General features: G+C 45.2%; 47 protein-coding genes and 1 riboswitch (2 of these 48 running past the window's edge). Of the genes, 25 read left to right on the plus strand and 22 right to left on the minus strand.

Going from position 1 to position 57,671, the window contains the following annotated elements:
* A protein-coding gene (murP, locus tag OJ16_RS06805) for a PTS N-acetylmuramic acid transporter subunit IIBC (protein WP_040988633.1) crosses the window boundary here: on the plus strand, positions 1–616 show its end. 833 nt of this gene lie to the left of the window's left edge; the window shows 616 of its 1,449 coding nt (coding positions 834–1,449); its start codon lies off the left edge, out of view; the stop codon is at positions 614–616.
* Between the two features lie 297 nt (positions 617–913).
* The gene (locus tag OJ16_RS06810; protein ID WP_040988635.1) at positions 914–4,156 is read left to right on the plus strand and encodes a DUF748 domain-containing protein; all 3,243 of its coding nucleotides are present in this window, start codon (positions 914–916) and stop codon (positions 4,154–4,156) included.
* A 139-nt stretch (positions 4,157–4,295) separates the two neighbouring features.
* Here OJ16_RS06810 and OJ16_RS06815 read toward each other — a convergent pair whose 3' ends face one another.
* Positions 4,296–5,246: a LysR family transcriptional regulator gene (locus tag OJ16_RS06815; RefSeq protein WP_040988637.1), complete on the minus strand. Its 951-nt coding sequence runs from the start codon at positions 5,244–5,246 to the stop codon at positions 4,296–4,298.
* A 184-nt stretch (positions 5,247–5,430) separates the two neighbouring features.
* Here OJ16_RS06815 and OJ16_RS06820 point away from each other — a divergent pair, with 184 nt between their 5' ends.
* On the plus strand, positions 5,431–6,243 hold the full coding sequence (locus tag OJ16_RS06820) for an enoyl-CoA hydratase/isomerase family protein (protein ID WP_040988639.1): 813 nt from the start codon (positions 5,431–5,433) through the stop codon (positions 6,241–6,243).
* Between the two features lie 82 nt (positions 6,244–6,325).
* On the plus strand, positions 6,326–7,207 hold the full coding sequence (locus OJ16_RS06825; protein ID WP_040988641.1) for a radical SAM protein: 882 nt from the start codon (positions 6,326–6,328) through the stop codon (positions 7,205–7,207).
* A 91-nt stretch (positions 7,208–7,298) separates the two neighbouring features.
* Here OJ16_RS06825 and OJ16_RS06830 read toward each other — a convergent pair whose 3' ends face one another.
* The 5 genes from OJ16_RS06830 to ribB all read right to left on the minus strand — a co-directional run bounded on the left by OJ16_RS06830 (position 7,299) and on the right by ribB (position 15,329).
* Positions 7,299–10,238 carry an alkaline phosphatase family protein gene (locus OJ16_RS06830; protein ID WP_052810312.1) on the minus strand — a complete coding sequence of 980 codons (2,940 nt, stop codon included), beginning with the start codon at positions 10,236–10,238 and terminating at the stop codon, positions 7,299–7,301.
* Between the two features lie 361 nt (positions 10,239–10,599).
* Positions 10,600–11,568 carry an endonuclease/exonuclease/phosphatase family protein gene (locus OJ16_RS06835; RefSeq protein ID WP_040988643.1) on the minus strand — a complete coding sequence of 323 codons (969 nt, stop codon included), beginning with the start codon at positions 11,566–11,568 and terminating at the stop codon, positions 10,600–10,602.
* Between the two features lie 192 nt (positions 11,569–11,760).
* Positions 11,761–13,032, minus strand: a complete 1,272-nt coding sequence (locus tag OJ16_RS06840) for a hydroxymethylglutaryl-CoA reductase (protein WP_040988645.1) — start codon at positions 13,030–13,032, stop codon at positions 11,761–11,763.
* Positions 13,033–13,760: 728 nt separating this feature from the next.
* Positions 13,761–13,970 carry a hypothetical protein gene (locus OJ16_RS06845; RefSeq protein ID WP_040988647.1) on the minus strand — a complete coding sequence of 70 codons (210 nt, stop codon included), beginning with the start codon at positions 13,968–13,970 and terminating at the stop codon, positions 13,761–13,763.
* Positions 13,971–14,672: 702 nt separating this feature from the next.
* On the minus strand, positions 14,673–15,329 hold the full coding sequence (gene ribB, locus OJ16_RS06850) for a 3,4-dihydroxy-2-butanone-4-phosphate synthase (protein WP_040988649.1): 657 nt from the start codon (positions 15,327–15,329) through the stop codon (positions 14,673–14,675).
* 108 nt (positions 15,330–15,437) lie between these two features.
* Positions 15,438–15,579: riboswitch (FMN riboswitch) on the minus strand.
* Between the two features lie 252 nt (positions 15,580–15,831).
* Here ribB and OJ16_RS20130 point away from each other — a divergent pair.
* On the plus strand, positions 15,832–15,993 hold the full coding sequence (locus tag OJ16_RS20130) for a hypothetical protein (protein WP_040988651.1): 162 nt from the start codon (positions 15,832–15,834) through the stop codon (positions 15,991–15,993).
* 146 nt (positions 15,994–16,139) lie between these two features.
* On the opposite strand, the gene OJ16_RS06860 is transcribed toward OJ16_RS20130, so the two are convergent.
* Positions 16,140–17,183, minus strand: coding sequence for a DUF3080 family protein (locus OJ16_RS06860; protein ID WP_040988653.1), 1,044 nt, complete (start codon positions 17,181–17,183; stop codon positions 16,140–16,142).
* A 137-nt stretch (positions 17,184–17,320) separates the two neighbouring features.
* Positions 17,321–18,691: an MATE family efflux transporter gene (locus OJ16_RS06865; RefSeq protein WP_040988655.1), complete on the minus strand. Its 1,371-nt coding sequence runs from the start codon at positions 18,689–18,691 to the stop codon at positions 17,321–17,323.
* Positions 18,692–19,178: 487 nt separating this feature from the next.
* On the opposite strand from OJ16_RS06865, the gene OJ16_RS06870 reads away from it, so the two are divergent.
* Positions 19,179–19,790: a riboflavin synthase gene (locus OJ16_RS06870; RefSeq protein WP_040988657.1), complete on the plus strand. Its 612-nt coding sequence runs from the start codon at positions 19,179–19,181 to the stop codon at positions 19,788–19,790.
* 79 nt (positions 19,791–19,869) lie between these two features.
* On the opposite strand, the gene OJ16_RS06875 is transcribed toward OJ16_RS06870, so the two are convergent.
* Together OJ16_RS06875 and OJ16_RS06880 are read right to left on the minus strand one after the other, a co-directional pair.
* Positions 19,870–20,073, minus strand: coding sequence for a CPXCG motif-containing cysteine-rich protein (locus tag OJ16_RS06875; RefSeq protein ID WP_040988658.1), 204 nt, complete (start codon positions 20,071–20,073; stop codon positions 19,870–19,872).
* A 216-nt stretch (positions 20,074–20,289) separates the two neighbouring features.
* The gene (locus OJ16_RS06880; RefSeq protein ID WP_040988660.1) at positions 20,290–21,156 is read right to left on the minus strand and encodes a fructosamine kinase family protein; all 867 of its coding nucleotides are present in this window, start codon (positions 21,154–21,156) and stop codon (positions 20,290–20,292) included.
* 385 nt (positions 21,157–21,541) lie between these two features.
* Here OJ16_RS06880 and OJ16_RS06885 point away from each other — a divergent pair, with 385 nt between their 5' ends.
* Positions 21,542–21,886 carry a DUF3802 family protein gene (locus OJ16_RS06885; protein ID WP_040988662.1) on the plus strand — a complete coding sequence of 115 codons (345 nt, stop codon included), beginning with the start codon at positions 21,542–21,544 and terminating at the stop codon, positions 21,884–21,886.
* Between the two features lie 17 nt (positions 21,887–21,903).
* On the opposite strand, the gene OJ16_RS06890 is transcribed toward OJ16_RS06885, so the two are convergent.
* Positions 21,904–22,416, minus strand: coding sequence for an NlpC/P60 family protein (locus tag OJ16_RS06890; protein ID WP_040988664.1), 513 nt, complete (start codon positions 22,414–22,416; stop codon positions 21,904–21,906).
* A 162-nt stretch (positions 22,417–22,578) separates the two neighbouring features.
* Complete coding sequence (locus OJ16_RS06895) at positions 22,579–23,367, minus strand: sterol desaturase family protein (RefSeq protein WP_040988666.1); 789 nt, start codon at positions 23,365–23,367, stop codon at positions 22,579–22,581.
* Positions 23,368–23,450: 83 nt separating this feature from the next.
* Between OJ16_RS06895 and OJ16_RS06900 the strand changes: the two genes are divergently transcribed.
* Both OJ16_RS06900 and nagK read left to right on the plus strand, forming a co-directional pair.
* On the plus strand, positions 23,451–24,188 hold the full coding sequence (locus OJ16_RS06900; RefSeq protein ID WP_040988668.1) for a tRNA-uridine aminocarboxypropyltransferase: 738 nt from the start codon (positions 23,451–23,453) through the stop codon (positions 24,186–24,188).
* A gap of 123 nt (positions 24,189–24,311) precedes the next feature.
* Entirely contained in the window at positions 24,312–25,220 is a 909-nt protein-coding gene (nagK, locus tag OJ16_RS06905) for an N-acetylglucosamine kinase (RefSeq protein ID WP_040988670.1), read from the plus strand.
* A gap of 91 nt (positions 25,221–25,311) precedes the next feature.
* On the opposite strand, the gene OJ16_RS06910 is transcribed toward nagK, so the two are convergent.
* From OJ16_RS06910 to OJ16_RS06935, 6 genes are all read right to left on the minus strand, one after another.
* On the minus strand, positions 25,312–25,578 hold the full coding sequence (locus OJ16_RS06910) for a DUF2960 family protein (RefSeq protein ID WP_040988672.1): 267 nt from the start codon (positions 25,576–25,578) through the stop codon (positions 25,312–25,314).
* A gap of 62 nt (positions 25,579–25,640) precedes the next feature.
* The gene (locus OJ16_RS06915) at positions 25,641–27,467 is read right to left on the minus strand and encodes a bifunctional molybdopterin-guanine dinucleotide biosynthesis adaptor protein MobB/molybdopterin molybdotransferase MoeA (RefSeq protein WP_040988674.1); all 1,827 of its coding nucleotides are present in this window, start codon (positions 27,465–27,467) and stop codon (positions 25,641–25,643) included.
* Positions 27,464–28,051, minus strand: a complete 588-nt coding sequence (gene mobA / locus OJ16_RS06920) for a molybdenum cofactor guanylyltransferase MobA (protein ID WP_040988676.1) — start codon at positions 28,049–28,051, stop codon at positions 27,464–27,466. Before mobA ends, OJ16_RS06915 begins: the two co-directional genes overlap by 4 nt.
* Positions 28,029–28,745, minus strand: coding sequence for an energy-coupling factor ABC transporter ATP-binding protein (locus OJ16_RS06925; protein WP_040988678.1), 717 nt, complete (start codon positions 28,743–28,745; stop codon positions 28,029–28,031). Before OJ16_RS06925 ends, mobA begins: the two co-directional genes overlap by 23 nt.
* Positions 28,746–28,754: 9 nt before the next feature.
* The gene (locus OJ16_RS06930) at positions 28,755–29,453 is read right to left on the minus strand and encodes an ABC transporter permease (protein ID WP_005599059.1); all 699 of its coding nucleotides are present in this window, start codon (positions 29,451–29,453) and stop codon (positions 28,755–28,757) included.
* Positions 29,454–29,459: 6 nt separating this feature from the next.
* Positions 29,460–30,281: a substrate-binding domain-containing protein gene (locus tag OJ16_RS06935; protein ID WP_040988683.1), complete on the minus strand. Its 822-nt coding sequence runs from the start codon at positions 30,279–30,281 to the stop codon at positions 29,460–29,462.
* A gap of 252 nt (positions 30,282–30,533) precedes the next feature.
* Between OJ16_RS06935 and OJ16_RS06940 the strand changes: the two genes are divergently transcribed.
* The 3 genes from OJ16_RS06940 to OJ16_RS06950 all read left to right on the plus strand — a co-directional run bounded on the left by OJ16_RS06940 (position 30,534) and on the right by OJ16_RS06950 (position 37,226).
* Complete coding sequence (locus OJ16_RS06940; protein WP_040988685.1) at positions 30,534–31,985, plus strand: sigma-54-dependent transcriptional regulator; 1,452 nt, start codon at positions 30,534–30,536, stop codon at positions 31,983–31,985.
* Complete coding sequence (locus OJ16_RS06945; RefSeq protein WP_040988687.1) at positions 31,975–34,023, plus strand: sensor histidine kinase; 2,049 nt, start codon at positions 31,975–31,977, stop codon at positions 34,021–34,023. The genes OJ16_RS06940 and OJ16_RS06945 overlap by 11 nt, the downstream gene beginning before the upstream one ends.
* 347 nt (positions 34,024–34,370) lie before the next feature.
* Positions 34,371–37,226: a M66 family metalloprotease gene (locus OJ16_RS06950; RefSeq protein WP_040988689.1), complete on the plus strand. Its 2,856-nt coding sequence runs from the start codon at positions 34,371–34,373 to the stop codon at positions 37,224–37,226.
* Positions 37,227–37,298: 72 nt separating this feature from the next.
* Here the strand turns inward: OJ16_RS06950 and OJ16_RS06955 are convergent, their stop codons facing one another.
* Entirely contained in the window at positions 37,299–38,177 is an 879-nt protein-coding gene (locus OJ16_RS06955; protein WP_040988691.1) for a mechanosensitive ion channel family protein, read from the minus strand.
* A 1-nt stretch (position 38,178) separates the two neighbouring features.
* Positions 38,179–40,524 (minus strand): ATP-binding protein, encoded by a 2,346-nt coding sequence (locus OJ16_RS06960; protein ID WP_040988692.1) that lies wholly within the window; start codon positions 40,522–40,524, stop codon positions 38,179–38,181.
* 714 nt (positions 40,525–41,238) lie between these two features.
* Between OJ16_RS06960 and OJ16_RS06970 the strand changes: the two genes are divergently transcribed.
* On the plus strand, positions 41,239–42,831 hold the full coding sequence (locus OJ16_RS06970; RefSeq protein WP_039949489.1) for an ABC-F family ATPase: 1,593 nt from the start codon (positions 41,239–41,241) through the stop codon (positions 42,829–42,831).
* Positions 42,832–43,201: 370 nt separating this feature from the next.
* Complete coding sequence (locus OJ16_RS20260; protein WP_040988699.1) at positions 43,202–43,753, plus strand: prepilin-type N-terminal cleavage/methylation domain-containing protein; 552 nt, start codon at positions 43,202–43,204, stop codon at positions 43,751–43,753.
* A 147-nt stretch (positions 43,754–43,900) separates the two neighbouring features.
* Here OJ16_RS20260 and OJ16_RS06980 read toward each other — a convergent pair whose 3' ends face one another.
* Positions 43,901–44,740, minus strand: a complete 840-nt coding sequence (locus tag OJ16_RS06980; protein WP_040988701.1) for a formate dehydrogenase accessory sulfurtransferase FdhD — start codon at positions 44,738–44,740, stop codon at positions 43,901–43,903.
* A gap of 409 nt (positions 44,741–45,149) precedes the next feature.
* On the opposite strand from OJ16_RS06980, the gene OJ16_RS06985 reads away from it, so the two are divergent.
* The 11 genes from OJ16_RS06985 (at position 45,150) to cobB (ending at position 56,918) form a co-directional block, all read left to right on the plus strand.
* Positions 45,150–45,599 carry a DUF3305 domain-containing protein gene (locus OJ16_RS06985; protein WP_040988703.1) on the plus strand — a complete coding sequence of 150 codons (450 nt, stop codon included), beginning with the start codon at positions 45,150–45,152 and terminating at the stop codon, positions 45,597–45,599.
* Positions 45,589–46,287, plus strand: a complete 699-nt coding sequence (locus OJ16_RS06990) for a DUF3306 domain-containing protein (protein ID WP_052810311.1) — start codon at positions 45,589–45,591, stop codon at positions 46,285–46,287. Before OJ16_RS06985 ends, OJ16_RS06990 begins: the two co-directional genes overlap by 11 nt.
* 418 nt (positions 46,288–46,705) lie before the next feature.
* Entirely contained in the window at positions 46,706–48,367 is a 1,662-nt protein-coding gene (locus OJ16_RS06995; protein ID WP_040988705.1) for a 4Fe-4S dicluster domain-containing protein, read from the plus strand.
* 9 nt (positions 48,368–48,376) lie between these two features.
* Positions 48,377–49,003 carry a TorD/DmsD family molecular chaperone gene (locus tag OJ16_RS07000; RefSeq protein WP_040988707.1) on the plus strand — a complete coding sequence of 209 codons (627 nt, stop codon included), beginning with the start codon at positions 48,377–48,379 and terminating at the stop codon, positions 49,001–49,003.
* A gap of 61 nt (positions 49,004–49,064) precedes the next feature.
* Positions 49,065–49,262, plus strand: coding sequence for a twin-arginine translocation signal domain-containing protein (locus OJ16_RS07005; RefSeq protein WP_040988709.1), 198 nt, complete (start codon positions 49,065–49,067; stop codon positions 49,260–49,262).
* 15 nt (positions 49,263–49,277) lie between these two features.
* Positions 49,278–52,133 carry a formate dehydrogenase subunit alpha gene (locus OJ16_RS07010; RefSeq protein WP_040988711.1) on the plus strand — a complete coding sequence of 952 codons (2,856 nt, stop codon included), beginning with the start codon at positions 49,278–49,280 and terminating at the stop codon, positions 52,131–52,133.
* A gap of 11 nt (positions 52,134–52,144) precedes the next feature.
* A complete protein-coding gene (fdh3B, locus tag OJ16_RS07015; RefSeq protein WP_040988713.1) occupies positions 52,145–52,753 on the plus strand; it encodes a formate dehydrogenase FDH3 subunit beta in 609 nt (202 codons plus the stop codon).
* 14 nt (positions 52,754–52,767) lie between these two features.
* Complete coding sequence (locus tag OJ16_RS07020; RefSeq protein WP_040988714.1) at positions 52,768–53,823, plus strand: formate dehydrogenase subunit gamma; 1,056 nt, start codon at positions 52,768–52,770, stop codon at positions 53,821–53,823.
* Complete coding sequence (locus tag OJ16_RS07025; protein ID WP_040988716.1) at positions 53,807–54,223, plus strand: hypothetical protein; 417 nt, start codon at positions 53,807–53,809, stop codon at positions 54,221–54,223. The genes OJ16_RS07020 and OJ16_RS07025 overlap by 17 nt, the downstream gene beginning before the upstream one ends.
* A gap of 307 nt (positions 54,224–54,530) precedes the next feature.
* Complete coding sequence (locus tag OJ16_RS07030) at positions 54,531–55,970, plus strand: OmpA family protein (protein WP_040988718.1); 1,440 nt, start codon at positions 54,531–54,533, stop codon at positions 55,968–55,970.
* 216 nt (positions 55,971–56,186) lie between these two features.
* Positions 56,187–56,918: a Sir2 family NAD+-dependent deacetylase gene (gene cobB / locus OJ16_RS07035; protein WP_040988720.1), complete on the plus strand. Its 732-nt coding sequence runs from the start codon at positions 56,187–56,189 to the stop codon at positions 56,916–56,918.
* 79 nt (positions 56,919–56,997) lie between these two features.
* On the opposite strand, the gene OJ16_RS07040 is transcribed toward cobB, so the two are convergent.
* Positions 56,998–57,671 carry the 3' portion of an extracellular solute-binding protein gene (locus tag OJ16_RS07040; RefSeq protein ID WP_040988722.1) on the minus strand. The gene runs 364 nt beyond the window's last position, so 674 of the gene's 1,038 nt are visible here — the last part of the coding sequence; its start codon lies beyond the right edge, outside the window; its stop codon occupies positions 56,998–57,000.

The following is a 57,671-nucleotide window of genomic DNA, read 5'->3' on the forward strand; positions in this document are numbered from 1 at the left end:
GACGTTTATTGTTATTATGCCTGTTGGCGGAATGCTATTTAAAGGCATGTCTTGGTTGTTCTTAAACTTGAATGACAATCCGTTTGGGGCCGCGGTGCTGGCGGGTTTATTCCTTATTTCTGTCGTGTTTGGTATTCACCAAGGTTTTGTACCGGTTTACTTTGCTTTGATGGAAGTGCAGGGCTTCAACTCTTTGTTCCCAATCCTAGCGATGGCGGGTGCAGGTCAAGTCGGGGCATCATTGGCGCTATATTGGAAAGCGAAAAAAGAATCGACGCTGCGCACGCAAATTCGTGGTGCGATTATTCCGGGTATCTTGGGTATCGGTGAACCTCTTATTTATGGTGTGACCTTGCCGCGTGTTAAACCGTTCGTGACCGCGTGTATTGGTGGTGCTGCGGGTGGTTTCTTTATTGGTCTTGTGTCTTATCTTGGTTTGCCTGTCGGGTTGAATACTGTCTTTGGCCCGTCGGGTATTGTGGCAATTCCTCTAATGACATCGAATGAAGGCATTTTTGCGGGTATGGCCATTTTTGTCATCGGCTTACTGATTGCTTATGCAGTTGGCTTTATTGCAACCTTGTTTTTTGGTAGTAAGGACATCGATCTGTCTTAATCTGTCAAATGTTTATGCAAAACAAATAGATAGTTAAAATGCGTCACACTAACCACTGCATTCTCGTTGTGCAGTGGTTTTTTTTGTCTTTGTGAACTGCTCATGTTTGCGACAAACGACACGGCTTTTGTATGGGTATTTCAACTGCGCTCTAGACAGGCCTGCAGGGGCAGAATAAAATTTTGCAAAATGCCATGCTCATTGCAGTGGCGAGTGTGATCCAATAGATAATTCTAAATCCTCATGCCGCGAGTCGTGGGGGGATAAGTCGATAAAGACGTAGGAGTAGTAGTCATAGTGTCGATCAAAATAAAAGCAGTATGGGCAAAGTTTCGTTCTTTGCCATGGGTTGTTCGTTGGAGTACGTACACGATAAGTGTTTACCTATGTTATGCCGCTTTATTTGGTTTGCTCGTCCCGTATATTGCAAAACAGCAAATACCTGAACAACTCTCTAAATTGGTAGAACGTCCGGTGACGTTAACGGATATGACTATCAACCCATTTACATTGCAGATCGACATTAAAGGTTTTGCGATTCTGGAAAACGACCAAACGCCGTTTATCAAATTTGATCATGCCAGTAGCCAAGTCAATCTTTGGCAGTCGTTATTTAATGGCGCCGTGTCGATTGAGTATGTCTCTCTGGATAAACCTTATATCAATGTTGAACGTCTCGATAATCAAAATGCGCTGTTGTTTAATTTCAGCGATATGCTCGTGGCGATGACGCGGAACACTGAGCATAACAATACCGTGACGGACACTGCGACGGATTTAGCGCAATCAGAAGATCAGATTGCGGACGAAGCGGTTGATCGCCACGCGCCGTTGTTCCCATTACAGATCAAGCAAACCACATTAAACGGTGGTGATGTGCGTTTCGTGGATGGCGTAACGGGGACGCAACTTCATTATCCTAATATCGATGTCACTCTCGGTGAGTTCGCAACGCAAGGTTTGTTGAGCGATTCGGCACAAATCAACCAATATAAACTACGGATTACGGATGCTGACTCCGCCACATTAGCACTCAATGGCCAAGTCCAATTAAAGCCACTCAAGGTGGTTGGTGATGTGGCGATAAATCACATTCAATTGCCGCGTTTGTGGGGTTTTATTGAAAAAGATCTCACGGCGAAATTGACCTCAGGTACAGTGAGTTTTTCATCTCAGTATCAAATCGCTCAAACCATTGGCGAAACGCAAGCAAGCGATGCGATCAGTATTTCGACCAGCAAGGGGATGTTTGCTCTCAATCAGATCAATGTTAACGCGAGTGATAAGTCGATTGTGGCATTGAGCCACTTCGCGGTGAATGACATTGCGACGGACGTTGACGCGAAAACAGTCAATATTGGCTCACTAACATCCCAAGGCCTGAGTGTGGTCGCGAATATAGATCGCAAGGGCGTTGATCTTGTGTCGCTATTGACACCACATTCCTCTGCGCAGCTAAGCGATGAATCAAGCGAGGAATCAAACGTCAACGCTAAGGAGAGGGCAGAAACACAACCCTCGGCAGCGCCTCAAAGTAATGAAGCAACGAACTCTGCTTGGTTAGTGACGTTGAATGGTGTCGAAATCAAAGACTATCAGTTTGAGGTGACCGAAGAGGTCGCAACCAACAAAGCCAACCAATGGGTATTTTCACCGATTAATTTAACCACGGGTCAAATCGTGAGTGATTTATCTCAGCCGATCGACTTTGACTTATTCATGTCGGTTAATGGCCAAGGTGATATATCCTTTAAAGGTCAAGCGGATGCCAAACAACAAGCAATATTGGCTGACATTGACGTTAAATCATTGAAGCTGGTCCAGTTCCAACCTTATTTGTCGACTGCGATCAATGCCACTTTGACCAGCGGTGAAGTGAATGCTCAAACTCAGTTAAATGCCAACGCTGGCGGTCAAGTTACGGTGAATGGTAGCGTGCAACTGAACCACCTTTCTGTTCGTGACAACAAACTGAAAAAGCCTTTTGTAAAGTGGCGTTCGTTAGCGTTGAATCAGTTCAAATTTGACCTGCAAGCGGCGACATTGCTAGTGGATAGCTTAAACATTAGCGAACCTTATGCGCGAGTCGTCATCAATCAAGATCGTAGCACCAATATTGGTGACTTGATGGTGACTCAATCGACATCTCAGCCCCAAATTTCTGAGGCAAGTGGTTCTGAGGTAAGTAGTTCTGAACTAAGTGCTTCTGAGATAGAGAGTTCTGAGAGATCCGAGCTAGCGACCGTCAACGATGCGAAAGTGGCGAGCCAGTCACGTTCGGATAACACAAAGAGTGATCAACGCGCCAAACCATTTGCACTGAGCGTGCGGAGTATTACGTTCAATAATGGCTCAGCATTCTTTGCGGATAATTCGTTAACGCCTAACTTCTCATCGGGCATTGAGCAGCTCAAAGGCACGATCAGTCATGTATCGAGTATCCCAGGTACGAAGGCGAGTGTGGATATCAGCGGTAACATTGATAAATACGCTCCAGTTCGAGTGAAAGGGGACATTAATCCCTTATTAGAACAGCCGTATTTAGATCTAGACGTCATTTTTAAAAGTGTTGAACTCACCACCGTAAACCCATACTCGGGCACCTATGCCGGCCATTATATCGATCGCGGCCAGCTAACACTGATGCTGAATTATCAACTTGAGAACAACCAGCTGAAAGGTTCAAACCACGTTGTGATCGATCAATTGAAACTCGGTCAAGCCAGTGACAGTGATCTTGCGACCTCTCTGCCAATCAAGTTGGCCATCGCACTATTGCAAGACAGCGATGGGGTGATTGACCTTGGTATGGAAGTGTCGGGTGATGTGAATGATCCAGAGTTCAGTCTTGGTGCAATCATTTGGAATACCATCTCTAATATCATTACCAAAGCGGTAACAGCGCCGTTCTCATTTCTTTCCGATTTGGCCGGTTCCGACGAAGAGTTGAATATCATTGCGTTCGACTACGGGCAGAATACTTTAACGCTTGAAGAGCAAGAGAAGCTAGACACACTTGGTAAGGCATTGGAAACACGTCCAAAACTGACGTTAACGGTGGATGGTGCCGTTGATGCGGCGCCAGATACAAAGGCGTTAGAGTTGGGGCAATTCCAGCAATTATTGGCGGATTACGCTCAAATAACGGTGGCTGAACTTCCCGCTGACCTCAGCGCAAGCACATTACCGGTTAGCGGGGTGCTATCGAATGCGATGAAAGCCCTATATCTTGCGGAATATGGTGAAGAAGCGATCACCGTTCGAGAGCAGATTGAAAATGAAGCCGTTAGCCAAGAAGTGACACTGACGAAAGAGGATCTTGAGCATCGTTGGCATATCGCTTTGTATAACTTAGTGTTGAATAAGCAGAAGCTAGAAGATGGAAGCTTAGGTCGTCTCGCTCAGCAACGGGCTCAAGCGGTGAAAGCGTATTTGGTGGATGTGGTGAACGTTGATGCCTCGCGCGTGTTTTTACTCGACAGCCGTTTCGATATCGACAAAGACAAGAGCAGTGTTTCGCTGACATTAGAGGCTGACTAACCGGATTCATGCCACGAGGCAGTTAGCTAGAAGACATCGCAGAGGCCATTTTTGACTAGCGTCAGAGATGGCCTCTTTTTCGACCGACAACGCTCTTGATTTAGCCGCACCACATCAACATAGACAGCACATCCGTTCTCTACTTATTTCTACCGTATAAATGCTCAAAATTGGGGATGTTACGCTCCCAAACAGGGATATCTTCACCGATGATCGACTTCAGAGCATCAATAAAAAGCTTGGTCTTTATCGGCGCGTCTCGGTGTGGGTAGACCGCATAAAATGAACCAAAATCTTCGATGTTTAGATGGGTCATGATGGGGATCAGTTGGCCATCATTAATTTCATTTTCAATCATCTGAGCCGTCACCACCGCCAGCGTGTTCCCCGCTAAGGTGCTTTTCACCATCATCTCCACATCATTGACCTTATAAGCGGCATTGAGTTGGAAATGTCGTTCACGGCCATCGTCATCTAGGTAAGAAAACTTATCGATAAATAACCCCGGTGCGGAATACACGGTTGCAGGGAGTGATTCTAATTTTTCAATGGTTTCAATCGCACCAAACTGTTGAATGAAATCCGGTGATGCCACGATCAGTAATCGGCTACGCGCTATTTTACGAGACACTAAACTGGAGTTTTTGGGCTTACCAATACGAAACCCAATATCGAAGCCCTCTTTAACGATATCGACGACCTTATCTTCTAGCCGCAGTTCACACTGCACATCGGGATACTGTTTTTGGAAAACGGAGATCGCGTCTTGTACGTATTGTCTGCCAAACATGGTGGAACTGGTAATGCGCAATATACCTCGAGGTTCAGAGTGATAATTTTGCGCCAAGCGGTGTGTGTTGTTAAGCAGTTCCCGCAACTGCTTGGCTTGATTCACCATTTCATTGCCAGCAGCGGTTAGTGACAATGACCGAGTCGTGCGGTTGAGCAGTCGAACACCTAATTCATCCTCTAAACGACTTATTTGTTTTGATATGACAGAACGGTCAACATTTTTTTGATCAGCTACATTAGTAAAGGAACCTTGTTCAATTACATCAAGTAGTAGTAATAAGCGATGAGCGAAATCCAACACAGTCTCCGAGAGTAAAAAGTCATTGGTGCGATATTAGCACCAATATTGTGCTCTTGTGCGTGTTTTTCTCGTCAAGTATGCAGGTTATAGTCGCTGCACTTAGAGAGACTTGGCAAGCGATAAAGCCAGATAGACGCTTCTCAATACAGAGCGTTAGTGACTTATTTTAGAGGAAAGAATAATGAAAAAATTAGCTATCATCAACAATGATGGTATCGCGACCGTTACGATCAGCAATCCACCAGCAAACGTATTAACGATTGATCTTATTAATGAAATTAATGAGTTTGTTCTTTCTTTGAAAGACGACCGTGAGACAAAGGTCGTTGTATTTAAATCATTAAACAGTTCTTTCTTTTTGGCTCACCTTGATTTGAATGTGATTAATGGAACACAAGGTGGACAAGCCGCTTCGATTGAATTTAACCACATGGTCGAAAACATCAAGGCGATGAAACAGGTCTCTGTTGCTGTGATTGATGGTGCAGCGCGTGGGGGCGGTAATGAGTTTGTTATGGCTTGTGATCTGGCTTATGGAACAGAGAATGCGGCGTTTGCTCAACCTGAGATCCACGTAAATATTCCAACGGGCGGGCAAGGTGCGGTGCAATTTGCAAGACGAATGGGCAAAAACAAAGCTTTGCAAGCCCTGCTACTAGGCAATGATTTTACGGCTCAAGAAGCAGAGGCGTTAAACATCATTACTAAATTTGTCCATAGCTCGGAAATGGATGCGTTTCTAGGCGCGACACTTGGTGTCATTAGCAGCTTAGAGATCCGTGACATTGTGATGTACAAAGAAATCATCGCCGCGTCAATTATTGATGAAGAGGCGGGTGCTGAACTTGAGCTTCGCTATTTCCTAGAGCGCGCGAAAGAGCAAAAAACAGCGGCGATCATTGCAGCGTTCTTAAAACATGGCGGCCAAACAGAGCGTGAAGCGAAAGATATGCCAGGCATATTTGCAGACACAGCGGCTGAATTGTCGAAATAAATACGAAATAGATGAATGAAAGGGCCGCCATCATCATGGCGGCTTTTTTGTTGATGCGAGTTGATGTTACGTGAGGTAATACATGAGATACGAAGGTGATATATATCGTCCACCGCCAGAGGCTGATGCGTATATTTTGCAATGTACGATTGGGTGTTCTTATAACAAGTGCACTTACTGTTCAATGTATAAAAATGTCCGCTATCGAGCTCGATCATTAGAAGATCTAAAAGAAGATATCGCCATGGCGAAAGCCGCGTTTGGACAAAACGTTGAAAAAGTATTTCTAAGCGATGGTGATGCGATATCTCTCCCAACGGAGATGTTGCTAGAGATACTCGCGGAGCTCTATCGTGCTTTCCCAAAATTAACCCATGTCAGCACTTATGCCGGCCCACAAAGCACGCTCGATAAATCACTCGAAGAGTTTAAGCAACTTAGAGCTGCAGGATTAACCATGACTTATCTTGGCGTCGAGTCAGGATCTGATGAGGTACTCAAAGCGGTTCGCAAGGGGGTTAGCGCCCAAGAGATGCTGAGCGCGGGGAAAAATATCGTTGAATCAGGAATCAAACTGGTGGCAATGGTGATGATTGGTTTGGGTGGCAGCGGTGATATGTCACGTAAGCATGCACAAGATACCGCCGAATTGATCAATCAGATGAATCCGTATTTGTTGGGGGTTTTAACCACTGTGCCAATGGAAGGCACGGCGCTGTTCAGACAAGTCACCAAGCGTGAATTTACACTTCTCAATCCCTATGAGGTATTACAAGAGATAAAAGTGTTGTTGGAAAACTTGCGATCAGAAAACCTCCTAATAGACAGTACGCATGGTTCCAATTTGTTGGCGATGAAAGGGACATTAGAGAGCGTAAAAACAGACGTATTAGAACAAATTTCGGATATTTTACGCGAGCAAGACAGCAATCTAATTGGTAAAGCATACCTTGGTCGCTTTTGAGTTGTACGACTCGGTAAAATCGGAAGCACGATGTCACTCATAACGCGTGAGCTTTTGTCTCACGCGTTATGATAACCGTTAGGTGAGCAGTTTACGGCTGTTGAATATCCAAACGGTTTAATAGCGATGGGTAACCCCAACCATCTTGATTGGCGATGATGTCTTCACCGGTCAGGTATTCAAACAAGGTTGGTGCCAGTGAACCATTCTCTTCGGTCATTAGTGGCGTGACATTGTCACCAATTGGTGTGCCCCAAAAGCCAATGAAAGCATCCTTTTCTAAATAGCTTTCGCCAGCATGTCGGCCGGGGACTTTGGTGTTGTAACCAATGCCATCTCGAGGGAAGAGGTTAATTGTGCCCGCTCTGGATTCCGCATAGAGTTTGGCCAACTGCACGACAGAGTCAGGGCGAGGGGTGTAGCGCGTTAACTCACGCCATTGCTGTTCATCACACCACGTTTGCGGGTTGTTTTCTTGTGCCTGCAGGACACACTGTCCATAATATCCAGCAAAGGTTTCAAATTCCGCTTTGCTTTGTTCTGGCGCGCTCGGCAGTGCGAGATATGGATTGAGCTGGTGGACATTGAGCAAGCTAGCGTGGTTATCTTGGGCTGAGTAGAAGTAGCGGTCACCGTTTTTCACTATAAACTCGTCAACACGTTCGCCATTGCGTTCGCCTATTAGTCTGACTTTACAGTTATCGCCATTACACTGATTTTCGCGTATCACCATGTAATCGAGCGTCTCCCCCAAGGCACTTAATGTTTCCGCGACCAGATCAATGCTTGTCTCCGATTGATGGTTGATAGGCTGCCATTGCGTTAATTCACTATAAATCGGCTGTGCTTGCCAACCTTGCGATGAGTTAAATAAGTCGAGCATAAAGTTACCGCCTGCGGTGGAAGCAACCACAACGTCTGCAGTCTTGTTGCTTGGGTAATTCAGCGCGTTGGTAATTTTGGGGCCTTCACCTTCATCCGACGATATTTTTTCAATATTTAACGCATAGCCTAGCTTTTTCTCGAGCGGTTGGAAGATGACTTTTTCTGGGTTGAGTGTGTAGTAAACCGGTGCGAGGCCGTGATCTCCCGCCATTCCCCACAATGTCCGCGAGTAAACGCCCGCTTCTTGATACGCCTGTTCTACTTGTCCAATCCAATAATCGAGTCGGTTTAGCTCGCCACTCGGCATAATGATTTCATCACTGAATGGACCAACAAAGTGGGCAAAATGGTCGGGCCAAGGATTATAGATAAGGGTGTAGTCAGGCATCCCTTTGCCATCTAAGTCGGCATACTGTTTGATGCTATTTTCAATGGTCCACTTACGTGACAGTTTGGTGTAGAAACTCCAAAAAGGAATCGCTTGATAGTCGTTGATGTCGTGAATCAATTGCGCACGTAATTGGGTGAGCGCCCGCTCGACTTGAGCTCTTTCTTGCAGTTCACGCACACAACGTTTCTCGCCAAAATCGCGCAGTGTTTCACCGGCTCCAAGATTGACGAGCGCGTCGTAACTGGTGTGTGCATTCCAATCATATTGCGCGTTGCAATTGAGGGTTTTTAGATAACTAAGGCGATCAAACATAGTCTCAACGTTGTTGGCTTGCATAAGTCGATCAAGCTGTAGCGCGTCGTTGCCAAAGAAATAGTAGGCGCGGTCTTCCTCTCTATCCACAAAATGAAAGTTAGGAATACCGGTCCCTTGTTCACCCGATACTTTTGCCCCCGTCTTTATAATTGGCAGGTTACGAACGCTAATGGTGGGCGTTGATGAAATGCCCACTCGCGCGATCGAATCGTAGTGTTCATCATATAAGCGCTTGAAGAAAGGCAAGTAATGGGGATCTTTGTATGTCTGCTCTGATAAGGTCTGTAGGAAGCGCACATCTTGTTGATGTTCAGGACGGGATATGGATTGAGGCGCATCGTATTTTTGGTGGTCAAGATGATTTTCATAGGCGACGTCAATAAAGGGCTTTTGCGGATCGACTAAGCCTTCCATTAACCCTTGTTGCAAGCCATCAACGGTAATTTGCACGGCAAAGCGTCGTTGTTGCTGAGACCGCAAAAAGTCGATGGCGTCACTTGGTTGGTCATCCAAGGCGTTCTGCAGCCAGTGATTGAGCACAGCCGCGCGCTCATCTTGATAAACAAATTGACGATATGCTTTCAAGACATTCAAACGAACAAAGTCAATCAACGTGATTGTCACTGCTTGGGCTTTATTGTTGGTTTTTCCTTGTTGATCAGCTTCGTTATCCGCAATGACGGCTAACAGCGCGTTTTTCATTTCCCCCTCATCCATTCCCGTTGATGCTTGGGCAAGAATACCAATAACGATCGGTTGAATTTGGGCGACTAACGCAAGGTCTTGCTCGCTATTGGTCAGATAGGTGTATTGCGCTGGCAGTTGTTCCATATCTTGCCATTCACCAATCTGAGTCAACGCATCATAGACCGTGACCATTGCAGCCATAAACTCACCATCAACTCGGATGCCTTCTTGGTGCGCTTGATCTTTTTTGTGCTCGGCGGTCTTCGCATGCCCGTCATTCTTTGAACTCTCAGCCATCGCGGTATCGATTTGGAAAAGGGAATGTTCAAATCCTTTCAAGGCGCGTTCGTCATACACCGTTTTGAGATGAGCTTTGAAGACATCTTCGTCGCCTATGCCCGTATAGCGATCATAAAACTGATAGAGAAAGTAACTTAGCGGTATTGAGTAAGTCGGGTTGGCAACTTGCGCCATCACTCTTGCTTTGGTCTTGGCATCTAATGGCAAAGTAAGCAGGTAGGTTTCTAGCGTGACACCGCCTATTGTAAATAGCGTCATGTCACGAGTCAGTCGCGTTGAATAAGACAACGTCGAGACGATGTTATTTTGTAGCACCTCAGCGGAATTAAATAAACCACCTACAATGGGCGTATTGCCAACATCTGCCTGTGCTGAATAGGGAACCAGTATTCCTAGAGGGGACAAAGCGAGCAGGGTGTGGGCTGTAATAGTGTTTAGGTTATACCAAGGCATAGCTTGAAATCCTTTTCATCTACAAGGTACTGAATTTGTTAGGTGTTCTGTAATGCGGCTTTGAATTACACCAATGTAGCTCCATTTTGCCAGCGATTAAAAAGAGTGCAACCGCGACGCCATAACGATTCAACGCAATCGATATTGTTCATGATGAAAAAGGAGGCTGTCAGTGTAATCAAGGGGCAGAGCAGTTAGGTACAAAATCACAACGGATTGAATTGGGGGCTAATAATCGAGCCGCCGATTTTGTCTGGCGACTTGATGTCTATTGCTGGAAATCAAATAGCGTTATTAAGCTGCGCCCGTCCAACTTGAAGTTACAGCGGTGTTGACTGCATTCTCAGCCTCATCGCATTTTCTAAAGAATAAAACGCGCGGTAACACCAACAAAAGCATGGTCGCTGGCTTGTTTATCGCGCTCATAAATCGGGTTGACGAGATGGCTGTCGAGCACTTGATAACGACAAATGTCTGCCAAAGAATAGGGCGAATCTTGCTGAAATTCTTGGGAAAGCAAAATGTAATCTAATACATTACCTCGTGCGAAGTAGTAATGCGTGGCGATACGTTCTTGCGCGGCTTGATTGTCGGTTTGCATTTGTGTGGATTGATATAAGTGCCAACTGTCTTTTAATTGCAGCGATGCGCTTGGTTGACGCGGTCGGCTCGTCAGTAATCCGGTAATATCACTATTCAGTGGCTGATTCATATCTCCCATCAAGATGGTCGGGAGGGGGTGTTTGGCGTAATTTTGCTCCATAAACAAACGCAACATGACGGCTTCCCATCCACGCTGCTGGCTTGAAAGCCAACGGCCCACAACTTCATGTTCGTATTCTTCAGTATGGCTCTCAGTGGCACGCTGTGATTTTAAATGGCATACGTACACGGCGATGGTTCCGATGTCAGGTACATTAACCAAAGCACAAAGCGGCTTGCGACTGAATGTTGGAATTGAGGTTGCGTAATGCTCTTCGAGATACAGTGCTTCTTCGGCCGAACTGACTTGCGTTATCGGGTATTTAGACGCCAATGCGACCACAGGCTTAGAATAAATGTAGTCATTTTCTACCATAGGCTCATCGACGCTGGCGAAGTAGGGATACCCCATTTCAACAAACAGGGCTTTTGCTGCGTCGATGCTGAAGACCTCCTGCAAACCCACTATATCCGCTTCAAGGCTTTGAATTTGGTTTTGGGTCCATCGACACTTTTCTCGCCACGCTTCGCTTTCATAGATATTTTCAAAATCATAGAAAGCGCCAGGCGGTTCGATAAAGTTAAATAGATTTGCGGTCGCAAAGGTGATCTTTTTATCTGTAATCAATCGTTTACCTTTTTGTTCTTTTTATCTTGCATCAAGGGGAGTGCAACTGTTTTCGATGTTGGATTGATCTTAGTGTAACTAAATTAGTGACAACATGCTTGTTGATATAAGGATAGGCAAGGCGATTTTCGTTGGCAGTGAAAGAGCCGCACTCAGCATATTTGGCAGCTCTTTCAACCTTATAGCAGTGTTTTACGCGTACTTCTTGCGTGCGAGTTTTTGATGCGCACGGGAGAAATGATCGGCGCAGAATGCCCCAACAATAGACAGTTCACCCGCTAAACATAGCGCCGCCACAACTTCAGCTAACGCTTTGGCTTTTCCATTACCATGCAAACCGAGAATATCAAGGCAGGCCTTTTGAGTCGGCAATCCGGTACCGCCTCCAACGGTGCCAACCATGATGTTAGGTAAGGTGACGGATGCGTAAAGATCACCATTAGAGTCCAGATCAAAACGGGTAATACCAATCGCAGATTCCGCCACACACGCAGCGTCTTGGCCACAGGCGATATAAAGCGCACTGAGCGCATTCGCGTAATGCGCATTAATGCCAATTGACCCGCTTAATAGGCCCCCAACGGTATTCATTTTGCCAAACTTAACCATGCTATCCGGTGTCGTGCCGAGGTGTTTTTTCACTAAAGACGCTGGAATTGTAATATCAGCCGAGACTTTTTTACCGCGTACCGAGCGTAATGTGTGCGCATTGGCTTTCTTATCGCCAGACAAATTGCCCTCTAAAAAGGCATCGATTGGCGAAACAGGGCTGAAGTCGAGAATATGGTGAAAAATTTTATGGGTGGCGATGGTCACCATATTCTGACCGCAAGCGTCGCCAGTAAGATACTCAAAGACTAAGTAAACATGGTTGCCTTCAAGATTGACATTGATGTCTTTCAATTTTCCGTGCTGGGTTGTTGATTCCGCGACTTGGCGGAAAATGTCGTATTGAGTGACGACCCAACTCACGAACTGAGCCGCTTGAGAAAGCGACGGAAAACTAAAGACAGGTGTGCGACTGACGCCTTCGTTAATCAATAATGTGCTGACACCACCGGCAGCGGTAATCAGTTTAGCGCCGCGATTATAAGACGCGACTAAGGCCGCTTCTGTGGTTGCAAGAGGAATCAAATAATCGTTATTGGCATGCAATCCATTGATGCGCAATGGGCCAGCAACGCCGACGGGGATATTTACAGTCCCAATAAAGTGTTCGATGTTGTTGGCGTATTCATGATAGTGCCCCAGAGTAAATGAATCTAACAGCACATCTTTATTGGTCATCGATTCTAGTACTTGCCAACGACGTGCGAGGTGTTTTTCTGTGAGCCCTGCACTAGGGCAAAGTTTGTGTTTCGACTCTGTGTAGTTTGGTTCTAAAGCCGTCGGTACTTTTTCGTATCGCTCAGCATCAGAAAACAGAGGGCAGTGTTTAACGCGATTAAGATTTAATTTCGGCATTCAAGTGGTTCTTTCTTCGCTTGGATAATATGGACGAGATACCGAGCAGATATTTAGCCAAACTAAATATCAATACAATGCATACGCTGTGCATTGCAGTTTTCAACGAGCAAGCTCAAAGGCCATGCTTAGTAAAACAATCAAGGATCTTAAACAGGTTGCGTGTAGCAACGCGTCATTCTAACTAACTTAGAAGGGGAAGTGGTTGGAGCACGGTAACAACATCTTGCACGCAGAGTGTTAATTTTGCCGGTAATGGAGGCGTTAAACGTAAAAGGGCAATAAAATCAGTTGCTTTACGAATGTTAGGCCAAAGGAAATGGAGAATAGATGACAATTTTGGTAACAAAATACCAAGCTTAATCTTGGGGTTTACGCTCGAAAATTGACGAGAATGAGCAATACGAGCAAGAGTCAGGCGGTGGAAGGTGTGTTTTTTGTACGCTAACAATCTTTTGATCGTGAACGAATCATAGAGAATAGAGAATAGAGAATAGAGAATAGAGAATAGAGAATAGAGAAGGGGGTTAAGGGCTAAGTCATACAATCCGTAGATCTTGCAGCGTCGTCTTATTGTTCATTGTGACGCTTGGTGGCTTTGCCCTTGTTCTCTCAGTGCTTTTTCAATGTAAGAAAGCAATGATAAGTCAATCTGTTACCTAAATTCTACAGACGAGAGGATGGTCTGAAGAAAGAATGGATAAGTTGAAGTGTGAATCCTTAACTTATCAGGAAAAGACAATAAATTCCCCTAGTTGAATGTCATCTTTATCGGTAATGCTGCCCATCGAAGAGGCTTCGCAATAAGAAAAGTTTAGATTGCGATCATTTACCTTACCTTTGGTGAGTACATGACGCTTCAAAATATCACTATTAAGTTGATGAATTGTCGCATTCCAAGAGGTGTTATTTTCAAACAAATTAAATGTAATTAACAATATGAGTACCTGTGTTTAAAGTTGAGTCAGAGCGTTTTTGTTGAAACCAAAATCGTTTACGTCCAATTGAACGAGCCATAATAGTGACCTTATATGTAATGAATTTTTGCTTGAGATCGCTCAAGACAAAGTGAATAAAATTTGTTCGATAAGAAATTTTTAGAAAGGTTTGCTGAACCCATCATTCGAGAATGGGTTGAGGATCTTATGTAGCTACGCGATTGCAGTGACGCGATTGCAGTGACGCGATGGCAGTTACATGTCAGTTAAGAGTGTGAGTCTGGCTGATATAAAAAGATGCTGTCTGGCCTTTAAGTGGCCCTTTAAACCTTCGCGAACAAAAACGTAATTAAACAAAGATTCGCCATCACGAAATAACATGATGTTGATAAACGATCGAGTTTAATGGTCGTATTGTCCCGGAAATTTCTATACGAAATTTGTGCACTGGTTTTAGCTATTATTGGATAGAACTAAGGAGATACAGGGAGAATCTTGCTAGGGATGTCGCTGGAAGTCTTACTATACGTTAACAACTCTATGTTCAGAGCAGCCGCTAATATACATTTTTAAATATAAATAGCTAGCCTTTTTTTAAATTATTTTTCGATTAAAAAATACACCATAAGTGTTTGTTATACGCACGGCTTTTCGCTTAATAGAGGGCAGCGCTGAAGCTGCCCTCACACAAATAAGTGTCGATTACGCCGACATTTGTAAGCTTTGGCTGCGATATTGCACGATATCTTCAATCGTTAACACGGGCATATCATGGGTTTTAGCAAACGTAACGATTTCTGGCGTTTTCGCCATCGTGCCATCAGGATTGGTTAACTCACACAAAAGGCCAGCAGGCTGAAGATCGGCGAGTTTCATCAAATCGATGGTGCCTTCGGTGTGGCCGCGGCGTGTTAATACACCCCCCGAACGTGCGCGAAGCGGGAAGACATGCCCTGGGCGAGCAAGATCGCTGGCTTTGGCATCCGCAGCGATCGCCGTTTTCACCGTCGTCGTACGATCTTGCGCTGAAACACCTGTCGTCACGCCATGTTTCGCTTCAATTGAAACGGTAAACGCCGTCTGGTTAGCACTGTCGTTGTTGAGAACCATAGGCGGTAACTCTAATTGATTGGCGTGCTCTTCAGTCAAGCACAGGCAAACAATGCCGCTGCATTCACGGATCATTAGCGCCATTTGTTTTGCGGTTAAATGCTCTGCGGAATAAATAATATCGCCTTCATTTTCACGATCTTCATCATCCAGTAGCATGACGCCGTGACCATTTTTAAGCGCTTCGATCGCTTTGTTTACACGAGTAATTGGGTCGCCAAATTCGGCAAGTAGTGATGTCTGATTCATGGTTAATTCCTACGTTGATACCAGAATCAGGGCTAATTGGGAGGGATAGAACACGATGCAAAATGCACCAGCTCGCAGCAGGTAAACCTACTGATGATCTGGTGTGTCGCTCATTCTCTCTCATCCGGACTATGACCGTCGGCTCTGGCATCTCACCAGATCTGCTGACCTCGAAACATCGAGCGCTCGCGGGCTCATCTATAAAAGATATACCGCCGGTAGGGACTTTCACCCTGCCCTGAGAATTACAATTAAGTTTGTGCCCAAGAAGTTGGGCCGAAAAAGAGTATTACAGTTTATCGTTTGATGGAATAAAAATTTGATATACCTAAGCAACTACCTAAGCAACTTAAAGATCTAAGCAACTTAAAGATGCTCAGTGCTGTTTCTGAGCAGGGAAGGCATTGGTTAGGGATTCATTGTTGATCATGAGAGCTTGATGATTAACGCCTATGAAGCGGTTATAATCGGCCAATAACGCAGAGTAAATATCGGTACTAAAATGAGAAAGCACTACACCGTAGAAGGTGATATCAACGCCAAAAAAGCGAAAGACGCTTACCCTAAGCTTATATTGTGCGAAAACTGTATTGGTGGGTATGTGGTCATCAATGAAGGTGAGCGAACTTTTGAACCTTGTGCAAAATGTGGTGCTGACGAATAGATAACGATTCTATCGAATGCCCATAGTGTTCATCATCGTCAATTCAGACGGCGCTCATAGGTAGCGCCGTTTTTTTCATCTGAATTTCGCTCGTTGTGCTCTGCTCGTCAAATTTACCCGGATAAATACCTTTCTAATCAGTGAAACTAACGGGTTAGGGGCTTGCCACAGCGCTTAAATAACCCTTGCCAATATTGGACATGTTCGAGTGTCGCGAGTCGAAAGGCGGTGTGAGCCGATTCAAGTGGATATTGAAAGTTGGGGTGTGCTTGCCTAAACATGGGTAAGAATGGCGCCAATTGATAATATTGGGCATCTAATAACGCCAAATAGGCTTGAATTTCATTGATGAAAAACTGGCGAAAGACATTGTTGAGATAGTTAAATTTTGTACGGTCTCGATTTGGTTGGCAGAGAATTTCCGCATCGTGCTGCGTGAGTTGCTGCGTCATAGTCTCGAGCCAGCGGGTTGCGTTGTGCATTGAGTAAAGTAAGCCGCCCACCGCGGGGCTCTTTTCGAGCGCTTCTTGATAGGGGGTAATCAGAGCGACGCTTTGACGGTTATCTTCGCTGTCAGTGATTACCGCGGATTGAGATTGGAGATAAGCATTATTGATGACGTTTAATCCAGCTAAAACTTGCGGGTCGATTTGGCTGGATTGCGCATCAACCCATCGCGTCGCATTGAGTTGTGTTCGCATGGTGTCACTGGTGAAGAGCAGGTTTGCGGTGTAGAGCGGTTGTTGCTTGCGTTTTATATGAAGAATATCGCTGAGCTGCTCCGTTAGCTGTGGCGACAACAGGGGCGTATTGTCATTCCGCTGATTTGAGCTGTTTGCCGCGCCTAAGCATTGTTCTAAACCCTGAATGAGTGCGTGTTGGAAATCGAACTCACGAAATTGGTCTTGAACTTTTCCCAATGAAGAGTTTTTTTCTGCAATTAGGTTGAACAGGCGACATTTTCGTAATTCGTAGCTATCGAGTAACCCAATGGTCACGCTTTCAATCGGTAAAATCAGATCGCGCTTTGCAGGCAGAGGGAAAGGTTCGGCAATCACGGCGGGCAGTGCGGTTTGTTGTTGCACATTGGCGACGCGTTCGAGATAGGTCTCAAACTGATTTTCTATTGGATGCTGGTTGAACTTACAGCCGCCAATAAAGAGCAATAGAACCATCATTAGCCAAGGCATCGAGATATTCGCTTCCCTCCAAATTAGACTCGTTGCTATTAGTGTACGGAGTAATAAAGAAAAAGGTCAGCATTTCGCTGACCTTTTTACTCTAAGCTTTTTACACAGAGTTTTTGCAGAATGTGGCTTTCTAATGATTAGCGCTCAGAGAAGCTCAATTGGACCTCATCTGGCTGCTTGTGCATCCAGTTTAGACGAGAGCCTAACATTAGAGCACCAGAAGAAAGACCGATGATAAAGCCAATCCAGAAGCCGTGAGCGCCCATCGGCTCAACCACCCAATCCGTCATACCAAGAATGTAGCCTGATGGTAAGCCAATAATCCAATAGGCGATAAAGGTACGGTTAAAGATCGCGGCCATATCTTTGTAGCCACGCAGTGCACCGGCGGCAACCACTTGAATCGCATCCATACATTGATAAATCGCCGCCAATAACAGCAGTTGCATTGCGAGATCGATAACTTCGCGGTTATCCGTGTAAAGCAACGCAATCTGTTCGCGGAATAATACGGTCAGCAGTGCCGATGTGAGCGACATCGCCAGCGCCACCAATAAGCCCACTCGTGATGCCACTTTTGCGCCATCGGTGCTGTGCTCACCAAGACGGTAGCCAACACGAATACTGGTTGCGGCACCAATACTCATCGGTAGCATAAAGATCAGCGATGAGAAGTTAATCGCCACTTGATGCGCAGCCACAATCATTGGCCCTAATGGGGCAACGAGCAGGGCAACAATGGCAAACAACGTCACTTCAAAAAACAACGCGGCTGCAACCGGAAACCCTAATCTGAACAGGCGAATAAGCGCTTTTGGATCGGGTTTATGGATTTTATCAAACAGCTTAATGTACGCCACGCGTTTGGCGGTCATCACGTAAAGCAACATCAAACCAAACATGACCCAGTATACGATTGCGGTGGCAACGCCACAGCCAACACCACCAAGTTGTGGTGCGCCAAATTTTCCGTAAACAAAAATCCAGTTAAGTGGAATGTTGCAAAGCAAACCGATAAAGCCGATAAACATTGCGGGCTTGGTGAGTGACAAGCCGTCCGTCAAGCTGCGTAATGCTTGGAACATAAGGAATGCAGGCACTGCGAACATCACGGCATGCATATAGCCAACGGTTTTTACGGCCATTGATACATCGACATCCATAAGATCTAAGATCGACTGCGTTTGAAACAGCACACCAATGATCGGAATAGAGATCAGAAGTGCCATCACAAAACCTTGCTGGATTTGAAATGGAATCTGTTCAAACTTACCAGAGCCGTTTAATTGTGCGACGACAGGAACCAGGGCCATGAGCAGGCCGATACCAAATAAAATGGAAGGCAGCCAAATGCTGGACGCAATAGAAACGGCGGCCATATCAATAGCACTGACGCCGCCAGCCATTACGGTGTCGACAAAACCCATCCCAGTTTGTGCCACAGAGGCGATCAATACTGGGGTTGCTAACTTCATTAGTGTGTTAGCTTCTTGCTTATAACGATGCACGAAAAGAACTCCAAAAGGGGGGCACAACTCATCACCCAGCGAGTGGGGTTTGATACGAATCTGTCAAATCGAGTTTGATGCTATAGGCTGTATGACAAAGCCATCACGAGACAATCACTGGCCATTGTTTATTGGATAAATAAACGAACAGCGCGGAGATGAGTGATTCTCTTTCAACTGAGACTGGTCAGATAGGTATAGGAGTAGTTGTGCTTAAAAATCACGCGCAGTATACCGGAACAAATCGATTCGGCGCAGGTTTTTATTTAGAATCCGATAAATAACAAGTCCGCCCTTAATCGGCGCCGTTATACGGGATATTAAGTTCTTATAAATCATAAGAGTAACGCGATTTACCATCAGATTGATTGTGCTTGAAACGCTAAAATTGACAGCATTCATCGCGACAATCAAGTAAGCTGACAACAACTGTATGAAAGAGAATCTGGTTGGCGTTTAAGCCACAGATTTTAGAAAGGAGAGGTCGATGTTTACCGGCATTGTAAAAGGGATGGCGAAAGTCGTCGCAATTGAACATAAGCAAAATTTTCAAACACACATTGTTGAACTGAAGAATGATCTGGGGGCTAACCTTGAGATCGGCGCTTCTGTCGCGCATAACGGTTGTTGCTTGACCGTCACGAACATCGACGGCGAACGGGTGAGTTTTGATTTGATGCAAGAGACGCTCAAATTAACCAACTTGGGCCAGTTGAATGTTGGCGATCACATCAACATCGAACGTGCGGCGAAATTTGGCGATGAAATTGGTGGGCATAGCATGTCTGGCCATATCGCTTTTGTCGCCAATGTTTGTGAAGTGATTGATACGCCGAATAACCGTACGGTTTGGTTTGAAATGCCGGAGCAGGCAATGAAATATGTGCTGGCTAAAGGTTACATTGGTTTAGATGGCTGCTCACTAACGATTGGCGAGGTGAAAGAAAACCGATTCAACGTACACCTCATTCCTGAAACGTTACAACGTACCTTATTTGGCTCTCGTCAAGTGGGTGATAGCATCAATGTCGAAGTTGATCCGCAGACACAAGCCATCGTCGATACGGTAGAGCGCGTGTTGGCGGCGAGAAGATTATAAACCCGGACCATAAGTCCTGATGATAATAGAAATGACAAAGAGCGCAGATGCGCTCTTTTTGATTAAGTGAAGTGGGTGTTCAGAAAATTTGCTCATCGTCAGCATCAACAGTTAAATCGATGCGATCCATCTGCTCATTGACCGTAAGATTGAAATGAATAGCATTACAGCATGCAGAACAATCATCAAAAAAGTCTTGATTGCCATTCGATGCGTCAAGGGTAATACCAATAGAATGCCCGCAGTGAGGGCAGTCGACCTTCTTCTCCGTGAAATTGCGCATAGACGTACCTCTTTATTACTACCTGTGACGTTAGAATTGCCACGCAACGTTTGCCATAGGTAAATAGTAAGGCGATAAGTTAGTAATGGACGTAAATTAAGTGCAAAGTTTGACTATTGGCATAAAAATCACAGAGAACGGATTTGAATTGTTCTCTGTGTGATCTTTCCGCTTGCAATTACGTTGCGTATCAATGTAACTCTTTGTTTCAAAAAGTTAATAATCATTTATTTGGTCAATGAGTTGCTGTGATTCATTAAGGTAGTGCCCCCCAAATAGGTTGTAGTGATTGAGCAGGTGATAAAGATTATAGATAGACTTTCGCTGCTGGTAATCGGCGGCGAGAGGAAGGACGCTTTCGTAGCCTTGGTAAAATTCTGGCTTAAACCCACCAAACAGTTCCGTCATTGCAATATCGCATTCTCGATCGCCCCAATAACTGGCGGGATCATAGCAGATCGGCCCACACGCTGAATTGGCAACATTGCCGCTCCATAGGGCACCATGCAGCAAAGAAGGTCGTGGTTGGTGATGGGACAATAGATGTTGAATTTTTTGTGTGAATTCACTGATGTCGGTGAGCGACACGCCTTTTTCTTTGATCAATTGCAGTTGCCAACCAATGCGTTGCTCTGCAAAAAAACGCGACCACTTCCGTGACCATTGATTGGGTTGCAGCGTGCTACCAATGTAGTTATCCGAGTCAAAGCCATACTCTTTTTGCTCTCCCCATTGATGAAGCGCGGCTAAGCGTTGACCAAAGGCGTAGTTTGATTCTGCATTTTCAAGCGGCTTAGTAGGGAGGTAGTTTAAGATCAAAAACGCATTCTGCTTGGACTTTCCTAAGTGAACCAACTCAGGCACCACGACGGTGTTGGTTTCGCGCAAGCATCGAATGTTCTCCGCCTCAGCTTCGTATTTCGCTAAGAACTCACGATGATTAACTTTTATGAAGTAGCGCTGTTCACCATCACTGATCATGTAGCTTTCGCTGATGTCACCACCCGATAGCTTTGTTTTTTCACGTATTACAAAAGAAAACATTAACGTTTCAGATAACTGCTCGGAGATTGCTTGCCACATAGCCTGTCCCTAAATCGTTGAATCACAGGTTACAGTGTAGGTTACTGACGTGATCAATTCCGAATGGCATCGCAAAGAATTCAATAAATAGAAGTCGAATGACTCATAGAATCAACAAAATGTGAGGATCGTCAGCATTATCGAACGTCGTCGTCGGATCGCGTTTAATCAGAATCAGCGAGTGATGCGCTAAATCTATAAAAGCCAGCAGGAAAGAATCATTTGTGTGAATGGTTGAATATGGTTGCTGCATTGAGTTTATTCCCTTAAGCGGTTTTTATCTCCGATTTGGGCGCTAAATACCATATCGTGGTAGTAACAATTGTTAATCGATGCGCTAATCCCTTAAAATATATGGAGAATACGACATTAAAATGGAGCAAAAATGGTCGTTAATACCGATGGCTATTCGGCGTTGATCGAATACCTAGCCTCTAATCTCGATATTTTTTCTACGGAAGAAGGTGAGACGGGGAAAGAGAGTGTGGAAGACGTTGCCACGGATATGGTGGCGAGTAACATTATGGCGCTCTTTGATCAGAATCCAGAACTGCATTCAAGTGTTCGTTTTAAACTTCTAAAGGAAGCAGACGCGGTGGTCGCGGACTTAGGAGAAGTACTCGCCAATACTTGGTTCAAAGCGGCGACCAATGAACAGATAGCGTTCTTGGATGAGTATATTGCCCTAGTCAAAAACTTATTTGATAACGCCGTCGCTAAATACGATTAGTGTTTTGCTCATGCGGATTAATAAACGGGCGGGGTAGCGACTCGCCTAAATTGCCAAAATTTCGCCGCCCAGTATGGATTATCCATGCGAGAGATAATGACCCCTTTCGATGTTGAGGCGTGCATAAATTGGTTCTGCCCAAGGTAGACGCCCACATGTCGAGTCGTACGTGACGTTTTAAAGAACACCAAATCCCCGACGTTCGCCTGCCAATACTCAATTTCTTGGCCGATTTTGACTTGATGTTCCGTTGTACGAGGCAGTTGGATTTGCGCTGCGTTTTGATACGCGGTTTGCACGAATGCCGAGCAATCCACCCCATTAAGAGAATGCCCTCCTAAGCGATAAGGGGTGCCTTTCCATATTTTAAATACATCAATAAATTCACTTTTTAGTAGCTGGTGGTAGGCCGTTTGTACCGGCGCCGAATTAGACGGCTCTGGTGAAGAGCTGCAACCGACTACGGCAAAATGGGTCATCATCAATACACAGATAAAGCGATGGCGAGTAAAAGGGAATAAGTTGAGCATTGATGGTTGATCCAATCGTGTAATGAGTTAACGCAGCTTAAAAACTTAAGACCGCGTTATTGGTGGGCTCTTCCCATTGAAGCGAACATTGCTCGAATAATCTAGCCGAATTCAGATTTGATTGCCCGAAAACTTGAACCGCATCACGGTGGATTATCGCTTTCATCGCTTTCTAAATGGTTGCGTGAGCATCTTATCTAACCATTGCTCGCGCGAGGTCTGAAATTCCGCAATCCCAATTTTTACCTTGTCATGCCCCAATTCAGGTTGGGCGCGGTAGGTGCGAAACAGTCGATCCCATATTGATAAGAAAAAACCAAAGTTAGAATGGGTTTCTTTCACTATTTCTGAGTGGTGGACACGGTGCATGTCAGGGGTAACGATGGCTTTACGTAACACCTTATCGAGATTGAGCGGCAGTTTCGCATTACTATGATTGAACATCGCACTGACGTTAAGAATGATTTCAAACAGCAATACAGCCAGAGGTGAGATACCAAGTGAGACGACAATGGCGATTTTAATCCACATCGACATGATCATTTCAATGGGGTGGAAGCGGGCACCGGTGGTGACATCGATATCTTGATCGGCATGGTGCATGCGATGCAAACGCCATAACCATGGCACAGCGTGAAAAACCACATGTTGAACGTAAATGGCGAAATCTAGCAGCACGACAGAAATCAGGACGCCAAACCAAGCAGGAAGAGAAAGCCAATGAAATAACCCAATGTTGGCTTGTTGTGCCCACAACGCCGCTTCAAGCGTGAGCAGGGGCATGAAGAGGTTTAGACAGAGTGAATTAAAGCCAATTAAGCCAATATTATTGAGCCATCGCTGGCCTTTACTTTGGGTTAATGCTTTGCGCGGCGCAAGCCATTCCCATAATCCACACAGCACCAAAGTGGAAAGAAAGAAGCTCAGTCGAATCATATCTGGGTTTTGCATTCAGTATCCTTACGCTTTCAACTTGCAACTGACGCCATGGCGAGTAGAATTTGTCGCCCTAATATTATTATCAATGAATCCGAATGAGAATCCACGCATTTCATCGTCTTTTCCTTCATAGACAAGCTGTAGCAACACGAGTGTTCAATGCCAGAGGCAGTAAAGTGGTCCGTTGTGACTACTGCCAAGTGGCAACCAAGTACTGTGTTTGTGCCTATCAACCCGACATCGACACCGATGTGGCGGTGATGCTGATCGTTTCGGAAAGTGAAGTTTTTAAACCAAGCAACACTGGCCGTTTGATCTTAGACGCCGTGAAGGAAGGTTACGTTTATCAATGGAACCGCACTGAACCGGCAGATGAGATGATAGCGTTGTTAGAAAACGATGACTATCAGCCATTTATCGTCTTTCCAGATGAATATGTAGACGTAAAATCCCGCTTGATTGAACAACCGGTTCAGTCGTTCTGCGCGGGCAAGAAACCGTTGATGATTTTGTTGGATGGCAGCTGGCGTGAAGCGCGTAAAATGTTCCGCAAATCAACGTACCTACAACATCTGCCTGTATTGTCGATTCAGCCACAAGTGTTGTCGCAATATATGATGCGCAAATCAGAAAACGAGCAACACCTTTCAACCGCAGAAGTGGCTGTCTTGGTGCTTGACCAACTGGGTGAGCAAGCGGCATCAAAAATGCTCGATGAGTGGTTTGGTGTCTTCCGTGAAACCTATTTATTAAGCAAAACGCGCATCAAGCCTGATTTAACCCGTCCGGCGTTAAAGCACTACCTTGCCGCAAATCCGCAGCTAGACGATTGATTTGGATGGTTAAACCCTGTTCAATTGGTTTATAAATGGTCATAGGTCACGGATTGTAACGACCGCCTTATGGATAATGACCGAAGTTTGGATTTTATAAATTATATTCTGGGAGTGAATACAATGTACTACGGCTTTGACGTGGGTGGCACCAAGATTGAGTTTGGCGCATTCAATGAAAATTTAGAACGTGTTGCAACAGAGCGCGTGCCTACGCCAACCAGCGATTACCAAGCATTACTCGACGCGATTGCAGGCTTGGTAAACAAATACGATCAAGAATTCAATTGCGAAGGCAAAATTGGTCTTGGTTTGCCTGGCATGGAAGACGCTGATACCGGTGCAATCCTAACGGTTAATATTCCTGCGGCGAAAGGTCAGTTGCTGCGTAAAGATCTTGAAGCGAAAATTGGTCGTACTGTGAAAGTCGACAACGACGCGAACTGTTTTGCGCTTTCTGAAGCGTGGGATGAAGAATTAAAAGACTCGCCATCGGTCATGGGCTTGATCCTAGGTACTGGCTTTGGCGGTGGTTTGATTTACGATGGCCAAGTTTTCTCTGGTCGTAACCACGTAGCCGGTGAAATGGGCCATATGCGTTTACCTATCGATGCATGGTTCCATCTTGGCGAGAACGCACCGCTACTGGATTGTGGCTGTGATAAGAAAGGCTGTATTGATAATTACCTTTCAGGTCGTGGCTTTGAGCTGTTGTATGCTCATTACTTTGGCGAAGAGAAGAAAGCTATTGAGATCATTAAAGCGCAAGCGGAAGGCGAGCCTAAAGCGGTTGAACACGTTGAGCGTTTCATGGAGCTACTGGCGATCTGCTTTGCGAACTTGTTTACGGCCAATGATCCGCACGTTGTCGTGCTAGGTGGCGGTCTATCAAACTTTGATATGATTTATGATGAAATGCCAAAGCGTATTCCGAAGCATCTATTGTCGGTTGCGAAGTGTCCTAAAATCGTCAAAGCGAAACATGGTGATTCAGGCGGCGTACGCGGCGCGGCGTTCTTGAACATCAAGTAATCGTCAATAATGGCCTCATGAAGAGGCAAAAAGGGCTTCCAATCGGAAGCCCTTTTTATTGGTCATCATTCAACGTTGAATCGTTGTGTGATTACTTGTTCTTTTTACCGACGCCTAGATTCTCTTTAGGCTTAAGCGTGATTCGACCAAAGCCTAACTTTTTGAAGTGGCTATCACGGTAGTTACGCACTGCCTTAGTGTCTGAGATCAGCTCAAGGCGAACTTCCATCTTAAGGAATTCAGTAATATCGATGCCTTCCGCTTCCGCTACGGCTTCGTGAAGGTTGCGGTGTTGTTGGTAAGAGAAAAGTAATTCTTTCTCTTTTTCTTTGTAGGTGTAAATAATTGTACGAGCCATAGTTACTACTGTTTCTAATTCGCTAATGGAGAAGGCCAACGAAACCGTTAGCCTTGAATGGGCTAGATTCTGCCTTGAAGTGGGATAATTGTCACGCTTTCTCCGACTTTAACTGTATCAACCGCCGGTGAAATTTCGATAAGACAATTTGCCTCACTCATTGAACGTAAAATACCAGAGCCTTGTTTACCGGTGGTTTGCACCGTTAGACGACCCGCTGGATCGATCTGGAATATGCCGCGGCTATATTCCGTTCGACCTTGACGAGAGCGCAAGTCTTCAGTGGCAATCGCGTTCACTTTTAGAGGTTGCCAATCGCGTTCGCCTTGCATTTTACGCAGCGCTGGCTCAACAAAGTTGATAAACGACACCATGACCGCCACCGGGTTGCCCGGTAAACCAAAGAAAGGCTTATCGTTTACCTGACCAAAAGCGAGTGGGCGACCTGGACGCATGTTGATGCGCCAAAAATCGATTTGTCCGAGCTTATCAAGGGCCAGTTTTACGTAGTCGGCATCACCAACGGACACGCCACCGGATGTAATGATCACATCCGCTTGCAAGCTGGCTTTCTCAATCGCATCAATCATCACTTGTTCGTTATCTTCTAAAATACCGAAATCGATGACCTCGCAACCCAGTTTTTCCAGCATACCCATCAGGGTAAAACGGTTTGAATCGTAAATGGTATTGGGTTTTTGTTCACTGCCCGGCGCTTGAACTTCATCGCCAGTCGAGAACAACGCCACTTTCAATTGGCGCGCAACCTGTGCTTGGCCAAAACCAAGAGAGGCGAGCATGCCCATTTCTGCCGATTCAATACGCGTGCCTTTGCTAAATACAGCGCTACCCTGAGCTAAGTCTTCACCCGCTTGACGAACATTTTGTCCGCGTTTGATGAATGCGCTAGGGAACGTGACGTGGTCACTATCGGTTTGCGCTTGCTCACGCATAATCACGGTATCGGCACCGGCTGGCATTGGTGCGCCAGTCATGATTTTTACCGCTTGGCCTTCTTGCAATTCACTTTGGTAAGCGTGGCCAGCCATCACTTCAGCAACAACGTGATAGCTTGGGGTTTCAGCCTCATCGTTGACGATATCATCGCCACGAATAGCAAACCCATCCATTGCTGAGTTGGTGTATTGCGGTACGTTCACTGGCGATGCGATATCGTCAGCTAATACGCGGTTGTAGCTTAATTCAATGGCACAAGATTCGGTTTCTGACACCTCATTAACCAAAGAAAGAATTTTCTCTTGTCCTTGAGTCACGGAAAGGAAAGCAGGGGACAGAATGTCGCAACACGATGACGCCGGTTTATCGGTATTTTCATCGCTTGCCTTGGCTGCCTTGGCACAACCCGACTTTCCATTTGAGGCAACAAAGTTAAGAATAAACTGAGTAATGGCATCAAGATCGTTGATGTCCATTTGTGGCAGTTCGCTGTCGGTCACTTTATTGTCAGCGGCAATCGCGATGATGTTGTCATCACTTGGGTAAAGCCATGGTTTACCGACTTCTTCGCGGTGCAGTTCAATTTTCGGGAAGGCAATGTTCTTGCAGCCTTCAACCAAAATGACATCCAGTTTTTGTTGATCGAAACGGCTAAGCAGAAAATGAAATTCAGATTCTTCTTCTGGTGTTTCTGTCATCAATGCGTAGCGATTACGAGATGAGATCAGCATTTGGCTTGCTCCGGCTTTACGCAGACGGTAGCTGTCTTTACCTGGTTGATCGACATCGAAATTATGGTGGGCATGTTTAAGCATGCCAATGCGCAAGCCCGCTTTCGTCAACTTAGGAAGAAGCGCTTCAATTAGGGTGGTTTTTCCGGTGCCTGAGTAGGCAGCAAAACCGATTACAGGAATTAAGTGGCGTACGGTCATGATTCTAGAGTCCCAAATTGAGCCAATTCTTGCGGCGTATTTAGATTAACAAAACAGTTTGGCGAGTCGCTAAAGTCTACGTAGGAGGTATTACATTCTTTGTAGAGTAAGATGATTTTACGATCGCCACGTTCTAAGAACGCCGTCAGTTTTGGTAATACGCGTTTATGATAGAGCGTAAACACGGGTTGCTGATGATCGCCATCGTGGGCAACCAAGATGTCACTTTCTGCGGTGGCGTATGCGCAGAAACGTGCCACTAAATCATGATTGATTTGCGGGCTATCACAAGGGACAAAGCCGACCCAATCCGTCTCGGCGTGCACAAGGCCGGCATGAATACCGCCCATTGGGCCAGGGTAATCAGAAAAATGGTCGCTAAACACAGGACCAAAGTGTTGGTATTCACTTTGATTGCGGTTTGCGTTGATTAAGATGCTAGGGGTCTGTGGTGACAAGCGTTCAATAACGTGTTGTATCAGCGGCTTATTATTGAGTTCTATAAGGCCTTTATCTTTGCCACCCATGCGGCTGGCTTGACCGCCAGCCAAAATAACCCAACTAGTTTGCGTTGGATGTAGCATAGTCGCTCTCTTGTTTTTCATCGGTGATGACTTGTAGCAGCGGTGACTCTATCAGAGTTGATTCTTTTATCCACCACTGTTTACGACATAAATCCGTTAAAGCGTTCTTTTGATGGCTCGTAATCACGATGCTTGAGCCTTTTTCGAGCAAATCTTTTGCCAGCAATACTAATCGTTCGATTGATTCTTGATCTAAGGAAGCGCTTGGCTCATCCATTAACAAAATCGAAGGGGTTAGAATCCAAGCTCTTGCCATGGCGACGCGTTGTTTTTCGCCACCAGAGAGAACGGAAATATGCTCATCTGCAAGCGTTTCTAGGCCGACTTTTCTCAAAGCATAGATGACCGACGCTCGCTTATCTTGGGCCGACATTTTTTGAAAGCGAATACCATAAGCGACGTTTTGGAAAACGGTACCATCAAAAAGATACGGCGCTTGATGCAGGTAAACGACGTCTCGACGGCCGCTGCGGGTCGAAAGACGTTGAATAAAGTTATCGCGTGGAGCAATCACTTTTCCAGTGGTTGGCTTAAGCAGCCCCGATATTATTTTCAGTAGGGTGGTTTTACCCACACCATTGTCGCCTTTTAAGTAGATTGCATCATTAGGACCAATCGACAATTCAGGAATATGAAACAGCACCCGATCTTTAAATCGCATGGAGAGCTGTTGTGCAGTTATTTTAATCGTCATACAGCGCCCTTAGTTTCTTAAATAGCCACGACCGCGCATGCTGCCTAACATAAAGTTTAGCAGTAGTGCGAGCGAGAGTAATACTATTCCGAGCGCCACGCCTTGCGCGAAAGCCCCTTTATGACTTTCCATCGAAATTGCGGTTGGAATATTGCGGGTTACGCCCATGATATTTCCGCCCACCATCATCGAACAACCGACCTCGGTCACAATGCGAGAAAAAGCCGTAATGGTTGCGGCAAGAAGAGGAAAGCGGGTTTCCCAAATCATGGTCGCCGCCACTCGACATGGTGAAGCGCCAAGTGTAATCGCCGTTTCCACGGCGCGGCGATCGCTTGATTGCAGCGATCCGTGCATCATGGCAACCAAGACAGGGAAGCAAATCAACATTTGCCCGAACACCATCGCCTTTTGGGTAAAGAGCATTTGCCAATCACCAAGCGGGCCTGCACGAGACAGTAACATGTAAAGCAGCAAGCCAATCACCACGGTTGGGACGGCTTGCAGGGTATTAATAATCGAAAGGAAGAACCATTTTCCTCGAAAATCCGTGTAGGCAAGGATGAACGAGAATAAAATCGCTGGCAATAACACCAGAGATATCGCAGTCAAAGAGACGTTAAAAGAGACCGCAACAATCGCCAACAGGTCCGGGTCAAAAGCGACCAAAAGTGCTAACGCGTCTAGTGTAGTTTGCCAGAGACTCATGAATGATTATTTCTCGTTCGCGTTAGCGACAAATAAGTGCTTACCATTAATGGTAAAGGTATTAATTAACTCTTGGCCGCGAGGGTTAACCAGCCAGTCACTGAAGACTTTGGCACCTTGGTAGTTAATCGTCGGGTAGCGCTCAGGGTTAACTAAGATAACTTGGTACGGATTAAACAGGTTTTTGTCACCTTGGAATAAGATCTTCAGCGCCAATTGGTTTTGGTAAGCCAACCAAGTACCACGGTCAGTGATGGTGTAACCAGCCATCTCAGATGCCATATTCAGCGTTGGGCCCATACCTTGACCAACAGAGCGGTAGCCACCAAAGTTTGGTTCAATTTTGGTTTGCTCCCAAATACCTTTTTCTTTTTTATCGGTACCTGAATCATCACCACGAGAAACAAAAGTAGAATTGGTTGAGGCGATGTTCTTGAAAACGTCAAAGATATCTTTTTGTTCCGCGATGTTTGCCGGATCGTTTATCGGGCCAACAATCACAAAGTCGTTGTACATGAGTTTGCGTGGTAAAACGCCAAAACCGTTATCGACAAAATTTGCTTCTGCTTTTGGCGCATGCGTCATGACCAAATCCACGTCACCGTTTTCGCCCATCTTAAGCGATTTTCCGGTTCCTGCGGCAATCACATCGACTTTGTAGCCCGTGTCTTTTTCAAACTCAGGCAAGATAAAATCCAGTAGACCAGAATGGTAAGTACTGGTGGTGGTGGCTAAGCGGATGTGTGGTGCTTCATCAGCCGCACTAGCGGTATGACTAAAGAATACAAGCGACGCTGCTGCTAAGGTATAACTGAATGTTGCTTTCATTGTAATGTTTTCCATATTGTTTGCCGTTGGGCGTCAATTTCACTACCTACGAATGGCGATAGCCAAAAACCTGGCTGCTATGCCTTAAGCAAACTAGATGCCAAGATTTCAGGTTGTTTTACAAGCAAATTGGTTCAGTTTTGTGGACAAAAAGGGGCTTTGGGACAATTTGTCGCACTATTGCTCGATCCTACCGATAAAACCTTGGTACACTCTGTCCCAATGACAGTGATTTAAACCGAGAAAACCTTCATGTCTACTTCTTTAGATGCAAACAAACTCTCTCAATATCAAGCATTTTCCGTTCTCGTTGTCGATGACGAAGCTGGTATGCAAGCGATTTTAAAAAAAGCGCTCAGTAAATGGTTTTCTAAAGTGGATACGGCCGGCAGCATTGAGCAAGCGGAAACGTTACGAATCGCCAATCATTATGATCTTATTATTCTAGACATTAATCTACCCGGACGTTCAGGCATTGAGTGGGAAGAAGCCTTTAATGACGAAGAGCGCAGAGCCGATGTGATTTTCATGACTGGCTACGCTGATCTAGAAACGGCGATTTCTGCCCTCAAGCTAGGGGCAACAGACTTTATTCTCAAGCCCTTCAACCTAAGCCAGATGTTGCAGTCCGTAGAGCGCTGCATGGACAAGCGACTGAATGAACGCTTGCAGTATGCCTTGCACCGTGATGTTAAACGCCATATCGCGACCGAAATTGCGGGAACGTCTGATAAAACTCGTCAACTGAAACAACTTATCAGCCAGTTTGCACCATCACGTGCTTCGGTGTTGATTGAGGGGGAATCCGGCACGGGTAAAGAGCTGGTGGCACGCGGTGTACACGAGGCCAGTGGTCGTAAAGGGCCATTTGTCCCGATTAACTGTGGCGCGATTGCGCCTGAATTACTCGAAAGCGAACTGTTCGGTCATACCATGGGAGCGTTTACTGGCGCGAAAAAGAGCCGTGAAGGTTTGTTCCGCGTTGCGAGTGGCGGCACTCTGTTTTTGGATGAAATCGGGGAAATGCCGTTAGCGATGCAATCTGCGTTGCTGCGTGTTCTTGAGCAACGAACGATTCGTCCGGTAGGCGGAGAGAAAGAAGTGAGTGTGGATGTGCGCGTCGTCGCTGCAACCAACCGTAATTTGCAAGAAGAAGTCAAATGCGGGCGCTTCCGAGAAGATTTGTTTTATCGCCTTAATGTGCTGAAAATTGATGTGGCGCCACTGCGTGAACGCAAATCGGATTTATGCGAACTCGTGCCATACTTCACCAAGATGCTTTCGATTGAACTGGGTATTTCCGACCCAAAATGGGCGCATGAAGACATCGAAGCGATGCAAAATTACAGTTGGCCAGGCAATATTCGTGAGCTCAAAAACTTGATTGAGCGCTGCATTTTATTGGCAAAGCCACCAGCACATTATTGGCGAGAGCTCGCGGGCGTTCAAGAGAGTCCGAGTATTTCGGTGTCTGAACCTGCTGACATCGAAGTAAACACTGTTTCTGAACCAGAAAGCAGTGCTGGCAAAGGCTATCCAAACACTTGGTCTTTAAAAGAAGTTGAAAAATCCCATATTCAACAATTGGTCGAATTTCACGACGGTAATAAGTCTGCAGCTTCACGTGATTTGGGCGTTGCACGTAAAACCTTAGAACGAAAATTTAAAGAGTGGGAAGCAGAGGACATGGACTATGGCCAATAACGGCGGCGCGTCTCGCACCGGTTTGATCGCAAAGTGGCGTTATCGCTTTAAGAGTATGGTGCGTTATCGGTTGATGATTTTAACATCGGCACCGATTTTCTTAACCTTACTCGCGCTGATTGGCATCACCATTTATTGGTCGATTCATTACACCTGGCAGAGCGCACTGCTTGATGTGTCGGAGCGCTTGGGTGTTGCAAATAACAGCATCGAATTGATCCAACAAAAACAGGCTAATCATGTCGAGGCGTTTGCTGAATCTTATGATTTTCGTATTCAGCTAGAAACAAACCAGAATGATGCTGAACTTCAGCAGTGGATATCCCAACAGAAAAAACGCTACAACTTAGATTTTCTTTGTTTGCATCGTGTGGGTGACACGAATCATCATTTCCGCTATTTCGACGTCGCTCAAAGTGAGTCGTTTTTTGATGTGCTTTCAGAACAAGAGCTCGACTCACTCGACAGCGATTTATCAAAACGTGCTCAAGTGCCTATTTTAGAAAGCCAAGCGGTTGAAAACCGTGGCTTGGTGAGCCGAACCGTGATTCCCGTGGAAGATAACAACGGTCAATTAGTCGGGTATCTGGATGGGGGGTTATTACTGAATAACAGTACGGTATTAGTCGACCAAATTCGCGACCTTATTTATTCAAGTCGTGAAGACAGTTTGCGCCCGATCGGCACGTTAACGTTATTCTTAGACGATTTGCGTGTCAGCACCAATGTGCCGCTCGATAGTAGTGGCGGCTTGGGCCGTGCGATTGGTACGCCAGTATCTGACGTTGTAAGAGACGCGGTATTAGTTGAAGGCCAGCAATGGGTTAACCGAGCTTATGTGTATGATGCTTGGTACATTACCGCTTATGAACCCATTCGAGATCGTGAAAACAATGTCATTGGCATGCTCTATACCGGTTATTTGATTTGGCCGTTTCTCAAGGCGTATATCACCAACATTGCTGAAATTAGTATCACCACTGTGTTCTTACTGTTGGTCTCAGGTTTAATGGTGTATCGAGGCTCGCGTGACTTGTTTAACCCGATCGAACACATTCACCGCGTGGTCAAAATGATTCAACTCGGAAAAGACACCCGTATTGGGCCACTTGGCTTAGATGATGAACATGAATTAGCCCAGTTGGCGAAGCAGTTTGACAATATGTTGGATCTACTACGTCAGCGAAAAAATGAGCTGAAGAATGCCGCGGTTGAATTGGAAGAGAAGATCCAACAGCGTACCGCGAGTCTTGAAGAGAAAACCACGGAACTTGAATTGCATATTCAGCTGTTGCATCAAACCCGTGACAAGCTGGTGGTGCATGAGAAACTGGCGGCGTTAGGGGAGTTAACGGCGGGTATTGCGCATGAAATTAACAACCCAAGTGCTGTGATCCTAGGCAATGTGGAATTGATCCAATTTGAATTGGGCGAAGAGTCAGAGCGTGTCAAAGATGAGTTGGAAGCGATTCACGCTCAGATAGATCGCATCCGCAATATTACGCGCAGTTTGCTGCAATACAGTCGCAAAGGCGGGGTTCAAGATGAGATTACTTGGCAGCATGTGAATCCTATCGTTGAAGAGAGCATCACCCTGGTTAAGACGGGCAGTAAAAAACGAGATATCGAGTTCGTGACCGATCTTCAAGCGCATACCTCGGTCGAAATTAATCGCAATCAATTGCTGCAAATTTTAGTTAACCTTCAAATGAATGCGATTCACGCCATGCAAGGAAAAGGCCGCTTGACGGTGAAGAGTGAAGATTGGCAAGAAGACGGTGAAGCGAAAGGCGCGCTGATTCATATTGAAGATCAAGGCTGCGGAATTAAACCTGAAAATCTAAAACGTATTTTCTCGCCATTTTATACCACAAAGCGAGAAGGTACTGGTTTGGGTCTGTCGGTGTCACAAAGTATCCTTAGCCAAACTGGCGGTGAGCTTACGGCGACCTCGGAGTGGGGACAAGGCAGTTGTTTTACTATTCGATTGCCGAATAAAGCCGAAACGCATTTATTGGTTTCAACGCGCAGTCAATAAAGCCGATTGGATGGGCTAACCCAGTGATAAAGCACCTCAAAGAGGTGCTTTTTTTATGTCCTCGTTATGCGTTACGCAGAGGTTGCTTGAAGAATAATCTGCTGATTTATGTTAGGGAAACCATTCGTGGGTGATATGTATTTTTACAAAATTATTTATCCTGACAATAAATCACTTATTTAAACATTGGTTAACAATCATTTGGAATAAAGATCAAAATTAATAAAACTCTCAATAGCGTGTGATCCAGAAAACCCATTACCATTCCCGTAAAAGGGGCCCCTTTTAGTATCTGCTTGTGCGTTTTTATGACCACAAGTGAACAATAATTAGAATAGAGATGAGATATGAAAAAGAGCATATTGGGTCTGGTTGTCGCTTCAGTGCTTGCCAGTAATGCGCACGCAGCAGAGCTAACGTTAGAGCAAGCCAGCGCGCAAATTATGACAAAAATGGAAGAGCTTGCGACATTGGCGGCGGTAGAAGAAAACGTTGTTGAAGAAGGGGACTATCGTTATTTGAAATACAAAGGTAAGCAATTACGCATCAACTACGACGGTAATGTGATGTTTGACCTTTTTGATATTGAATCTGAGTTTGAAACCGTCTTCGATTTTATTCCTAAGCATTGGGATTACTGGGGTTATGCTGGCGGTTTTGACCTTTTCCCTGAGGGTTACGAAAATACCGAAGTTAACGCAGAAAAATGCACCTTTGCGCTTTATGCCGCCGCTCGTGGTTCAAAAGATAATCAAGGGAACTACGTTTGGGAGCGCCCTCTAACCACAAATCTTGATGCTTCTGAATGTCCTTCTATTGTTCAAAAACCATCGATCTTCTTTAACACCAATCAACTTGGCAACATGCTGACGGGTGAGTTGTCGGGCGCGGTTCTTTTTGCTCAAGCTCATATTGTACCGGGCAAGTCAGTGAGCGATGAAAAACGCATGCACCTTGTGGGTGAGCGCAAGACCAAGGTTATGTTTAAGCCAGATGTTGCGTTTGAAGCTCGTAGCCTAGTGACGCTAACGGCAAAAGACAAACAAGGCGCTGTATTGGGTTCGCTTGATATGAATGCGCCTGATTTACTGGCGCGCAACGTGTTAGCCATTCCTGAGATAGCCAATCAAGAGATTGATTTTAGCTATGATGAAAGTGCCATTTTTAGTGTACGAGAAGTGTCGAGCGCTGCCATTGCAGCCGCACTTGTTGACCATGATGTGGTTAAGCTAAATACATGGAATGGTCATTGGATTCGAGACTTTGCTTTAGAGCAAAATAACCCAGAGCTGAACGGTAAAACCGTTATCTTCCAATCGAGTGCGGGTTACAACTCAAACGTCAGTTATTACCAAGACCGTGTTCGTACCATTGTGAACGGCAGCACGACGGTGTTTAAAAACGTCAATGGTGCTTGGGTACTAGAAGACGATCTCATCTTTAATGATATTGGCTACGCCGATGGCTATTGGTCGGCGGATCTGCCTAAAGCATGGTTAGCCCCAGGCTTAAGCCTGACATTGAGCAATGAGGGTAAATCGGGTGACTTAACCGGCATCAAGGTGGGTGCGCCAACAGAATTGCTGATGCATACCATTGATGTTGGCATGCTGGTGGAACCGCGTGGACGTTTTGATTTCCAGACAGACAAACAAGCGCAGCAAGAATATTTTGAAACCGCGCCACTCAGTAAAATGATTGTTAGTGAGTATGAGCCAGTACATTTAGTTGAAGTGATGCTACCAGATGGCACGTTGCTGACCGATCACGATCCAAGTGATGGCGGTTGGCATGGTGGTACGATGCGTCAACGTATTGGTAAAGAGCTGTTCTCTATCGGCATCAATAATGCGAACTACGGCATCCATTCAACGGCGGGTGTCGGTGAGGGCGAAAACCCTTATCTTGCAGCGCAGTTAACCGCTCATAATGCACGTGGCCTCTATGCGAATGGTGTACAAATGCATGGGGGTTCAGGTGGTGCGGGCATGGTAACGCTAGATAGCTCAATCGGTAACGAATTTAGCCATGAAGTCGGCCACAATTACGGCTTGGGCCATTATCCTGGTGGGTTTGAAGGTTCAATTCACAAACCGGCGAACATGAGTAACTCAACATGGGGTTGGGATTCTTCACGCGATGTGTTTATTCCAAACTTTGCACCACAGAAAAATGGTGTAGAAAGCTGTTTAGACGGTCAATGCGTACCGGCATTCAATGACATGTTTAGTTTTGGTAGTGACGCGATGGCGGGTGGTTGGGCAATGTATAACCAACAACGCTTTACCATGTATACCCCTTATTCGATGTCTTTTATTCAGAAAAACCTTGAAAGCAAAGCGGTGTTTGATCAAACGTCTTCCACCGGTTTTAAAAAGTGGAATGAAGCAACCGAAACCATGGATGAATACACACATCGTGTCGAGCATCTAGAAGTCACCACGGTTGCGCCATGGGAGGCAAATGCAGAGCATATTGCAACGCTATTAGCCAATTTCGATAAGGTCGATCTCTCAACATGGAATGGCCATTGGGCTCGTGATATGTCGGTACCTGCGGCAAGTCGCGACAACCAAGGTAAGATCTTCACGTTTAACTCTGATGCCGGTTACAGCTCACACTTAACCATTAATGGTGCGTCAATGGTGGTGCCTTACGGCAGTCGTTTGGTGTTTGTTTCTGATGGTCAAACCTGGGTGAAAGGGGCGAGCTTTGAGCAATATCAAGCGATCAAACCAAATCAATTTGGTGTGCCGGTGACAACACTTGTTGGTTACTACGATCCGTCGAAACAACTTGATAGCTATATCTTCCCGGCATTACATGGTTCATACGGCTACGTTTACGCAGATGATTCGGTGAATCTCGCCGCTAACTGTGCTTTGGAAGTCGAAATGGCGAATGGTGATGTTGATACGTACGCACTGAAGAATAACCGCCGTAATGCGGACAATATGAACAAGTTCCACATTAACGTCGCACGTGCTGATAATCCGAAAACAGCCAGCGTGATCTGTGATGGTGAAGTGTTGGATACTTTAACGATTGCAGCACCCACTCTGGATCCTGTTTACACCGTACAAGGCGGTGATGAGCAAGTGAAAGCGTTCGCGATGCCGGTGAAATCGGCTCTACCACGTGTACTAGCTACGCGTTATGCACCAGAGAAATGCGATCATCCTGACGGTGAACATAACCATTAATCGTGACAAATAAATCAAACCCATAATGAAAAAGCGCCGAATAAGGCGCTTTTTTGTATCGAGAGATCGTGTTTAACTGGCGTTAACCGCGATCTTCGGCGGATTGATGTTGTGTTTTCTGAACTCTTTCATTACGCGCAAGGTAATGTCGGTTTCAAACAATTTCTCGTAAGCAGTATCAACAACATAAGCTTTACAGGTTAACTGAATTGCTAGGTAATTGTCGGTGATGGTTTGCTTAACTAATACGGTAACTGGTTTAGGCAAGTGGATATAACGACTTGAAGACGCCGCTTCCTGTATTAAATCACGGGCGAGGGTAATGTCTTCATTCATACCGATGTAAAACGGGATGACGACCTGCATATCCAATGCGCCGTAGTTACCACTGACCACCACTTCATTCAAGAATTTGTTGTTTGGGATGGTAATTATGTCATCCGTCAGTGTGCGCATGCGCACTGAACGCAAACCGATAGTGATGATATCACCATAGTTGCCCTCAAATGTGACGCGGTCACCAACTTGGAATGGTCTGTCGATCATAACGGTGATGCCGGCAATAAACGATGCGGCCAAGTCTTTTAAGGCGAAACCCACCGATACCGCAAGCGTACCACCAATCAACGCGAGTATTTGGTCGTTGATGCGAAAGCTCATCATAAACACGACAATACCGGTACTCATGTAAATAAAGAACTGAGTAAAGGATTGCAGTTTTTGTAATAGCATTCGATATTGAACGAATTGACTACCAAAACTTTCAACCATCGAGCTCATGAACTTGAGCAATAGCCACGCGCCAGCGATGACAAATAAAGAGAAGAAGACACCACTCCAACGAACCAGACTGGCAATCTTAGAAATGTTTTCTACATTAGCGATTTCTTCCGTAGCAAAACACGGTAAGGCAGCAAAGCCAATAAACAGTAGGATTATTAATCTTTTCATACTACTTCACCAAAAGATGTTGACGGTCGAGAACGTTCGTAATGTGACGGAACCAGTGATCAGAAACACGCGCTTGATCTTCACTCCACTCAATGTAACCACGGCTTTGGAAGTAGCGCAGAATGCCCGTGATTTCCGCAATACTCAGCTGAGTACAATCGGACAGAATTTCTGGCGAGGCGATCTCAAGTTGTACGATAGAGCGCAGAACCGCCAGCATCGGCTTTGGCATATTCTCTAGCTCTTGCGATTCAGGCGCATGGAATAGGCGCACGACCGCTTGATCGGTTTCTTTGTTGCGATTGATTGATAAACGGAAGAAGCGCAATGCCACCGTCGGGTTACCATCTGAGTAATGCCAAAGAATGCGGTAGAAGCCTTGTTTCGCACGCTCTTCTTCGCTCATCTCATCTTGGTCCCACTGCTTTGGTACGACCAAACCTTCAAACGACAACGGTTTTTCAAGTTCTTTATTGATGCGGCTATTCAGCAGTTCCCCAATCTGTTTTTCATTCCAGCGAGGAAGGAAGCACACCAAATCAAACAATAAGCGTTCACCGCGCGCGCGGTCGACAAAACGCCAGCTCGATTTCACAATCGACAATACGACGCGATGGTTCTTTTTCGAGCGACGTAATAGATTCGTCACACGAATCAAATCACTCAGACCACCCACCATTGGCTTCACTAAGCGGTGCGCATTATCGATCGCAATCAAGTATGTCGTTTCGCTCTTACGCAAATACGCCAAGATTTGAATCTCGCTCGATTCCTCATCAAGGCCAAGGCTAAGCGCAAGTTGCGCCAACAAACCTGAATAACCCGAGTAAGGGCAGTTTAGATAAATAGGCTCAGCGTTAGACACTTTGTTCAACATGCTGTTCAGCAGGGTTGTTGACCCGATACCGCGCTCACCCGATACCACACAAATAGCAGGGTTATCAGACATCAGGTAACGAGATAATTGCTTTACTTCTTCTGTCGCGTAATTGATCAACTCGCTATCCATGCTGCCTGGCAACACGTATTCGAAAACTTGCTCACCTTTAATGCGCACAAGATGATGCTGACATTTATCAATATCAGATTGCTTCGCGACTTCAATACGGAATAAGTACGCCAGCGCTTGGCTGAATAACGTTGAACGTGACAACAATGCCATCAATCGATGCTTGGCACTTTCCATGGTTAACCAAGTGATACCAATTGCCGTCGCAGCGATATTGACGATAACCGTGTTTTGACGATTGATCGCCCAAGTGACCCAAACAGGACGCTCAGAATAGTCACTGAGTGACTGAAACACTTTTTCACGCCATAGACGTAAAATAGAAATCGTCACCAATACGAACCACAAGAACAGCGCACTGTAGATCCAACTGTAAATGGTCCCTTTACCTAAGGTTCGAATCGAAATTTGCATGATCACGCCAGCAATAATGATGCTCCAAACGTAACGACGAATTGTCGATAGACGCAAAGCAATCACCGCGCGCGATGAAGAGCGGCTGTTGCGGTAGGCAAATTCCAAGATAAAGCTAATGGCGATAGAGCCACCCAAAACCCACCAAGTGAAAATCTCAAGGAAGATCAAATGCTGCAAGCTCGGGATTTGAGAAAGCACACGTAAGGAAAGTGTAATGGCGATTAACCATGCAATGGCACGATGCGCGCGGCTGATGTACCAAACAATACGCACCCAAAATGGCGGTTTGTTGTTGTTCTCTAGCTGGCTAACGCGGAAGAGATCAATCAGGCGCTTACTGTTGGTTAGCCACCAAACCAAACCAAAATAGATAAACAACACTTTAATCGCGGCCCAAATAACAGGGATTGGCGAAATAAAGATGTCTTTAATCAGCGCTTTAAAGCTACGAAATTGAAAATAAGCGATGTACTCAGCATTCAGTTTTGTGAGCTGCCATTCTTGCTTAAATTGCGTTACACCATACGGGCCAAAGCCAGTCAAACGGTCACGGTTTGCCGGGTTGGTTAAGGCTAAAAGCGCTTCTTTGCTTTGGTTTAAACTGGTCAGCGTAAAATAGCTGTTTTGCACATCTGCCCAGGTTTGTGGTGTTCCATCTTCACGATGGGCCACTAATTGCTGATCAAATGTCGCGATCTGCTCACGCTGAACGCGCAAAACCTTTGCCAGCAAGATATTGACTTGGCGTTTATCTCTGCTGGACATAAACAGTGGCTCAGGGATCGCTGAAATTTGTTGAGCAATCTCGTCCGCGACGGGTGAACGTTGAGGTTGAGACTGAAAGCCGTAATCATTGTTCGCAAGTGCTGGCAAAGTGACCACCAGACTGACAAACAATAAGAAGCGTAAATAGAAACGCATAGTGATCTCTTAAATTAATTATCTAGGAATTATTGTAGTTGTTTTAACGGAATAGGCGCTTCCGCTAGACAAATGAGGGGGACGGATTTTATTGGCTAACCATAGATAAATGTCAGAGCAATGTCAGGAAAGTGGCGTGACATTGGTGATTCATTCGCGAATAAATCACGCTATCCCCGAACAAATTGAAGAGACACCAGGTAGGCGACAAGCGAACAAGCCCTCAGAACAAAAGTCTCACCACGAAAGCCTCATCACATGGCTGCGCTATATGATGCGGTTTGAGAGTGCCAGTCAACGCCTCTGCAAATTCGAGTAGGACGGGTATATAGCCTGTGCTGGTGGTCATGAAGATGAGGCGAGGCTCGTTATGTTCCGTCGGATATTTATCTCGCTGAAATTCGGCAAAGATACCTAGGTTAACAGAATGCCTAATCGCGCTTAATTGCGCCCAATTGCGAAAGCCGCGCATCAACGACACGAAATTTGAATTTAGTGCCACAATATAAAGACGACATTTAAGCGGTGCGCTTGGCTTTTTTGTGCGGCGTTTGAGGTAAAACAACGCGCTTCACGTGATTGCCTTCTTTTAATGCTTCATTAAAGAACGCTCTTACTCCTAAATACAGGGAAACTGAAATCAACACTTGCAGTTAGCTGACTTTATAAGTAACGTGGCGCGGTTTTTTGACTAATTATATTAGGATACAGGTTTTGATCTCCACAGCGAATATCACCATGCAGTTTGGCGCTAAGCCACTTTTTGAAAACATCTCGGTTAAGTTTGGCGAGGGGAACCGTTACGGTCTTATCGGCGCGAACGGCTGTGGTAAATCGACCTTTATGAAAATCCTGAGCGGCGAGCTAGAGCAAAGCGCAGGTAACGTAAGCTACGATCCAAACGAGCGCGTAGCAAAACTAAACCAGGATCAGTTCGCTTACGAAGAATTCACCGTAATCGACACGGTTATCATGGGTTACAAAGAGCTTTGGGCTGTTAAGCAAGAACGCGATCGTATCTACTCTCTACCAGAAATGAGTGAAGAAGATGGTATGAAAGTGGCGGATCTAGAAGTTGAATTCGCAGAAATGGACGGCTACATGGCTGAGTCTAAAGCGGGTGAGCTTCTTCTAGCGGTAGGTATTCCACTAGAGCAGCACTTCGGTCTAATGAGCGAAGTAGCACCAGGTTGGAAACTGCGTGTGCTATTGGCACAGGTTCTATTTGCAGACCCGCACATCATGCTACTAGACGAACCAACGAACAACTTGGACATGGACACAATCGGCTGGTTGGAAGATACACTAAACCAACGTAACTGCACCATGATCATCATCTCGCATGACCGTCACTTCCTAAACTCAGTATGTACCCACATGGCTGACTTGGATTACGGCGAACTGCGCGTTTACCCAGGTAACTACGATGAGTACATGACAGCGGCAACGCAAGCTCGTACTCGTCTACTGTCTGACAACGCGAAGAAAAAAGCACAGATTGCTGAACTGCAAACGTTCGTTGCACGTTTCTCTGCTAACGCATCGAAAGCAAAACAAGCAACATCACGTGCAAAACAGATTGATAAGATTCAACTTGATGAAGTTAAAGCATCAAGCCGTCAAAACCCATTCATTCGTTTTGAACAGTCTAAAGAGCTATTCCGTAACGCACTGAACGTAGAAGGTTTGACTCAAGGCTTTGATCAAGATCTATTCAGCAACTTTGATGCGATTTTCGAAGTAGGTGAGCGTGTTGCAATCATCGGTGAGAACGGTGTGGGTAAAACAACACTATTGAACACACTTGCGGGTGTACTAGAGCCACGCAGCGGTGAGTTCAAATGGTCTGAAAACGCAAACATCGGTTACTACGCGCAAGACCACGCCCATGATTTTGCTGAAGATCTAAACCTAACCGATTGGATGGGTCAATGGCGTCAAGAAGGCGACGACGAGCAAGTGGTTCGTGGTTTCCTTGGTCGTATGCTGTTTGGTCAAGATGATATTAAGAAGTCAGTTAAAGTTCTGTCTGGTGGTGAGCAAGGTCGTATGTTGCTTGGTAAGCTAATGATGCACAAACCAAACATGCTGCTAATGGATGAACCAACCAACCACATGGATATGGAATCGATTGAAGCGCTAAACACGGCTCTTGAAGAATACAAAGGCACTTTGTTCTTCGTATCGCACGACCGTATCTTCGTAGACTCGCTAGCAACGCGTATCCTTGAGATTCGTGATGGTAAGATCCACGATTTCCGTGGTACTTATGCTGAATACCAAAAACACCGTGGGATCGATGCATAATCTAGCTTTACGACGCTAGACTCTCATTTCACTGCTTTTTTGTTTTTAAGCGGTAAAATGAATAAAAACCCCGAATTAGAATTACTAACTCGGGGTTTTTGTTTATCTGATGCATAGATATTTATAATTAGTGAATCACACATGCGGTTTAGCCATTCTTGACCGTCACAGCTTGCTCAATCACGATAAAAGACATTTTTTCCATATTCCCAACCTAACTCTCAGTTCCATTATCAATTTCAGCCATAATTTGGGTGAAGATCTTGTTGTCAAAATTTAATCTATGCGTATAGTCAAAATTACGACGGCGCTAGTTGAGTGAAATTTGTTCATTTGCTGTTGATTTAATTATGATTTTTAAGGTGATGAGATGCGAACAAAAGGTTTTACGTTAATAGAATTGGTTATAGTGATCGTTATTCTAGGTATCTTGTCGATTATCGCTGCACCACGTTTTCTCAATATGAGTACGGATGCTAAAAATACGGGTTTAATGTCTCTAGAAGGCGCGATTGAATCGGGGTTGAAATTAGGTCTCATGAAAATGACCAATGCCGGATTGGAAAAAGAGCCGTATGCCTCCAACCAATCAGAAGATGAACGCTACCCATCAATGTCACTGCCATTTGATGGGTGTGAAATAGGTGGAAGCGATCGCTGTGTATTTAGTTATGGAACGCCTTATGAACATAATATGCTAACGAAACTGGTTTCCAACTTAGGTCATGGCAATGGCGATGAAGATTGGGTTCTGGCTATCTCAGACGAGGTTGGTGCAGTGCATATTACTTGGTCATGGAATGTGACGGGTAGGGAAACAGATGGCGCAAAGGATCTCAAAGAAGACAATTGTTACTTAACGTATTACTCTGCTCAATCCTTAGAGCAGCCCGCTCGAGTCACCAGAACGGAATGTTTATAGACTGAAAGGACTCCGACTGAAAGAGACTTAGAGAGTTGATACGTAAAAATGGAATAGTAAAAAGGATCGACAAACATCGATCCTTTTTTCGTTACGCATTGTACTAAATCACAAGCGTCTAAATCACAAACGTCTTTGTTCGTACGCTTAATCCGTTGAGGTTTTATCTGCGCCTTTAACGTCAAAGGTAATTTTATCCGCCCCGGTAAAGACTTGGAATCGCAATCCTTTCGCGCGAGCAATGGTGGTGATACCAAATTTCTGTGCAAGGTCTAATCCCATTTGGGTAACACCTGAGCGAGAAAGCAAGACAGGAATCCCCATCTGCGCGACTTTAATCACCATTTCAGAGGTTAGACGACCTGTGGTGTAGAAAATCTTACCATCACCATTCTCTTCGTTAACCCACATTTCACCGGCTAATGTATCAACGGCATTATGACGGCCAACATCTTCGACAAACGACAGCACTTGGTCACCGTGACAAATAGCACAACCATGTACCGCACCTGCTTTCTTATAGGTGTCGTTATAATGGGTTAATGCTTCAAGAGCCGTATAAATTTCAGATTGTTTAATTGGCGTCTGCGGTACTTGATAGTTTTCAAGCTGCTTCATGACATTGCCGTACATCGTGCCTTGGCCACAACCGGAGGTAACGGTTTTTTTCTTCAGCGCCGTTTCAATGTGTTCGGTATTCTCTTTGGTAATGACGGCGGCACTATTGGTTTCCCAATCGATAATCACAGACTCTAACGCGGCAGGATCAGCTAAGAAGCTTTGATTTTTTAAATAACCCAATACCAGCGACTCAGGGCGAGAACCAAGCGTCATGAGTGTGACGACTTCGCGCCAATTCAACATAACGGTAAGAGGGCGCTCACAGGCGATTTGCTTGGTCAGCTTCTCTCCATATTCATCAAACACTTCTACTTCGATGGTTTGTAGTGGGTTTTCACTGGTTTTAATTATATTTGGTTTAACCACGGTCGTTCCTATCGCTAATCACTGCTTGGTACTCTTAAGCGAAGCCAGAGACCAACCAGTAGAATGAAAATGTGTACATGGGTTCGCACTATGTATGGATATGTATCTCGCGACTCATCGAAATGAAACGCTATCACAGGGTACGACTTAAGCATTAAGCAATTACCGTACCTCTATTTAAGCCTGCTAATTGCAAAGCATTAAACCGACGATCTATTATTAGTATTGACGAGAATGCATCAGATGAAAGGCGAATCACTTGAAATGACGCTCTCTATTGTCAATGACCACAGATATAGCGGAAGGGAATCACAAGGAATGGTGCCTTCGTCGTGCCGATATTCATAGTGGGAACAAATATTGCTTAAACATCGTGTAAGCAGGCAGTATAACGAAAAAAAGGTGAACTATGTCCATTTTAACGCTTGAAAAAACCGATGACATTTGGCCCATTGAATGTGACTTGGTCGCTCGTGAAATTAAAACGGGTATGTGGACAACCACACAGCAGGAGTTGAATGGGTTTAATATTAAACCTGAACAGCAAAGCGAGCACTTAACGCTACTCCAACTGCATCGTGATGAGCGCACGGACTATCGATTTAACCTTAGCTCTCAGCAACCGAAGTTATTCCTGATTCTCGATAACTTCAATGGCAATGAAAATGTCAGTGTTGTGACACTGACTGCTTCTCAAAGCGTTGCCGCGCAATATATGGATGGTGATTACCTTGTATTGTCGAATGACATTCCTCTCCCCATTCAAGCGTGGATGGAAGCCTTCATTGGTCGTCATGGCGAACTGTTAGAAACAAGACGAAAAAAACGTAAAGGTGCAGGGCGTTCAAATGGCAACTAATTTCTTTAGCCGCTGGTCTAAGCGCAAACTTGAAAATGAAACGGTTGAATTGACCACCGCGCAAGATGTTGAAGAACAATCGCTTACAGACCATACCATACCAGCACCGCAAGCAGATAATTCAACGGATGCCGTATTAACGAGTCCTGAGCCCCTAGAGATAGAGAGCGCAGAAACATCGTTAGAAGAGAGCAATGAGGAAACCGTTGCTACCGAGACAGAAGCAGAGACGCAAGATCCTGAAAAAATGTCTCTGGCGAATCTATTGGTGTCTCAAGTCGAAGAGAGTGCGAAGAAAGCGGCCATGCGTAAATTATTTATGTCGGATGAATTTAATATTCGTGATGGCTTAGATGATTATGACGATGACTACAGTAATCTCAAAAATCTATCACAAGGTGTCGCAGAAACCTTACGTGAATGGGTGAATGAAAAACCGGAAGAGACCGAAGAATCGCTGACAGAGACAGGAGCAACCGAAGTCGCCCCAGTCGCTGAGACATCAGAAACTGACAATCAAGATGCAGACTCTTCAGAAGACGAAACGCAAGCAACGAACACGAACGACGATACCAACGCAGAAGATCCAATTGCAACGGAAGCCGCAATGCCTCTTGCTGCGGCTGAAAACAGCGGTGGCGAAACGGATGCTTGTGATGCTGACGCGGTAGATCATCAGCCTAGATAGCTATGTAGCGACTAGAGATGTAGGTAATTAGCGATATAAGTAAACACGTAGATAGCCATATCGATAAACATGTCGATAAACACATTAGATCATCAATCGGTGTCATAAGACTGTCGCTCAATCGTGTGAAACAACGCGTAAAAGATCACCGTTACCCTTGTGGGATAAAGGCTAGAAAAGAATTGGGACAAAATATACCACACTGAAAATAGGTACATTTTGACTAAATATATGAAAATCCGAGTGGGACAATTTGTCTCATTCGGTTTTTTTTATCTACCTACACCACAAAATAACGTTTAAGTAATTGATAATATTTAAAATAAAAGTTGGTACGGCATTTGCTATTAGTATTGCAGAGACGATTTCGTCGATAAAACGAAGTTAAATTCATCCGGTTAAGCCCTGGAATCGAGCGATGCTAAAACAACTATTAGAACAAGCAACAACTTCAAACGGTAAAGCAAGACTTTACGCATTTGAAAACACCGTCGAGCTAACTAATTTAATCCCACCAACGGTGAGCTACGAGAGTGGCGGTAATACACTTATCGTTGGCCCAACGACCATCATAGAAAGTGCGGCGCAACAATTGTCGCAAATGAATAGCCTAACGCTTCTTTCTACCGATGGCGAGAAAGGGACTCACGCACAACTGTATTTTGCAAACACCGTGGAAGTAACGGGTTTTCTAGGTACATTTGAAGTGACGATCGAAAATAATCTTACTCGCAGTAACCTTGCTGAAGTGGCGATTGGTCATGATTGTTTTGATGTGGTTTTGGATCTTTGTTTAAACAGTTGTATGAACGAAGAAGTTCCGGTTCCTGGTTACTATCCTGTTGGTCGTGGCTATCCAAAGCTTGCCGATGCACTGGAAGAAATTCCAACATTAATGGGCACCTTTGATAAACCAAAATTTTTCCGCCTTGATACCGATCTTTGTGCACACAGTTCTCGTGGCGTAAAAGGTTGTGAGCGTTGCGTTGATGCATGTCCAGCGGGCGCATTAACCAGTCAAGGTGATGATAAAAGTGGTCACCATATCGAAATCAATCCATACCTTTGTCAGGGTGTGGGAACGTGTGCCACTGCATGTCCGACAGAAGCGATTCATTACGCTTTGCCAAATCCTGATGACACTCAAAAATTTATCGAACGTACGCTCGCGAATTATGAACAGGCGGGCGGTCTTGATCCTATCGTGTTGATTTGCAGTTCTCGTCATGAAAGCTACAACGTTATGGCTCTGAAAGCACTTCCAGACAATGTTATTCCGGTAGTGGTGGAAGAACTGCCTTCTATTGGTATTGATACTTGGTTTGCCGCGTTAGTGAATGGCGCGACGCAAGTACTGTTTGCGGCTAGTCGCTTTATGCCGCCAACGATCATTCGTATCTTGAATAACGAAGTGTCAATGGCTCAAGAGCTACTAAGTCACTTAGGCATTCAAAAAGAGTGTATCGATATCCTTTATCTTGAATCACTGCGTGAAGGTCCTCCAACACTGTGTACTGATTCATTTGATCTCGCTCTAGGGGATTTAGAAGGCAATAAGCGTCAACGTCTATTTACGGCACTGGATGCTTTGGCTATTTCTCGTATTCCGGTTGATAACATTGTTGAACTGTCCGCAAGCGCGCCATACGGCAGCGTGGAATGTGAAAGTAAAGATTGTACGTTGTGCATGAGTTGTGTCGCGGTTTGTCCAACACGTGCACTGCATACCGATGGTCAATCACCATCACTTCAATTTGTTGAACAAGACTGTATTCAATGTGGTTTATGTGTCAAAGCGTGTCCTGAAAAAGTACTAACGCTGACGCCTCGCATCAATTGGGATAAAGAGTCTCGTCAAAAAGCGACTATTATTCATCAAGAGAAAGCGGCGGAATGTACACGTTGTCACAAACCGTTTGCGCCTCAATCTATGATTGATATGTTGCAAGAGAAGTTACGCGGTCACTCTCATTTCAGTAATGAAGCTGCCGTTAACCGTATCGCTATGTGTGAAGACTGTCGTGTGATCGATATGTTTGAAAATATGACTGAAGATCCCACTAATCAATTGAAATATTAGGAGCTGTGCGTGGAAAATTTTAACGAACAACAATCACTACGCAGCGATATTTATCTTTTGATCGCGGCATTATTTCGTCAAGCACCGAGCGCTGCGCTGATCGATTTCCTATCAACGCTCGATGTTGAAGCAAGTGAAAGTGCGATGCAAAAAGCCTGGTTTGGCTTGAAAGAAGCGGCGCAAAATTCGGATCGCGAAGCATTAGAAGATGAATATCAAAATTTATTTATTGGTATTGGTCGTGGTGAAGCGGTTTTATTTGGTTCTTGGCACATGACGGGATCACTAATGGAAAAACCATTAGCCGATATTCGCCATGATCTTGAGCGACTTGGCTTCGAACGCGAAGCGCAAGTAAAAGAGCCAGAAGATCATATTTCTGCATTGTGTGAAGTGATGGCCATGCTAACCGAAGAAGACGCTGAGATTCAGCAAGCTTTCTTTAATAAGCATCTTGCCACGTGGTATGACGCATTTGCACAACAGGTAGAGACCGCAAAAAGTGCTGATTTCTATCGCTCGGCTGCCGCGCTACTACTCGCCTTCGGCACATTAGAACAAGTGCAGTTTAGTAAAAATACTAAAAGCAAAACGCATTTAAAAATTGATGTAAAAAACGTAACTGAGTACGAGTAATAACATCGATAAGAGGGGCGTTAAGCCCCCAAAAAAACTACCTAAGGGTAAGGAAGCAATAATGAAAGATAATAAAGATATTAATACAAGCCGCAGGGATCTCCTGAAAGGCTTTACGACTGCTGCCGTCGCTGGTGCCGTTGTCGCTGGTGTAAGCCAAGTGGCAACCGCAGCAGAGACTGTAGAAATTAAATCTGACGAAAAGAAGACGGGCTATCGTGAAACTCAGCATGTTCGCGATTATTACGACTCATTGTAATTTGGAGTTTAGCGCATGAAATTAGTAAAACGCTCCGATACGGTGAGCAAAGAGCAAAATCAACTTGGTGTATCACGTCGTACGTTCATGAAGAATTCTTCATTAGCGGCTGGTGGCGCGGTAGTTGGCGCAAGTTTATTTGCACCAGGTATGATGAAAAAAGCAGAAGCAAAGACAGTTGACCCTGAAGCAAAAGTTGAGCAGAAACGTACGATCTGTTCACACTGCTCGGTGGGCTGTGGTGTGTATGCAGAAGTTCAAAATGGTGTTTGGACTGACCAAGAACCGGCATTTGACCACCCATTTAATGCTGGTGGCCACTGTGCAAAAGGCGCAGCATTGCGTGAGCACGGCCATGGTGAACGTCGTCTTAAATACCCAATGAAGCTTGAAAACGGTAAGTGGAAAAAGCTTTCTTGGGAAGTCGCACTAGAAGAAATCAGTCAGCAAGCGCTGAAGATTCGCGAAGAATCTGGCCCTGATTCAGTGTACTTCTTAGGCAGTGCAAAGCACAACAACGAGCAAGCTTACCTGTATCGTAAAATGGCGTCGCTTTGGGGTACCAACAACGTTGACCACCAAGCGCGTATTTGTCACTCAACCACAGTAGCCGGTGTTGCAAACACTTGGGGTTACGGTGCGATGACAAACTCATTTAATGATATGCATAACTGTAAATCGATGCTTTTCATCGGTTCAAACCCAGCAGAAGCGCACCCAGTTGCGATGCAGCATATCTTGATCGCGAAAGAGAAGAATAACTGTAAGATCGTTGTTGCTGATCCACGTCGCACACGCACGGCAGCAAAAGCTGACCACTACGTAGCGCTTCGTCCTGGTACTGATGTGGCGTTCATTTGGGGCGTGCTATGGCATGTATTTGCCAACAACTGGGAAGATAAAGAGTTTATCTACCAACGCGTATTTGGTATGGATGAGATCCGTGCTGAAGTAGCAAAATGGACACCGGCAGAAGTTGAACGTGTAACTGGCGTTGCTGAAGCGCAAGTTTTTGAAACGGCGAAACTGCTTTCTGAAAACCGTCCAGGTTGTGTTGTTTGGTGTATGGGTGGTACTCAACATACAACCGGTAACAACAATACACGTGCTTACTGTGTGCTTGAACTTGCACTTGGTAACATGGGTAAATCAGGCGGTGGCGCAAACATTTTCCGTGGTCACGATAACGTACAGGGCGCAACAGACCTTGGCGTACTTTCTGACACGCTTCCAGGTTACTACGGCCTATCAGAAGGCGCTTGGCGTCACTGGTCGAAGGTTTGGGATCTAGATTACAACTGGGTTCATGGCCGATTCGATCACACCGCTTACGCAGGTCAAAAGCCAATGAACAGCGCAGGTATTCCTGTTTCTCGTTGGGTTGATGGCGTTCTAGAGAACAAAGACAAGATTCGTCAACGCGAAAACATTCGCGCCATGTTCTACTGGGGTCATGCGGTAAACTCTCAGACCCGTGGTCCTGAGATGAAAAAAGCGATGCAGAAATTGGATATGATGGTTATTGTTGACCCATACCCAACGGTTGCCGCGGTCATGAACGATCGTACCGATGGCGTTTACCTGCTTCCAGCAACGACTCAGTTTGAAACGCACGGCAGTGTGACGGCATCAAACCGTTCAATCCAATGGCGTGATCAAGTTATCCAACCGTTGTTTGATTCTAAACCTGACCATGAAATCATGTACCTGCTTTCACAAAAGCTAGGCATTTCTGATCAGCTGTTTAAGAACATCAAAGTTGAGAACAACCAGCCGGTTATTGAAGATATTACCCGTGAATTCAACAAGGGTATGTGGACAATCGGTTACACAGGTCAAAGCCCTGAGCGCTTGAAAGAGCACCAACAAAACTGGCATACATTCGACTTCACAACACTTGAAGGTGTTGGTGGTCCTGCGAATGGTGAGACTTACGGTCTGCCGTGGCCATGTTGGGGTACGCCTGAGATGAAGCACCCTGGCACGCACATTCTTTACGACACGTCGAAGACGGTTGCAGAGGGTGGCGGTAACTTCCGTACGCGTTTCGGTGTTGAGTTTGAAGGTCAAAGCCTACTTGCGGTTGACAGCTACTCAAAAGGCTGTGAGATCAAAGATGGTTACCCAGAATTCACTGATAAGCTCATTAAACAGCTAGGTTGGTGGGATGATCTAACAGCAGAAGAAAAAGCCTCTGCTGAAGGTAAAAACTGGAAGACCGATCTATCGGGTGGTATCCAACGCGTAGCTATTAAGCACGGTTGTATCCCATTTGGTAACGCAAAAGCGCGTGCCATTGTATGGACGTTCCCGGACCGTGTTCCTCTACACCGTGAACCGTTGTACACACCGCGTCGTGATCTTCTTGCTGAATATTCAACGTGGGACGATAAAGAATCGATTTTCCGTGTACCAACATTGTACAAATCAATCCAAGAACAAGATAAGTCGAAAGAGTACCCGATTATTCTGACTTCTGGCCGCTTGGTTGAGTACGAAGGTGGTGGTGAAGAAACGCGTTCTAACCCATGGCTTGCAGAGCTTCAACAAGAGATGTTTGTTGAAATTAACCTAAAAGACGCAAACGATCTTGGCATCAAAGATGCTGATGATGTTTGGGTTGAAGGTGCAGAGAAAGGCCGTATTAAAGTGAAAGCAATGGTGACATCACGCGTAATGCCTGGTCTTGCATTCTTGCCATTCCACTTTGGTGGTCGATTCGAAGGTGAGAGTCTTCTTGATAAATATCCAGAAGGTTCAGCACCTTACGTAATCGGTGAGGCAGCTAATACTGCAACCACTTACGGTTATGACCCTGTTACTTTGATGCAAGAAACCAAAGTGACTCTCTGTAATATTCGCAAAGCGTAAGGATTCCCAAAATGGCTAGAATGAAATTCCTTTGTGACACCAAACGCTGTATTGAATGTAACGGTTGTGTCACGGCATGTAAGAATGCAAATACTGAAGCGGTGCCATGGGGCATTCAACGTCGTCGCGTTGTGACCCTGAATGATGGTGAGCCAGGTGAAAACTCAATCTCTGTAGCATGTATGCACTGTTCAGATGCGCCTTGTATGGCGGTTTGTCCAGCAGACTGTTTCGAGCACACAGAAGACGGCATCGTATTACACAATAAAGATCTTTGTATCGGTTGTGGTTACTGTCTATTTGCTTGCCCATTTGGTGCGCCTCAATTCCCTAAACAAGAAGCGTTTGGTGAACGTGGCAAAATGGACAAATGTACTTTCTGTGCAGGTGGTCCAAACACCGAACCGGGTTCAGAGAAAGAGCGCATGCTTTACGGTTCTAACCGTATTGCGGAAGGCAAACTGCCAATGTGTGCTTCACTATGTTCAACCAAAGCACTACTTGCTGGCGATGCTGAGAAAATTTCAGACATCTTCCGTCAACGTGTGGTTGAACGCGGTGCGAAAAATGCGGGTTGGACAGACGGCAACGATCTTTCTTACGACGCAACTAAAAGTTAACTCTGGAGAGAGATATGACCCCTCTATTTAAACGTCTATCTCTTGTTGTGCTGCCATTTTTGGCAGCACTGGCAATGGCTCTATCGCTGCCTGCGGCAGCAAAAGAGTCAGCGCCAGTAGATCAAACAGAGATGACACAACTAGCCGGTGCTGATTTTTGGCAAGAAGTACGTGCAGGTGAGGCAGGGTATACCACCTCTAAATCACCAGAGCATGGCGTATTGATCAGTACCCCTGGCGCAACATGGTATGTGCTGAAAGAGAAGTGGATGTCGCCAGCCGGTGCCGTCGCTATTTTCGGTAGTATTGCGATGGTGATCATGGCTTACGTTTTCGTAGGTCCATTGATGCTGAGCAAACCTCGTACCGGTAAAAAGATGAAGCGCTGGTCGCGTCTGGATCGAGCACTACACTGGAGCATGGCATTTACCTTTTTGTCACTGGCATTTAGTGGTTTGATGCTGGTTTACGGTAAGCACTTCTTGAAGCCATATGTACCTAGTGAGTTCTGGGGTTTTGTCATTATGTTGGCAAAACAGTTCCATAACTATGTTGGTCCACTGTTTTTCGTGCTTTTAGCGTTCGTTTTGCTTAAGTGGTGGCGTAAATCCATCCCGAATATGACAGACATCCGCTGGTTCATGAAAATGGGCGGCATGATGGGTAAACATAAAGGTACGCATCCTTCTGCTGGTTTCTCTAACGGTGGTGAGAAAGCGATTTACTGGTTGCTTATCGTCTTCGGTGCGGTTGTTGCGCTGAGTGGATTGGTTCTTGATTTCCCTATCTTCGGTCAAACACGCCGTGATATGGAAATTTCTAATCTCGTTCACATGCTATCGGCTTTGATTTTGATCTGTGGCTTTATCTTCCACATCTATATCGGTTTGTTCGGTATGGAAGGGGCGTTAGAAGGCATGGTTACTGGCGAAGTAGATGAAACTTGGGCAAAAGAACACCACGATCTTTGGTATGCTGAAGTGAAATCAAATGAAGCGATGCCTGAAGCAACGGCGGAACAATCTAACGGATTAGAGAAAGGAGCGAAGAGCGATGAACAAGCATCATAATGGTATTTGGGTCGCGTATTTTCTGAGCTTTTTAACGCCGTTTACGTTTTTGGTTTCGGGTGTTTTAGCCATAATCTATGCCGGTTATCGTTTAGATAAAAATGAAGATAGTGAAGTGATTAATTCACATTACTATGGTCTGATCCGTAACTTCTTTCTTTTCTTGACGTTTTTTGTGGTGTTGATTGTTACCGTCGCAACGACCAATGGCGTTTTATCCGGCATTGAAGATTACTGGTACCACAGTAACTTACTGGATAAGATCGCTTACGGCATTCCTATTTTCGGGATGGTATTGGCCGTGTTGGCTATTCTGGTTTGGTTTAAACGCATGCTACAAGGCATGCGCCAGCTAAGAAATAATCAGCTACATCGTCCATCGACAGGTCCAAACCTGTAGACACGATTTATCAAATTGCCTAAGCCAGTCATTCGTGACTGGCTTTTTTTATGGATGAAATATGAGAGAAAGTGCATTTATGGTCCTTTCTGTGTCGATAAACAACAAAACTCACCGTTTAGTCCAATTGAAATCCATGACTGCATGACAAATACTGCCGCACAATGCACGCACAATGCATTAACTCAAGCGCAGGAAACAACCATCAATAGCAGCCAAAAATTTTAAACATGGTGTCAGTGTCTGTCGCTCAAACTGAGTGGCATCTTGTCTCCAATTGAATGGAAACGTTAATAAAGGAATAGGGATGAAAAAGTTTGCCTTACTAGGCCGTTCAGTGATCATGTCAGTCGGGTTGTTGTCTTCATATACAATAACAGCGAGAGATAATTTGTTTTCGCCATTACCAGATTCTAAGGTCGCGGAACAATCACTGCGGCATTTTTCGCCTTATTGGTTAGTGAACGGCATTGCTGGCAATAAGCCTCAATCGATAGTAGTAAAAGGCAAAGTTCGTCGACTCAACTATCAACTCTCGCCAAGTTATCTCCCCGAGCATGCGGTGAATAATTACGTATCTCAGTTAGAAAAGCATGGTGCTGAACTGCTGTTTCATTGCAATAAAGATCAATGTGGAAACTGGGATAAATTGCAGAAAATGGTCGGCCCGCTCAATAAGTTATCCGAGCGCAACCCATCACTGGTGACCGCAAAGTTAACAAGCGATACGAAAAGTATGTATGTCTCTGTTTATGCGACGAACTGGAAGAATGGTATGAACGTTCAACTTGATGTGGTTGAAGTTATTGAAGAACCCTTAGATTTAGTCGAAATAGACTCGACATTTCTTCGTTCTAACGTCAAACAGGTTTCCTATACAAATCAATCCCATAAAGATAAAAAGGGCGCCAGTGATCACCCTATGATTCAACGTTTACCGGGCGCGTATATATGGGAATATAAACAATTTGGTTTTAAGCAAACGCCTATCGCATTAGGAAAAAACCTCAATGTTGAGCAACGTAAGGGAAAAGTAACGTCGATTGGATATCACTTACCACGTACTTATTCTGAGTATGAAGTCGATGCCAATTATAAAGCGGCATTTGAGAAGCTTGGCTTTGAATTGCAGGCATCATGTTCTGGACGTGAGTGCGGCAATGAAAAACGTTTTGTCGAAAAAATTCAATCGGTCGTCTACAACGGGAATGAGAAGAGTCAAAGATATCGATTTTACACCTTGAAACGAGAAGAAGGTGATGTACATGGTTTAGTTTACGTCATCGGCTATAAAGGCGCGCTCTGGGCAGAGGTTCGACTCATCGAAGAAACGGCTTTAGTGGATGACCGCGTCGAGATTGATCTTGATGGATTAATTAACGGCATCGACCAAAATGGTTACGTCGCATTAGATGGATTGCTGTTTAAGTTCGATAGTGACGAAATGCTTCCAGAGGCAACGCCCGTTTTGAATGTATTGACTGAATACTTAAAAGGTAACCCAAAAGGTTTGTTTTATGTGGTTGGGCATACCGATGACAAAGGAACACAGCAATACAATTCCGCGCTATCAGAGCGACGAGCAAAAGCGGTGGTTAATGCACTTGTCAATCAACACCGTATTCCCAAAGGGCAATTGACCGCAAAAGGTATGGGCGAGTTTTCTCCCGTTGCGAACAATAGTCATGAACAGGGGCAAAAACAAAATCGCCGCGTAGAACTGGTATTACGATCCGATAATAAGTAATCGTTGCCATTTTAGCGGTACCAAAATCGTGGACGAAGGGCGGCGCAATGCCGCTCTTTTGTTTGTATTGTGTCATTAGGGGAATCTTTGGCCTGTTCCTGCTCTCAAAATTTTACTTTCCTAGGCCCTCGTACGACCATGGTCTAATCCATATAGCTACTGTTGTTATTGTTTCAGTGTTAAGCTTATTTAAGAGCGAAAGAACAAGGATAAGTTATGGATTTCCCCTATAGAAACATTGTCATATTAACGGGTGCAGGTATTTCGGCAGAGTCAGGTATTCAAACATTTCGTGCCCAAGATGGGCTTTGGGAAAACCACCGAATTGAAGACGTCGCAACACCTGAAGGTTTTGAACGCGATCCGGATTTAGTGCAAGATTTCTATAATCAGCGCCGTAACAAGTTGCAGGACGAAGCCATCAAACCGAATGCGGCACATAACGCTTTAGGGCGATTAGAACAATCGCTCGATGGCCATGTCACCATCATCACACAAAATATTGATAACCTTCACGAACGAGGAGGGAGTCAGAATATCATTCATATGCATGGTGAATTACTCAAAGCGCGCTGCAGTGAATCCAACCAAGTCGTTGAACATGACCATAATATTGAGACGGGTGATCTCTGCCATTGCTGTCAGATCCCTTCACAAATGCGTCCTCACATTGTGTGGTTTGGTGAAATGCCATTGAGAATGGGCGACATCTATGCGGCGATCGAGAAGGCCGATTTGTTTATTTCGATTGGTACTTCTGGGGTGGTGTACCCAGCGGCTGGTTTTGTTCATGATGCGCGTATGCATGGCGCGCACACGATAGAAATAAACTTAGAGCCAAGCGCGGTTGAAAGTGAGTTTGAAGAAAAGCGTTATGGTAAAGCGAGTGTTGAAGTGCCGCGATTAGTAGACGAAATTTTGGCGATGGCGGATGCGAAAAGCGCATAACGATAGGGTTTGTTGCAGGTAAAATAAAAGCGGCTTACAAAGCCGCTTTTATTTTTATAATCCATTTAACGAAAGTGAATTAGTTATTTACTTTCAGTTTTTGGAAATATTCTTCATACAATGCGCTGGCTTCACCAACTTCGTCTTGCCATGTGCCGCTATCCATCACTTCTTGTGGTGGGAAGATGCTCGTATCGTTGGCAAACTCTTTAGGCAGAAGTTTATGCGCAGTTTTCACTGGAGTAGGGTAGCCAATCTCTAGTGCAATTTTTGCTGCATTTTCTGGACGCAGTAGGAAGTCGATCATCGCATGCGCAGCGTCGGTATTTTTTGCACCAGCAGGAATTGCAAGGCTATCCATCCAGAAGACGGTTCCTTTTTCTGGCCAAATAATATCAATTTTGCCGCCTTCTTGGCGTGCCATGTAAGCAGAACCATTCCAAAGCATGCCCAGTGAAACTTCACCCGCTAAGTAAGGGTTTGCAGGGAAATCAGAGTTAAAAACCAATACGTTTGGCATCAGTTTTCTTAGCTCTTCATAAGCCGCTTTGATTTCATCTGGGTTAGTCGTGTTAGGAGAATAACCTAGTTTGGTCAATGCGATGTGGAACACTTCGCGTGAATCGTCCATCAGCATAAGCTGACCTTCCCACTTGCTATCCCAAAAATCATCCCACTTAGTCACAGATGATGCGCTCAACATATCAGTATTGATACCGATACCCGTTGCGCCCCAAATGTAAGGGATAGAGA

Source organism: Vibrio renipiscarius (genome assembly GCF_000827885.1).
Classification (GTDB): domain Bacteria; phylum Pseudomonadota; class Gammaproteobacteria; order Enterobacterales; family Vibrionaceae; genus Vibrio; species Vibrio renipiscarius.

Bases quoted from the DNA above. Each gene is read 5' to 3' on its own strand.
- OJ16_RS06945 (WP_040988687.1), top strand. From the start codon at position 31,975: ATGGCCAATAACGGCGGCGCGTCTCGCACCGGTTTGATCGCAAAGTGG.
- OJ16_RS06880 (WP_040988660.1), bottom strand. From the start codon at position 21,156: ATGTGGCAAGCAATCTCCGAGCAGTTATCTGAAACGTTAATGTTTTCT.
- OJ16_RS06875 (WP_040988658.1), bottom strand. From the start codon at position 20,073: ATGCGCAATTTCACGGAGAAGAAGGTCGACTGCCCTCACTGCGGGCAT.
- OJ16_RS06950 (WP_040988689.1), top strand. From the start codon at position 34,371: ATGAAAAAGAGCATATTGGGTCTGGTTGTCGCTTCAGTGCTTGCCAGT.
- OJ16_RS20260 (WP_040988699.1), top strand. From the start codon at position 43,202: ATGCGAACAAAAGGTTTTACGTTAATAGAATTGGTTATAGTGATCGTT.
- OJ16_RS07005 (WP_040988709.1), top strand. From the start codon at position 49,065: ATGAAAGATAATAAAGATATTAATACAAGCCGCAGGGATCTCCTGAAA.
- OJ16_RS06910 (WP_040988672.1), bottom strand. From the start codon at position 25,578: ATGGCTCGTACAATTATTTACACCTACAAAGAAAAAGAGAAAGAATTA.
- OJ16_RS06955 (WP_040988691.1), bottom strand. From the start codon at position 38,177: ATGAAAAGATTAATAATCCTACTGTTTATTGGCTTTGCTGCCTTACCG.
- OJ16_RS07030 (WP_040988718.1), top strand. From the start codon at position 54,531: ATGAAAAAGTTTGCCTTACTAGGCCGTTCAGTGATCATGTCAGTCGGG.
- cobB (WP_040988720.1), top strand. From the start codon at position 56,187: ATGGATTTCCCCTATAGAAACATTGTCATATTAACGGGTGCAGGTATT.
- OJ16_RS07020 (WP_040988714.1), top strand. From the start codon at position 52,768: ATGACCCCTCTATTTAAACGTCTATCTCTTGTTGTGCTGCCATTTTTG.
- OJ16_RS06985 (WP_040988703.1), top strand. From the start codon at position 45,150: ATGTCCATTTTAACGCTTGAAAAAACCGATGACATTTGGCCCATTGAA.
- OJ16_RS06820 (WP_040988639.1), top strand. From the start codon at position 5,431: ATGAAAAAATTAGCTATCATCAACAATGATGGTATCGCGACCGTTACG.
- mobA (WP_040988676.1), bottom strand. From the start codon at position 28,051: ATGCTACATCCAACGCAAACTAGTTGGGTTATTTTGGCTGGCGGTCAA.
- OJ16_RS06840 (WP_040988645.1), bottom strand. From the start codon at position 13,032: ATGCCGAAATTAAATCTTAATCGCGTTAAACACTGCCCTCTGTTTTCT.
- OJ16_RS07010 (WP_040988711.1), top strand. From the start codon at position 49,278: ATGAAATTAGTAAAACGCTCCGATACGGTGAGCAAAGAGCAAAATCAA.
- OJ16_RS06885 (WP_040988662.1), top strand. From the start codon at position 21,542: ATGGTCGTTAATACCGATGGCTATTCGGCGTTGATCGAATACCTAGCC.
- OJ16_RS06890 (WP_040988664.1), bottom strand. From the start codon at position 22,416: ATGCTCAACTTATTCCCTTTTACTCGCCATCGCTTTATCTGTGTATTG.
- OJ16_RS06830 (WP_052810312.1), bottom strand. From the start codon at position 10,238: ATGCCTTGGTATAACCTAAACACTATTACAGCCCACACCCTGCTCGCT.
- OJ16_RS06935 (WP_040988683.1), bottom strand. From the start codon at position 30,281: ATGAAAGCAACATTCAGTTATACCTTAGCAGCAGCGTCGCTTGTATTC.
- OJ16_RS06930 (WP_005599059.1), bottom strand. From the start codon at position 29,453: ATGAGTCTCTGGCAAACTACACTAGACGCGTTAGCACTTTTGGTCGCT.
- OJ16_RS06995 (WP_040988705.1), top strand. From the start codon at position 46,706: ATGCTAAAACAACTATTAGAACAAGCAACAACTTCAAACGGTAAAGCA.
- OJ16_RS06915 (WP_040988674.1), bottom strand. From the start codon at position 27,467: ATGACCGTACGCCACTTAATTCCTGTAATCGGTTTTGCTGCCTACTCA.
- ribB (WP_040988649.1), bottom strand. From the start codon at position 15,329: ATGAATCAGACATCACTACTTGCCGAATTTGGCGACCCAATTACTCGT.
- OJ16_RS06940 (WP_040988685.1), top strand. From the start codon at position 30,534: ATGTCTACTTCTTTAGATGCAAACAAACTCTCTCAATATCAAGCATTT.
- OJ16_RS07025 (WP_040988716.1), top strand. From the start codon at position 53,807: ATGAACAAGCATCATAATGGTATTTGGGTCGCGTATTTTCTGAGCTTT.
- OJ16_RS06925 (WP_040988678.1), bottom strand. From the start codon at position 28,745: ATGACGATTAAAATAACTGCACAACAGCTCTCCATGCGATTTAAAGAT.
- OJ16_RS06960 (WP_040988692.1), bottom strand. From the start codon at position 40,524: ATGCGTTTCTATTTACGCTTCTTATTGTTTGTCAGTCTGGTGGTCACT.
- OJ16_RS20130 (WP_040988651.1), top strand. From the start codon at position 15,832: ATGAGAAAGCACTACACCGTAGAAGGTGATATCAACGCCAAAAAAGCG.
- OJ16_RS06990 (WP_052810311.1), top strand. From the start codon at position 45,589: ATGGCAACTAATTTCTTTAGCCGCTGGTCTAAGCGCAAACTTGAAAAT.
- OJ16_RS06870 (WP_040988657.1), top strand. From the start codon at position 19,179: ATGTTTACCGGCATTGTAAAAGGGATGGCGAAAGTCGTCGCAATTGAA.
- OJ16_RS06900 (WP_040988668.1), top strand. From the start codon at position 23,451: ATGAGAATCCACGCATTTCATCGTCTTTTCCTTCATAGACAAGCTGTA.
- OJ16_RS06825 (WP_040988641.1), top strand. From the start codon at position 6,326: ATGAGATACGAAGGTGATATATATCGTCCACCGCCAGAGGCTGATGCG.
- nagK (WP_040988670.1), top strand. From the start codon at position 24,312: ATGTACTACGGCTTTGACGTGGGTGGCACCAAGATTGAGTTTGGCGCA.
- fdh3B (WP_040988713.1), top strand. From the start codon at position 52,145: ATGGCTAGAATGAAATTCCTTTGTGACACCAAACGCTGTATTGAATGT.
- OJ16_RS06860 (WP_040988653.1), bottom strand. From the start codon at position 17,183: ATGCCTTGGCTAATGATGGTTCTATTGCTCTTTATTGGCGGCTGTAAG.
- OJ16_RS06895 (WP_040988666.1), bottom strand. From the start codon at position 23,367: ATGCAAAACCCAGATATGATTCGACTGAGCTTCTTTCTTTCCACTTTG.